At 75.9% G+C, this 43,631-nt stretch carries 31 protein-coding genes and 1 pseudogene; 16 read left to right on the top strand and 16 right to left on the bottom strand.

The window, feature by feature from the left end; translation table 11 throughout:
• A pseudogene (locus ACLQ2V_RS23090) lies at positions 1 to 296 on the top strand (hypothetical protein); the annotation flags it as partial.
• Positions 297 to 378: 82 nt separating this feature from the next.
• On the top strand, positions 379 to 1,482 hold the full coding sequence (locus tag ACLQ2V_RS23085; RefSeq protein ID WP_425720646.1) for a DUF4185 domain-containing protein: 1,104 nt from the start codon (positions 379 to 381) through the stop codon (positions 1,480 to 1,482).
• A gap of 78 nt (positions 1,483 to 1,560) precedes the next feature.
• On the opposite strand, the gene ACLQ2V_RS23080 is transcribed toward ACLQ2V_RS23085, so the two are convergent.
• Positions 1,561 to 3,132: a WD40 repeat domain-containing protein gene (locus ACLQ2V_RS23080; RefSeq protein ID WP_425720645.1), complete on the bottom strand. Its 1,572-nt coding sequence runs from the start codon at positions 3,130 to 3,132 to the stop codon at positions 1,561 to 1,563.
• A 118-nt stretch (positions 3,133 to 3,250) separates the two neighbouring features.
• Positions 3,251 to 3,871 carry an L-threonylcarbamoyladenylate synthase gene (locus ACLQ2V_RS23075; RefSeq protein WP_425720644.1) on the bottom strand — a complete coding sequence of 207 codons (621 nt, stop codon included), beginning with the start codon at positions 3,869 to 3,871 and terminating at the stop codon, positions 3,251 to 3,253.
• A gap of 81 nt (positions 3,872 to 3,952) precedes the next feature.
• Here ACLQ2V_RS23075 and ACLQ2V_RS23070 point away from each other — a divergent pair, with 81 nt between their 5' ends.
• Positions 3,953 to 4,354 (top strand): hypothetical protein, encoded by a 402-nt coding sequence (locus tag ACLQ2V_RS23070; RefSeq protein WP_425720643.1) that lies wholly within the window; start codon positions 3,953 to 3,955, stop codon positions 4,352 to 4,354.
• 18 nt (positions 4,355 to 4,372) lie between these two features.
• On the opposite strand, the gene ACLQ2V_RS23065 is transcribed toward ACLQ2V_RS23070, so the two are convergent.
• Genes ACLQ2V_RS23065 through ACLQ2V_RS23050 form a run of 4 tightly spaced genes read right to left on the bottom strand, consistent with a single transcriptional unit; the run spans position 4,373 to position 15,185 of the window.
• Positions 4,373 to 4,660: an acyl carrier protein gene (locus ACLQ2V_RS23065; protein WP_425720642.1), complete on the bottom strand. Its 288-nt coding sequence runs from the start codon at positions 4,658 to 4,660 to the stop codon at positions 4,373 to 4,375.
• Entirely contained in the window at positions 4,657 to 7,875 is a 3,219-nt protein-coding gene (locus ACLQ2V_RS23060) for a non-ribosomal peptide synthetase (protein WP_425720641.1), read from the bottom strand. Before ACLQ2V_RS23060 ends, ACLQ2V_RS23065 begins: the two co-directional genes overlap by 4 nt.
• Positions 7,876 to 7,887: 12 nt before the next feature.
• A complete protein-coding gene (locus tag ACLQ2V_RS23055; RefSeq protein ID WP_425720640.1) occupies positions 7,888 to 9,447 on the bottom strand; it encodes a class I adenylate-forming enzyme family protein in 1,560 nt (519 codons plus the stop codon).
• Complete coding sequence (locus tag ACLQ2V_RS23050; RefSeq protein WP_425720639.1) at positions 9,444 to 15,185, bottom strand: amino acid adenylation domain-containing protein; 5,742 nt, start codon at positions 15,183 to 15,185, stop codon at positions 9,444 to 9,446. The genes ACLQ2V_RS23055 and ACLQ2V_RS23050 overlap by 4 nt, the downstream gene beginning before the upstream one ends.
• Before the next feature lie 144 nt (positions 15,186 to 15,329).
• Between ACLQ2V_RS23050 and ACLQ2V_RS23045 the strand changes: the two genes are divergently transcribed.
• Together ACLQ2V_RS23045 and ACLQ2V_RS23040 are read left to right on the top strand one after the other, a co-directional pair.
• Entirely contained in the window at positions 15,330 to 18,161 is a 2,832-nt protein-coding gene (locus ACLQ2V_RS23045) for a condensation domain-containing protein (RefSeq protein ID WP_425720638.1), read from the top strand.
• 85 nt (positions 18,162 to 18,246) lie between these two features.
• A complete protein-coding gene (locus tag ACLQ2V_RS23040; RefSeq protein WP_425720637.1) occupies positions 18,247 to 19,275 on the top strand; it encodes a P1 family peptidase in 1,029 nt (342 codons plus the stop codon).
• A 20-nt stretch (positions 19,276 to 19,295) separates the two neighbouring features.
• Here ACLQ2V_RS23040 and ACLQ2V_RS23035 read toward each other — a convergent pair whose 3' ends face one another.
• A complete protein-coding gene (locus tag ACLQ2V_RS23035) occupies positions 19,296 to 19,952 on the bottom strand; it encodes a TetR/AcrR family transcriptional regulator (RefSeq protein WP_425720636.1) in 657 nt (218 codons plus the stop codon).
• A gap of 183 nt (positions 19,953 to 20,135) precedes the next feature.
• Between ACLQ2V_RS23035 and ACLQ2V_RS23030 the strand changes: the two genes are divergently transcribed.
• On the top strand, positions 20,136 to 22,232 hold the full coding sequence (locus tag ACLQ2V_RS23030) for an ABC transporter permease (RefSeq protein WP_425720635.1): 2,097 nt from the start codon (positions 20,136 to 20,138) through the stop codon (positions 22,230 to 22,232).
• On the opposite strand, the gene ACLQ2V_RS23025 is transcribed toward ACLQ2V_RS23030, so the two are convergent.
• From ACLQ2V_RS23025 to ACLQ2V_RS23015, 3 genes are read right to left on the bottom strand one after another with little or no spacing between them, the layout of a single operon-like run.
• A complete protein-coding gene (locus ACLQ2V_RS23025) occupies positions 22,219 to 22,683 on the bottom strand; it encodes a hypothetical protein (protein ID WP_425720634.1) in 465 nt (154 codons plus the stop codon). The two genes, ACLQ2V_RS23030 and ACLQ2V_RS23025, sit on opposite strands and share 14 nt — an antisense overlap.
• Positions 22,658 to 23,275, bottom strand: coding sequence for an RNA polymerase sigma factor (locus ACLQ2V_RS23020; protein ID WP_425720633.1), 618 nt, complete (start codon positions 23,273 to 23,275; stop codon positions 22,658 to 22,660). Before ACLQ2V_RS23020 ends, ACLQ2V_RS23025 begins: the two co-directional genes overlap by 26 nt.
• A 31-nt stretch (positions 23,276 to 23,306) precedes the next feature.
• A complete protein-coding gene (locus tag ACLQ2V_RS23015) occupies positions 23,307 to 24,614 on the bottom strand; it encodes a S8 family peptidase (RefSeq protein WP_425720632.1) in 1,308 nt (435 codons plus the stop codon).
• Positions 24,615 to 24,805: 191 nt separating this feature from the next.
• Here ACLQ2V_RS23015 and ACLQ2V_RS23010 point away from each other — a divergent pair, with 191 nt between their 5' ends.
• From ACLQ2V_RS23010 to ACLQ2V_RS23000, 3 genes are all read left to right on the top strand, one after another.
• Positions 24,806 to 27,421: a CHAT domain-containing protein gene (locus tag ACLQ2V_RS23010; protein WP_425720631.1), complete on the top strand. Its 2,616-nt coding sequence runs from the start codon at positions 24,806 to 24,808 to the stop codon at positions 27,419 to 27,421.
• Positions 27,422 to 27,607: 186 nt separating this feature from the next.
• Positions 27,608 to 28,405 carry a S1 family peptidase gene (locus ACLQ2V_RS23005; RefSeq protein WP_425720630.1) on the top strand — a complete coding sequence of 266 codons (798 nt, stop codon included), beginning with the start codon at positions 27,608 to 27,610 and terminating at the stop codon, positions 28,403 to 28,405.
• A gap of 175 nt (positions 28,406 to 28,580) precedes the next feature.
• Positions 28,581 to 28,847: a hypothetical protein gene (locus ACLQ2V_RS23000; RefSeq protein WP_425720629.1), complete on the top strand. Its 267-nt coding sequence runs from the start codon at positions 28,581 to 28,583 to the stop codon at positions 28,845 to 28,847.
• 108 nt (positions 28,848 to 28,955) lie between these two features.
• Here ACLQ2V_RS23000 and ACLQ2V_RS22995 read toward each other — a convergent pair whose 3' ends face one another.
• The gene (locus tag ACLQ2V_RS22995; RefSeq protein ID WP_425720628.1) at positions 28,956 to 30,245 is read right to left on the bottom strand and encodes a YncE family protein; all 1,290 of its coding nucleotides are present in this window, start codon (positions 30,243 to 30,245) and stop codon (positions 28,956 to 28,958) included.
• Between the two features lie 173 nt (positions 30,246 to 30,418).
• Here ACLQ2V_RS22995 and ACLQ2V_RS22990 point away from each other — a divergent pair, with 173 nt between their 5' ends.
• Positions 30,419 to 31,576, top strand: coding sequence for a PucR family transcriptional regulator (locus ACLQ2V_RS22990; RefSeq protein ID WP_425720627.1), 1,158 nt, complete (start codon positions 30,419 to 30,421; stop codon positions 31,574 to 31,576).
• Between the two features lie 42 nt (positions 31,577 to 31,618).
• On the opposite strand, the gene ACLQ2V_RS22985 is transcribed toward ACLQ2V_RS22990, so the two are convergent.
• From ACLQ2V_RS22985 to ACLQ2V_RS22975, 3 genes are all read right to left on the bottom strand, one after another.
• Positions 31,619 to 32,581, bottom strand: a complete 963-nt coding sequence (locus ACLQ2V_RS22985) for an N-acetylmuramoyl-L-alanine amidase (RefSeq protein ID WP_425720626.1) — start codon at positions 32,579 to 32,581, stop codon at positions 31,619 to 31,621.
• Complete coding sequence (locus ACLQ2V_RS22980) at positions 32,581 to 32,742, bottom strand: hypothetical protein (RefSeq protein ID WP_425720625.1); 162 nt, start codon at positions 32,740 to 32,742, stop codon at positions 32,581 to 32,583. The genes ACLQ2V_RS22985 and ACLQ2V_RS22980 overlap by 1 nt, the downstream gene beginning before the upstream one ends.
• Positions 32,743 to 32,808: 66 nt before the next feature.
• The gene (locus ACLQ2V_RS22975; RefSeq protein ID WP_425720624.1) at positions 32,809 to 34,923 is read right to left on the bottom strand and encodes a penicillin acylase family protein; all 2,115 of its coding nucleotides are present in this window, start codon (positions 34,921 to 34,923) and stop codon (positions 32,809 to 32,811) included.
• 145 nt (positions 34,924 to 35,068) lie between these two features.
• Between ACLQ2V_RS22975 and ACLQ2V_RS22970 the strand changes: the two genes are divergently transcribed.
• The gene (locus tag ACLQ2V_RS22970) at positions 35,069 to 36,571 is read left to right on the top strand and encodes an MFS transporter (RefSeq protein WP_425720623.1); all 1,503 of its coding nucleotides are present in this window, start codon (positions 35,069 to 35,071) and stop codon (positions 36,569 to 36,571) included.
• Between the two features lie 63 nt (positions 36,572 to 36,634).
• On the opposite strand, the gene ACLQ2V_RS22965 is transcribed toward ACLQ2V_RS22970, so the two are convergent.
• Entirely contained in the window at positions 36,635 to 38,239 is a 1,605-nt protein-coding gene (locus tag ACLQ2V_RS22965) for an RICIN domain-containing protein (RefSeq protein WP_425720622.1), read from the bottom strand.
• A 405-nt stretch (positions 38,240 to 38,644) separates the two neighbouring features.
• On the opposite strand from ACLQ2V_RS22965, the gene ACLQ2V_RS22960 reads away from it, so the two are divergent.
• Both ACLQ2V_RS22960 and ACLQ2V_RS22955 read left to right on the top strand, forming a co-directional pair.
• A complete protein-coding gene (locus ACLQ2V_RS22960; protein WP_425720621.1) occupies positions 38,645 to 39,205 on the top strand; it encodes a GNAT family N-acetyltransferase in 561 nt (186 codons plus the stop codon).
• 51 nt (positions 39,206 to 39,256) lie between these two features.
• On the top strand, positions 39,257 to 40,207 hold the full coding sequence (locus tag ACLQ2V_RS22955) for a siderophore-interacting protein (RefSeq protein WP_425720620.1): 951 nt from the start codon (positions 39,257 to 39,259) through the stop codon (positions 40,205 to 40,207).
• A gap of 59 nt (positions 40,208 to 40,266) precedes the next feature.
• On the opposite strand, the gene ACLQ2V_RS22950 is transcribed toward ACLQ2V_RS22955, so the two are convergent.
• Positions 40,267 to 40,743 (bottom strand): septum formation initiator, encoded by a 477-nt coding sequence (locus tag ACLQ2V_RS22950; protein WP_425720619.1) that lies wholly within the window; start codon positions 40,741 to 40,743, stop codon positions 40,267 to 40,269.
• 101 nt (positions 40,744 to 40,844) lie between these two features.
• On the opposite strand from ACLQ2V_RS22950, the gene ACLQ2V_RS22945 reads away from it, so the two are divergent.
• The 3 genes from ACLQ2V_RS22945 (at position 40,845) to ACLQ2V_RS22935 (ending at position 43,448) form a co-directional block, all read left to right on the top strand.
• Positions 40,845 to 41,537, top strand: a complete 693-nt coding sequence (locus tag ACLQ2V_RS22945) for a response regulator transcription factor (RefSeq protein ID WP_425720618.1) — start codon at positions 40,845 to 40,847, stop codon at positions 41,535 to 41,537.
• Positions 41,534 to 42,817 (top strand): ATP-binding protein, encoded by a 1,284-nt coding sequence (locus ACLQ2V_RS22940; protein ID WP_425720617.1) that lies wholly within the window; start codon positions 41,534 to 41,536, stop codon positions 42,815 to 42,817. Before ACLQ2V_RS22945 ends, ACLQ2V_RS22940 begins: the two co-directional genes overlap by 4 nt.
• A 97-nt stretch (positions 42,818 to 42,914) precedes the next feature.
• Positions 42,915 to 43,448 carry a PepSY domain-containing protein gene (locus ACLQ2V_RS22935; RefSeq protein WP_425720616.1) on the top strand — a complete coding sequence of 178 codons (534 nt, stop codon included), beginning with the start codon at positions 42,915 to 42,917 and terminating at the stop codon, positions 43,446 to 43,448.
• The last annotated feature ends 183 nt before the right edge of the window (positions 43,449 to 43,631 follow it).

Here is a 43,631-nt window from a genome sequence, read left to right as displayed (position 1 = left end):
GCGACGGCAAAGCCGACATCGTCACCTTCACCTGCAACAACGACGCCGACGTCTACGCCGCCGTCTCCACCGGCACCGGCTTCGTCGGCACCACCGTCAAATGGCACGACTTCTTCTGCCTCCCCGGCGAATTCCCCTACCTCGCCGACACCAACGGCGACCACAAAGACGACCTCATCGTCTTCACCAAAGCCACCACCAACGACATCTACGTCGCCCCCTCCACCGGCACCACCTTCGGCCCATCCACCAAATGGCACGACTTCTTCGGCCTCACCGGAGAAACCACCCTCTGACGTCCCCGGCCCGGCCGCGCCGCCCGTCGCCCGGCCGGTGCCGAGGGCGCGCCCGGCGCGGGCCGGGCGGGAAGGAGCTGAGATGGCACTCGCCCGACGAGCGTTCCTGACCCGGGCCGCCGCGGTGGCCGCCGCGTCGGCCGTCGCGCCGGGGCTGGCCCTGCCCGCCCCGGCGCAGGCCGCGGCCTGGAAGAAGCGGGTCACCGGCGCCGACCTGGACACCAACCGGCGGTGGCAGGTCGCCGGCACCGACCTGGGCATCCCGTACGTGCTGGAGAACGGCTCGATCGGCTACCTCTTCGGCGACACCTTCAACACCCCGTGGCCCGAGGGGCCGCCGCTGCCCAACGACTGGCGCTCCCCGGTGATGCTGCGCTCCAACGTGCACCCGGGTTCCCCCGGCGGGATCGTCTTCGACAGCGCCGCGCGGGTGGCCGGCAACGGCCGCGCCCCGGAGCTGATGCACAACGGCCACCACGGCGTCGGCATCGACGGCCTCTGGGAGGTCACCGTCATCCCCAACGACGGGATCAGCTTCCCCGAGACCCGCCGGCAACTGATCTCGTACATGAGCATCGAGAACTGGGGCGGCCCGCACTGGCGGACCCGCTACGCCGGCCTGGCGTACTCCGACAACGGCAACGACTTCATCCGCACCCCGCTGAAGTGGTGGAACAACGCCGGCAACACCGACCCGTTCCAGATGTGGACGATGCAGCGCGACGGGGACTGGGTGTACGTCTTCTCCGTCCGCTCGGGCCGCCAGGACGGGCCGATGATGCTGCGCCGGGTCCGCTGGGACCGGCTGTTCTACCCCGAGTCGTACGAGGGTTGGGGCTGGAACGGCACCGACTGGGGTTGGGGCCGGCCCTGCACGGGGATCCTGCACGGCCGCTTCGGCGAGCCGTCGGTGCGCCGCCTGGGCGACGGCACCTGGGTGATGTCCTACCTCAACTGCGCCACCGGCTGCATCGTCACCCGCACCGCCAGCGGGCCGGACCGGGTCTGGACCGCAGAGAAGGTCCAGCTCACCCACTGGCAGGAGCCCTCGCTGTACGGGGGGTTCATCCACCCGTGGTCGGGCAGCGGGAGCGACGAGCTGCACCTGATGGTGTCGAAGTGGACCAGGACGCCCGAGGGCCGCAGCACCGCCTACCACGTGAGCCAGTTCGTCGGCACCGTCTGAGCCGGAAAGTCGCGCCCGGCGCCACGGGCAGCCGCGCCCGCCGCCGGGCGCGGCTCCGCCCGCTTCGCCCTGCGCGGCTCAGCCCGGTTCGCCCGGCGCGGTGGTGAGGGAGCGCAGCGCCGGCCGGAGGCGGATCTGCTCGACCGCGCGGTCGTAGCCGGCGAGCAGCAGCCGCGCGTCGTCGCCGTCGCCGACCTGGCACATCGACCGGATCCAGCCGCTCGAGTTGACCAGCATGCTCAGCAACGACCCGCTGCCCGTGCCCAGCGAGCCCCGGCGGGTGCCGGTCGCCGGGTCCCAGACGGTGATGCCGACGCCGTCCCCGGCGGCGGCGAGGAGGACCTCGCCGTCCATCCGCAGGGCGCAGAGCGCGTACCGGGGCGCGTCGTCGGCGAAGGAGCCGAGGCGCGCGCCGCTGTCGGGGTCCCAGAGGACCACGGTGCCGTCGCCGGCCGCCGAGGCGAGCCGGACCGCGTCGTCGTCGGTGACGGCGCAGACGGCGTGGACGCCGCCGCGCTGGGTGCCCAGCAGGCGCACCAGCGCGCCGTCGGCCGGGTCCCAGAGCCGGACGCCGCCGTCGGCGTGGCCGGCGGCGAGCAGGACCCGATCGCCCACCGGCACGGTGCAGAGCGCCCGGACGGCCCACCGCGCGTCCCGGCCGACGACCCGCACCCGGCGGCCGGTCTCCGGCTCCCAGAGCAGGATGCGGCAGTCGTCGCCGCCGGAGGCGAGCAGGACGGTGTCGCCGACCGGCACGGCGCAGAGGGCGTTGACCGGGCCCCGGTGCCCGGCGAGGGCGTGTACGGCGCGGCCGGTGCCGGGCTCCCACAGGTGCACCGCGTCGCCGTAGCCGGCGGAGGCGAGCAGCACCCGGCCGGGCGTGCCGACCGCGCAGACGGCCCGGACCAGGCCGGGGGTGAGCCGGTCGAGGGTCCGGCGCAGCGCGTCGGGGACCGGGGCCGGCAGCAACCCGGAGAGTTCGATGAGCACGCCGCCGACGCCCATCACCCGCAGCTGCTCGCCCGCGACCGGGTCGCCGACGCCGACGAGGTGCCCGAGCCCGCCGTACGCGACGAGCTCCCGGTCGTCGGCGGGCAGTGGCGTCACGCAGGCGTGCCACGGCCGGGTCCAGGCCAGGACGGCGCCGCCGACGAGGGTCGCCCCCGCGACCAGGCCGCCCAGCAGCAGGCCGGGCCAGCGCTGCGCCGCCTGCACCCCCGGCACCACCTCGACGGCGGCCAGGTACCACGTTGCCGGCACCGCGAACCGCGCTGCGAGCCGGGCCACGCCCAGCACGTCCGGCGGGAACGGCTCCGCCCGCAGCGCCCGGCCGCCGCCGCGCAGCAGCGGCAGGAGCACCGCCGGCGTCATCAGGAGCCCGCCGACGACCGCCACCACGCCGGGCCCGCCGGTGAAGGAGGCCAGCAGGACGAACGCGACGGCGGTGGAGAGGAAGCCGCGGATCCAGGGCGGCGTCCGGGCGAAGGCGAGCCGGGCCAGGCCCAGGGTCAGCGTCGCGCCGCCGGCCGTGAGCGCCGCTACCGCCGCCAGCGGCCCGAGCCCGTCGACCCGCAGGGCGTCCGGCTGCGACCAGCGCACCGCGAGCAGCACCAGCAGCGTCGCGGCGATCGGCAGGGTGAGTCGCAGCATCGGGGGTGACCTCGCTCTTCGCCGGGACTGACCGAAGGGGACGAACGCGGGTCCGATTGTGCCCAACGGCCGCCACCGTGCGTCAGCGGCCGGTCACCGCTGTCGAAGCGGGACGGGTCTATTCGAAGCGGGACGGGTCGCCCGCGCCGACGCGGACGACCTCGGGCGCGCCGCCGGAGAAGTCGACCACCGTGGTCGGCTCGGTGCCGCAGTCGCCGGAGTCGACGACCGCGTCGACGGCGTGGTCGAGGCGTTCCTTGATCTCCCAGCCCTGGGTCATCGGCTCGTCGTCGCCGGGCAGCAGCAGGGTGCTCGACAGCAGCGGCTCGCCCAGCTCGGCGAGGAGCGCCTGGGTGACGGCGTGCTCGGGGATGCGTACGCCGACGGTCTTCTTCTTGGGGTGCAGCAGCCGGCGGGGCACCTCCCTCGTGGCGGGCAGGATGAAGGTGTAGCTGCCCGGGGTGGCCGCCTTGACGGCGCGGAAGACGGTGTTGTCGAGGCGGACGAACTGGCCGAGCTGCGCGAAGTCCCGGCAGACCAGGGTGAAGTGGTGGCCGCTGTCGAGGTGGCGGATCTCCCTGATCCGCTCCATGCCCTCCTTGTTGCCCAGCTGGCAGCCCAGGGCGAAGCAGGAGTCCGTCGGGTAGGCGATCAACCCGCCGCCGCGCACTAGCTCGACCGCCTGGCGGATCGTCCTGGGCTGCGGGTTGTCGGGGTGCACGTCGTAGTACTTCGCCATGGGGCGAGCTTAGGCGGCACGCCTCTGTCGGTTTCCCGACAGTGCCCGATCGGCGTGCGGGTGGCCGTCCATCGTTGTCCCATGGTGCTTCGACCGACCCGCGTGGACGGGCACGCGGACGTGCCGCGCCGCCCGCCGATGCCCGGCCCCGTGCTGGCCACCGTGGCCGTCTTCACGCTCCTGGCGCTGCTGTTCACCCTGGCGACGGCGCACCGGCTGGTCGCCGACGACGGGTCGCTCGGCGCCGCCCTCTTCTTCGCCACGATGGCCGTCACCTGCGCGTTCGTGACGTTCGGCCTCTTCGGTCGCCGCCCGTGGGCGCGCTGGCCGGCGTGCGCCCTGGCCGGGCTCCTCGCGGTGGCCTCGCTCGGCCTCTTCGGGGCGATCACCCTGTTCGGGGTCGGCCTGCTGGCCTGGGTGCTCTGGGCGCTGAACACCCGCGCCGCCCGGCACTGGCTGACCGGCCGCCGCCGTTCGTGGTGACGACGGCGGGCCGGCCGGTCAGCCCCGGTCGACCGGGCCGGCCCCGGCAGTGCCGCCGTCGGGGCGGGCCGCCGCGAGCGTCGCCACCAGGTCGTCGAGGGTGTCCAGCCGGCCACCCGGGCCGCCGAGGTCGACCTCGACGTCGTACTCCAGCTCGAGGGCGTCGACCAGTCGCAGCAGGCCGAGGGAGTCGACGCCGAGGGCGACCAGCGAGCCGCCGTCGAGCACGGCGGCGGCCGGGACGTCGCCCCCGGTGGCCTCGCTGACCAGCTCGGCGACCCGGACGCGCAGCGCGGTGGTGGTCATCGGAGTTCCTCTCGGCAGGCTCGGACGATCTCGGCGATCTCCGCGATCGTGGGGGTGTCGAAGAAGGCGTCCAGCGGCACCTCGACGCCGAGGCGCTGCTGGATGCGCCCGCTGATCCGGGTGATGGTCAACGAGTGCCCGCCCAGGTCGAACAGGTCCTCGTGCACGCCGATGTCGGGGATCCGCAGCACCTCCTGCCAGATCTCGCGCAGCACGCGCAGCACCGGGTCGTCGCCGGCCGGGTTGGCCGCGTCGGGGTCGGTGGCGGTGGCAATGTCGGCGGTGGTGGTGTCGGTGGCGGACGGCGCGGCGTGCTGCGCCGGGGCGGGCAGCGCCGCGCGGTCGACCTTGCCGGTGGGGCCGACCGGCAGCCGGTCCAGCAGCACCCAGTCGGTGGGCAGCACCGCCGCCGGCAGGCTGAGCGCCAGGTGCCGGCGCAGCTGCGCCCGGTCGGCGACCGCCCCGGTGCGGGGCACCACGTACGCCACCAGCCGGGCCTCGCCGTCGGCGTCGGCGCGCAGCGTCGCCGTCGCCTCGGCCACCGACGGATGCTCCAGCAGCCGGGCGGCGACCTCACCCAGCTCGATCCGGTGCCCCCGGATCTTGACCTGGTCGTCGGCGCGGCCGAGGAAGTCGAGGCGACCGTCCGGCAGCCACCGGCACCGGTCGCCGGTGCGGTACAGCCGGGCGTCCCCGCCGGCGAACGGGTCGGTCACGAAGCGCTCGGCGGTCAGGTCGGCCCGCCCGAGGTACCCGTCGGCCAGCCCGGCCCCGGCGACGTACAGCTCGCCGGGGAGCCCGACCGGCACCGGCCGCCGGTCCTCGTCCAGCAGGTACGCCCGCACGTTCGGCAGCGGGCGGCCGATGGTCACCTCGTCGGGGTCGGCCGGCACCTCCTCGGCGGTGGCGTAGATGGTGGCCTCGGTCGGCCCGTACCCGTTGACCAGCCGGGCGACGCGGGCCCGCAGCTCGCGGGCCAGGGGGACCGGCAGGGCCTCCCCGCCGCAGAGGGCGACCAGCGGGCTCGTTTCCAGCCCCGCCTCCAGCAGCACCCGCCACCCCGACGGGGTGGCCTGGGCGTGGGTCACGCGTGCGGCGCGGATCAGCCGCAGCACGCCCGCGCCGTCCAGCGCGCTCACCGCCGAGGCGACGACCACCCGGCCGCCGGTGACCAGCGGCAGGAACACCTCCACCGCGGCGATGTCGAACGACGGCGAGGTCAGGTGCAGCCAGCGGTCCCCGGGGCGGCTGCCCAGCAGGTCGCGCATCCCCAGCAGCAGGTTGGTCAGGGCGCCGTGGCGCACCGCGACGCCCTTGGGCCGGCCGGTGGAGCCGGAGGTGTAGAGCACGTACGCCAGGTCGTCGGCGGCGGGCGGGTCACCGTCGCCGGGCGGGTCGGTCTCGCCGGTGGGTGCCGGGTCGGTCTCGCCGGTGGGTGCCCCGAGCAGGTCGAGCGGGTCGAGGGCGAGCACCGGCGGGCCGTCGTCGTCGATCGCCTCGGCGGCGGTCACCACCAGCGCCGAGGCGGCGTCGGCGAGCACCAGCCGCCGCCGGGCCGCAGGGTGGCCGGGGTCGATCGGCAGGTACGCGGCCCGGCGGCGCAGCACCGCCAGCAGCGTCGCCACCGCCTGCCAGGACCGGTCCAGGGCTACCGCGACCAGCGACCCCGCGCCGACGCCCCGCTGCCGCAGCAGCGCCGCGAGCCGCGCGGCGGCGGCGTCGAGCTCGGCGTAGCTGAGGGCGACGTCGCCGTCGACGACAGCCACCGCGTCCGGGTCCGCGGCGACCCGCGCGGCGACCAGCCCGGCCACCGTGACGTCGGGGTACGCCCGCGCGGTGTCGTTCCAGCCCCGGGTGACCCGGTCGAGTTCGTCGGCGGGCAGCACCGGCAGGTCGGCCACCGGCCGCAGCGGGTCGGCGACGGCGGCGGCGAGCAGGGTGCGCAGCTGGGCGCCGATCCGGGCGACCGCGTCGGCGTCGATGGCGCTCGGGCTGTGCTGCAGGCTCACGGTGAGCCCGGTGGGGTCGTCGACGATCTGTACGTGCAGCGCGTTGCGGGCCGCGCCGCCGAAGAGGGTCCACTGGACCTCGGTGGCGATCCCGGGGAAGGTGGGCTCGTCGCCGCGCCGCCGGTAGCCCACGGAGACCGCGGTCAGCGCGGGCGCGGGGCGCAGCCCCGACACGGCGTGGGCGAGGGGGACCGCCCGGAACCCGTACAACTCGCGCAGCCGGGCCCGCACGGCACGGGCGTGTTCGGCGAACGTGCCGGCGGGTGGGTCGACGGCGACGGGCAGCTCGTTGACGAACAACCCGACCTGGTCGGCCTGCGCGGGCGTGCGGGTGGAGAGCGTGACGCCGACGGCGACGCCCCGGTTGCCGTACCGGGCCAGCAGGGCGTGCACCGCCGCGAGCAGCAGCTCGAACCGGGTCACCCCGAGCGAGTCGGCGGCCCGGCCCACGCCGTCGGCCAGCCCGGCGGGCAGCTCGACGTCGACGGCGGCGCCGGGTTCCGCGCCGGTGGGCAGCCGCCGCAGGCCGGGCAGGACCACGTCGCCGCGGCCGGCCCAGTGCCGCGCCCAGTGGTCGCGGGCCGCCGGCAGCTCGGCCGCGACGCGTTCCCGCTCGGCCGCCGCGTGCCCGGCGTGCCCGTCACCGCCCGGGGCGGCCCACGCCGGCCGGCCGGCGAGCGCGGCGGCGTAGGCGTCGGCCAGGTCGCGGGCCAGCACGTCCTTGGACATCCCGTCGAAGACCAGGTGGTGGACGCAGACCAGCAGCAGGTGCCGGCCGTCGGCGGCGGTCAGCAGCGTGAACCGCGACAGCGGCCCGACCCGCAGGTCGTGCGGGCGGGCCAGCTCCTCGGCGACCCGCGCGGGCGTCCACTCCGCGAAGGTGACCGCCGGCCGGACGTCGGCCGGCACCAGCGCCGGCATCCCGCCGCCGCCCGGCGTCCCGCCGCCGGTGTGGGCGGCCCGGGTGGCGGCGTCGTCGGTGGCGACCTGGGTGGCGGCGTCGTCGGTGGCGACCCGGGTGGCCAGGACCGGGTGCTGCTCGACCACCGCCGCGCACGCCTCGACCAGCGCCCGCCGGTCCAGGCCGGCGTCGAACCGGATGCCGAGCGCCATGTGGTACGCCGTGCCGGCGACCCCGGCCTGCTCGGTGAACCAGACGGCGTGCTGCGCGTATGTCGCCTCGGCGGTGCCCACATGCTCTCCCATGAATCGCGGGTGTCAGTGCTCGAACAGGCCGGTGAGTTGACGCTTGAGCACCTTGCCGCCCTCGTTGCGGGGCAGGTGCTCCAGCAGCAGCAGCCGGGCGGGTAGCTGGTGGTCGGCGAGCCGGTCGGCGAGGAAGCCGCGCAGCGCCGGCAGGGTCAGCCCGTCGGCGACGGCGTGCGGCGGGGCCGGCCCGTCGGCGGTGGGCGCCGGGGCGAACCCGTCGGCGGCGGGCGGCCGGGGGACCACGGCGGCGGCGACGGCCGAGCCGAGCACCGGGTGCGGCACCCCCACCACGGCGGCCTCGGCGACCAGCGGGTGCTCGTGCAGCGCCGCCTCCACCTCCAGCGAGGAGATCTTGAACGCGCCGGACTTGATCACGTCCTGGTGCCGGTCGGTGAGGTACAGGTAGCCGTCGGCGTCGATGCGGCCGATGTCGCCCATTCGCACCCAGCCGTCGCGGAAGGTGTCCCGGTTGGCGGCGGCGTCGCGGTAGTAGGCGCGCGGGTACGGGGCGCGCAGCCACACCTCGCCGGTCGTGCCCGGCGGCAGCGGGTCGCCGTCGGCGTCGGCGATGCGTAGCTGCCCGCCGACCGGCCGGCCCACCGCGTCCCGGCGGGTTGGGTCGTAGATCATCGTGGTCTGGGCCGGCGCGGCCTCGGTGGAGGTGTAGTAGTTGACGATCGTGGCCTCCGCGAAGACCTCGGCGAGCCGGGCCGCGACCGCCGGTGGCAGCGCCGCCGCCGTCGACCCGACCAGGTGTACGCCACTGGTGTTCCGCCCGCGCAGCGCCCCCGAGTCGAGCAGCTCGATCGCCATCGACGGGACGACGAAGAGCGTCCCCGTGCCCGGGGTGTCGATCAGGCGGGCGAAGCGGGCCGGGGTGAACGCCGCCAGGGTGAGCGCGCCGGCGGTCGCGGTCAGCGCGTTGAAGAGCATGGTCTGCCCGGCGTTGGTGCCGATGGCGAACGCGTGCAGGAACCGCTGCGAGTGGCCCAGCGCCAGCCGGCGCGGGTGGGTCGGTGCGCCGGCGGTCAGGTTGGCGTGGCTGGCCCCGACGCCCTTCGGGCGGCCGGTGGTGCCGGAGGTGTAGAGGATCTGGGCGAGGTCGCCGGGGCGTACCGTCGGCAGGTCGGCGTCGGTCGCGGGCTCGGCGGCCAGCTCACCGGCGCGCCAGACCGGCAGGCCGGCCGGGGCGGGCGGCGCGGCGGTGTCGTCGCCGCGCACGACGGCGCCGGCCGCGCAGTGGGTCAACGCGTGGTCGAGCTGCCCGGCGGCGAGCCGGTCCGACAGCGGCACGGCGACCCCACCGGCCCGCAGCACCCCGCAGTACGCCACGGCGAAGCGGGTCCAGTCGCGGGCGCCGAAGACCAGCCCGACCCGGTCGCCGGGGCGCAGGCTCCGGCGGCGCAGCGCGGCGGCCACGGCGGTGGCCTCGGCGGACCACCGCGCGAAGGTCAGCGCGTCCACCCCGGCCACCTCCACCGCGACCCGGTCGGGGTGCAGGGCGGTGCGCCAGGCCAGCAGCTCCGGCACCGTCCGGGCGGCGGGCCGGCCGGCGGCCGTCGCGGTCACCGCCGCGCCTGCCCGGACGCGGCCACCGGGGCCGCCGCGGCGACCGGAGCCGGGGCCGGGGTGCCGACTGCGGGGCTGGCCGGCGCGCCGTCGGCGGGGGTGGTCCCGGCGGTGGTGGCGGCGGTGCGGGCCTGGCGCTCCTCGATGCCGACCAGGTCGTCCGGCGGGGCGTCGGGGACCTCGTCGTCGAACCGGGACAGCACCGGCGTGGCCAGCGCGACGAGCGCGGTCAGCGCGATGCAGACCCCGAAGACGAGGTACAGCAGGCCGTGGCCCCGGCCGGGGCCGACGCCGATCACCGCGCCGACCGTGCCGGCCAGCGCCCCGCCGGGCAGCAGCAGCGGCTCGGCCGCCCGCGCGGCGAGCGGGGCGACGAGCCCCCAGCCCAGCGGCATCGTCGACCAGGCGATCATCTGGTTGAGCGCGAAGACCCGACCGTGGAAACGCGCCGGCACCTTCGTCTGGATGATCGTGTTGTAGACGCCGTTGACCACGCCCAGCGCCAGGTACATGCCGAACGCGCCCGCCCCGACCAGCAGCGGGTCCGGCCGCAATCCGGTCAGCACGGCGGCCACCGCGATGCCGAGGGTGCCCAGCAGCACCGCCCGCATCCGGCGGCGGCGCGGGCCGCCCCAGACCAGCATCACCAGGCCGCCGACGGCCGCGCCGACGCCGCCGGTCAGCGCCACCCGGGCCACCTGGTCCAGGTCGGCGAAGCCGAGCACGAGCGGGGAGAGCAGGTACAGCGCCGGGAAGAGGAACAGGTTCAGGGCGGCGAAGAAGGTCAGCATGGCCCGGAACTCGCGCCGCCGCAGCGCGTACCGCAGGCCGGCGAGCATCTCCTCGCCGATGCCCTCCCGGCGTTGCAGGGCCAGGGTGCGGGGGAACTTGACCAGCCCCAGCACCGCGATCGCGAACGCGTACGACGCCACGTCGAGCAGCAGGATGCCGCGCAGCCCGACCGCGTCGAGCAGGGCCACCGCGAGCAGCGGGACGGTGAACTGGGTCAGCCCCATGGCGGTCTGGGTGACGCCGTTGGCGTGGCCGAGGAAGCGTTTGGGCACCAGCTGCGGCACGGCCGAGACGAACGCGAGCCGTTGGCAGGCCAGCGCCACCGACAGCCAGGCGACCAGCGGATAGAAGTGCCAGACCTGCACCCGGTCGGTCAGCACCAGGGCGGCCATGACCGCGTTCGCGCCCCCGGCGGCGACGCCGGCCAGCAGCAGGATGCGCCGCCGGCTGGTCCGGTCGACCCAGGCGCCGGCCAGCGGGGCGACCAGCAGCCCGGGCAGCAGGCCGAGCACGGCGAAGAGGGCGAACCGGGCCAGCGACCCGGTCTCCAGGTAGATCCACAGGGGGATCGCGAAGTTCGTCAGCGCGGTGCCCATCGAGGAGACGACCTGCCCGGCGGCGACCAGCCCGAACCGCCGCATGCTCGGCGCGGGCGCGGGCGCCGCGCCGGCCGCCGGGACCGCCGCGCCCGAGGCCGACGCACCCGAGGCACCCGAGGCGGACGACGCCGCCGCTGCGCCCGGCGCGGCGAGGGCTGGGGCTGCACCCGGCATGTCGGGTGTTCCGGCGGGCTGGTGGGAGACGGCGACCAGCTCCCAGGACGGCGCCGGCCCGCCGGCGGGCGCGGCGGATCCGGGTGACCGGCCCGGCGCGGCCACCGGCGCGGGCGGCCCGGCGACCGGGGTCGGGGCGGCGACCTGCCGGTGCACGGTCGTGACGATCTCGGCCAGCTCGCCGGCCCGGTACTTCAGGAAGTAGTGCCCGGCCTCGTCGAGCACCGCCAGGGCGGTGCGGTCGCTGAGGAAGTGCCACTCGCGGAACCGCTCGTCGTGGTAGTCGGTGCTGCGGTCCCGCTCGCCGACGACCGAGACGACCGGCGCCCGCAGCGGCGTCACCCGCCGGCGCATCAGCTCGGTGAAGTACTCCTCGCTGACCCGGGCGTCGTGGCGCATCGCCCGGATCAGGAACGCCGCCTCGTCCGGGGCGAGGGAGCCGACCGAGGTGCCCTGCGCCTGCAACCAGGTCCGGTAGATCCGGTCGCTGCGCAGCCGCTCGGCCAGCCGCAGCCGCAGCAGCGGGCCGAGCAGCCCGCCGGCGGGCCGGCCGAACGGGAAGACCGCGCCGAGGTAGACCGCCTCGAGGTCCCGCCCGGCGGCCTCCAACCGCCGGGCGACCTCCACCGCGAGGGCGCCGCCGGGGCCGCAGTGCCCGTACAGGATCAGCGGGCCGGCCACCCGGGACAGGACCTCCGCCGCGACGTCGGCGGCGACCTGCTCGATCGGCGCGGGGTCGTCGGCCAGGCCGATGTCGTGGCCGGGCATGGCCACCGAGAGCAGCCGGTAGCCGGCCGGCAGCGCGTCGGCCAGCGGCTGGTACACCACCGCGCTGCCGCCGCCGTACGGAACGCAGACCAGCGTCGCCACCCGGTCGGCGGCGGCCACCGGCGGGGTCAGCTCGTGCAGCAACCCACCCGGCCCGGTGTCGCCGCCGGCGGCCAGGGCGGCCAGTTCGCGGACCGTGCGGTGCCGGAACAGGTCCATCACGCTGACCGTCCCCGTCGCGCCGCCGTCGACGCCCGGCAGCTCCCGGCGCAGCCGGGCCACCACCTGCGTGGCCAGCAGCGAGTGCCCGCCGAGGTCGAAGAAGTCGTCGGTGACGCCGACCTCGGCCACCCCGAGCACGGCCCGCCAGATCCCGGCGATCAGCGTCTCCACCGGGCCGACCGGCGGCACCCGCTCGCCCGCCGGCGCGTCGTCGGTCGGCTCGGGCAGCGCCCGCCGGTCCACCTTCCCGTGCTCCTGCAACGGCAGCCGGTCCAGCACCACCCAGCGGCCGGGGACCATGTGCTCGGGCAGCCGGTCGGCCAGCACCCGGCGCAGCTCGGCCGGCGCGGGCACCGCCGCCCCGGGGGTCGGCTCCAGGTAGGCCACCAGGCGCTCGGCGCGCAGCAGCACCGCCGCCTGCTGCACCCCCGGGCAGTCGCGCAGCGCGGCCTCCACCTCGCCCAGCTCCACCCGGTAACCGCGGATCTTCACCTGGTGGTCGCGGCGGCCCAGGAACATCAGCTGCCCGTCGGCCGACCACCGGCCCAGGTCCCCGGTGCGGTAGAGGCGGGCGCCCGGCGGCCCGTACGGGTCGGGCACGAACCGCTCGGCGGTCAGGCCCGGCCGGTTGAGGTAGCCCCGGGCCAGGCGGTCCCCGCCCAGGTACAGCTCACCGGGCACCCCGACGGGCACCGGGCGCATCCGCTCGTCGAGCAGGTGCACCCGGGCGTGCGGCAGGGGCCGCCCGGTCGGCACCGGGCCCGCCGCCGGGGCGTCGGCGCGCACCTCGTAGGCGGCGACGCCGACGGTGGCCTCGGTGGGGCCGTAGTGGTTGAACACCCGGGTCGCCCCGGCGGCGGCGAGCGGAACGATCCGCTCCAGGTCGGAGGCCTCCCCGCCGAGGATCAGCGCGCGGGCCGGCAGCAGCTGCGCCGCCGGGCTGTCGGCGGCCAGCGCCGCCAGGTGCGACGGGGTGATCTTCAGGTAGTCGATGCGCTGGGCGCGCAGCTGCGCGGCCAGCTCCGCCCCGGTGCACCGGCGTTGCAGCAGGTGCACCGTCCCGCCGGTGGCCAGGGCCAGGTAGAAGACGGTGACGGCGAAGTCGAACGACATCGACTGCAGCAGCGCGTACCGGGCGGCCGGGACGACCGCGAACCGGTCGGCCACCCCGTTGAGGTAGCGCAGCACCTGCCGGTGGGCCACCGCCACGCCCTTCGGGACGCCCGTGGAGCCGGAGGTGTAGATGACGTACGCCAGGTTCTCCCCGCTCGCGCCGCCGGGCGGCGGGGTGTCGGGGTGGGCGGCGACCTCGGCGGTGATCGCGTCCAGGAAGGTCGCCTCGGCACCCGCGCCGGCGGGTAGCCGGTCGCGCAGCTCGGTGCTGGTCAGCACCGCCGCCGGGCGGGCGTCGGCGAGCATCAGGCCCAGCCGGGCCGGTGGCTGCTCCGGGTCCAGCGGCAGATACGCCCCGCCGGCCCGCAGCACCCCCAGCAGCGTCACGGCCAGCTCCACCGACTGCTCCAGCAGCACCCCGACCAGGGCGTCCGGGCCGACGCCGCGCCCGCGCAGCCAGTGCGCCAGCCGGTTGGCCCGCCGGTCCAGCTCCCGGTAGCTCACCGCCTGCGCGCCGCAGACCACCGCCGGGGCGTCGGGGGTCGCCGCGACGTGCGGGGCGATCAGCTCGGCGAGGGTACGCGCCGCCCCGGTGGCCCCCGCCCCGCCGCCGGGCGCGGGGGGCTCGTCGTCGGGGCGGGAGAGCGCCAGCACCCGGTCCCGCTCGGTGGGGTCGAGCAGGTCCAGGTCGACCACCGGCAGCTCCGGCCGGGCGACCGCCGCGCGCAGCAGGGTCACCAGGCCGGCTGCCAGCCGGGCGATCGTCTCCGCGTCGAAGAGGTCGCTGTTGTAGACGAACATGCCGCGCAGCCCGTCGTCGGCCTCGCTGACGTACAGCGACAGGTCGAAGCGGGCAGCGGGGGCGTCCGCGCCGAGGCCCTCGACGCGCAACCCCTGCGGCCACCGGCCGCCGGTGCGGGCGTAGTTCTGCAGCGTGAACAGCACCTGGAACACGGGGGAGCGGCTGACGTCGCGGGGCACGTTCAGCTCCCGGACCAGCCGCTCGAACGGGATCTCCTGGTGGGCCAGCCCGCGCACGACCGTGCCCCGGGTGCGCCGCAGCAGCGCCGCGAAGCTGGGCTCGGCGGCGGGGGAGCCGGCGGTCGCGGCCACCGGGGAGAGGTCGGCGCGCAGCGCGAGGGTGTTGACGAAGAGGCCGATCAGGTTCTCCAGCTCCGGCACCACCCGGCCGGCGACCGGGGAGCCGACGGCGAAGTCCCGCTGGCCGCTGTGCCGGAACAGCACCGCCTGCAGGCCGGTGAGCAGCGTCATGTAGAGGGTGGCGCGGTGCGCCCGGCCCAGCCGGCGCAGCCCGTCGGTCAACTCGGCGTCGACGGCGAAGCGGTGGGTGCCGCCCGCGTACGACTGCATGGCCGGTCGGGGTCGGTCGGTGGGCAGCTCCAGCGGGGGCACCCCGGCCAGCGCCCCGGCCCAGTACGCGGTGCCGGCGGCGGCCGCCCCGGCGTCGAGCCGGTCGCGCTGCCAGGCGGCGTAGTCGACGTACCCCATGGTCGGCGCGGCCGGGGGCGCCCCGCCGTCGCGCAGCGCGCCGTACTGCGCCGCCACCTCGCCCAGCAGCAGGTCCAGCGACCAGCCGTCGCCGACGATGTGGTGCATGGTCAGGTGCAGGACGTGGTCGCACCCGTCGAGCCGGAGCACCAGCGCCCGCAGCAGCGGCGCGGCGCCGAGGTCGAACGGGGTGCGCAGGTCCCCGGCCACCAGTTCGCGGGCGTGCTCCGGCGAGGCGGCGTCGACGACCGTGACCGGCACCCGCACCTCGGGCGACACCCGCACCACCGGTTCGCCGTCGCCGTTGTCGGCGAAGCGCATGCGCAGGCTGTCGTGCCGGGCGGCGACGCCGTCCAGGGCGGCGCGCAGCAGGTCGACGTCGAGGGGGCCGCGCAGCCGGGTCGTCGACCAGAGCAGGTACGCGGCGGTGCCGGGGGTGAGCTGCTCGGTGAACCAGATCCGTTCCTGGCCGAAGGAGAGCGCCGGCCCGTCCGGTCCCGGGCGCGACGGCGCGGCCGGCGCAGCGGGCGCGGCCCACGTCGATACGTCCACATTGGTCACGCCGATGCCTTCTCACACACGCCGGTGCCGGACAGGGGCCCGTAGTCTGCCCGCTACGCACCGCGCATCGCGTCGTCTGATCGGTCCACGGTGGAGAATCCGATCGTCCGACCCGGCGGGGCGGGCGCCGACGTACGGTCGGGAATGCGATTCGCCGATGCCGTGGTGCCCGCCGAGTGGGCGAGCGAGGCCCTGCTCTTCGTGCCCTTTTCCGGCCCCGGGGCGGGCGACGCCCCGCTGACCTGGGCCCAGGGGGTGACGTGGCGGGCCACCGCCCGGTACGGCTCCAACCACCGGTTCCTCAACCTGCGCCGCACGGTGCCGGTCTCCGCCCGAGCCGGAATGGACGTCGAGCGCGCCGCCGCCGCCCTCGGCGCGTTGGTCGGTCGGCACGGGTCGCTGCGTACCCGGATGCCCACCCGTGACGGCGAGCCGTGCCAGCGGACCGCCGCCACCGGCCACCTGCCGGTGCTGGTGCTCACCGGCGACGGCGACGGCGCGGCGGCCGCCCGGGACGCCGCGGCCCGGCTCGGCGACGTCGCGTTCGACCAGGGCGCCGAGTGGCCGGTGCGGGTCGCGGTGGTCACCGTGGCCGACCGGGTACGCCAGGTCGTGCTGGTCTTCAGCCACTCCACGGCCGACGCGCACGGCGTCGAGGTGGTCCTGCGCGACCTGCGGCTGATCCTGCTGCGTGGGCGTATCGACGCCCCGCCCGGCCTGCAGTCGGTGGACGTGGCCCGGCTGCAGCACGGCCCCGACGTGCGCCGCTCCGAGCGTTCCGTGGCGTACTGGCTGCGGGAGTACGCGCGGTTGCCGGCCGAACCGCTGCCGCCCGGCGGTCCCGGGCTCGGCCCCCGGCTGCGGCGGGGCGTGCTGGTCTCCTCGGCGGTGGACGTGGCGGCCCGGATGGTCGCCGCCCGGCACCGGGTCAGCACCTCGGCGGTGCTGCTCGCCGGCGTCTGCGCCCTGGCCGCCGCCCGGTCCGGGCGGGAGCGCTGCGGCCTCTTCCCGATGGCGCACAACCGCTTCCCCGCCGGGTACGCCGACGCGGTCGCCAACCTCGGGCAGATCGGCTTCTGCGTGGTGGACCTGGCCGACCGGCCGGCGTTCGGGGAGGTGGTCGCCCGCGTCTGGAGGGCGTCGCTGAGCGGGCTGCGGCACGCCTTCTACGACCCGGCCGCGCTGCGCCAGGGCTTCGCCGACGCCGGCCACGAGTACGCCTCGATTTTTCTGCCGCACTACTACTTCAACGACGTCCGGCTGCCGGTGGGCGGCGCCACCGTGCCGCAGGCGAGCCGGCGGGAGCTGCGGGCCGCCGCCGCCGACACCAGCTTCTCCTGGACCACCGGGATGGACCAGGCCTCCTGGCACCTGCTGACCCACGTGGTCGACGAGCCGGGCGGGGTGGGGCTCACCCTCACCGTAGACACCCGGCACGTCGCGGTCGACACGGTGGAGCCGTTCCTGCGGGAGCTGGAGGAGCTGCTGGTGGAGGCGGCCTTCGCCGACGTGCCCTGGCCGACGCCCGCCCCGGCGGCCCCGGTCCTCGCGCCGCCGGTGCTGCGCCCGGCCGCCGCCGGGGAGACCATGGCGTACGCGCCGTTCACCGCAGGTCGGGCCGCGACCGGCCCGCTCACCTGGGGCCAGCGGGCCATGTGGCGGGCCGTCGAGGAGTTCGAGTCGCCGACCCACAGCTTCCTCAACCTGCGCCGGGTGCTGGCGCTCTCCCGGCGGGCCGACGTGGACGGGCCGCGCGCCGTGGCCGCGATAGCGGCCCTGGTGGCCCGGCACGAGTCCCTGCGCACCCGGGTGCGGGCGGTCGACGGCGAGCTGTACCAGTGCGCCGCCGGGGCGGGGCGGCTGCCGGTCCTGGTGCACCCCGTCGCCGACGCCGAGGTCGACCCGGACGGTTCGGCGGCCGCCGCGGCCCTGGCCGACCGGCTGGGCGGGCCCCGCTTCGACCACGCCGCCGAGTGGCCGGTGCGGGCCGCCGTGGTCACCGTGCACGACCGGGTACGCCAGCTCGTGGCGGTCTTCAGCCACTCCACGGTGGACTTCCACGCCGCCGAGGCGGTGCTGCGCGACCTGCGGATGCTCGTGCTGCGCGGGTCGCTGGCCACCCCGCCCGGTCTGCAGTCGGTCGACGTCGCCGAGCGCGAGCGGGACGGGGAGCGCGGTCGCAGCGAACGGGCGGTGGCGTACTGGCTGCGGCGCTTCCCCGGCCTCACGGTGGGCCTCTTCGCGCCCGTCGGCCCCGGTGGGACCCCCCGCTACCGCCGGGGTTCGCTGCTCTCCGGGGCGCTGCGCCACGCGGTCCGGCTCGTCGCCGCCCGGCACCAGGTCAGCACCGCCACCGTCCTGCTGGCCGCGACCGCCGCCGCGCTGACCGCCGAGGTCGGCGGGGCGGTCTGCGGCGTGTTCACCATGGTCAACAACCGCTACCTGCCGGAGTACGACGCCGCGATCAGCAAGCTCAACCAGATCGGCCTGTGCCGGCTGGAGCTGGCCGACCGGCCCGGCTTCGCCGAGCTGCTGTCCCGCGCCCGGGGGGCGTCGCTGGACGCCTACCGGCACGCCTACTACGACCCGGGCGAGCTGGAGCGCGCCTTCGCCGAGCGGGGGATCGACCAGCAGACCGCCCTGGCCCCGTTCTGCTACCTCAACGACATCCGGCTGGGCCACGACGTCGACCCCGGGCCGGGCACCCCGGACGAGGCGACGCTGCGGGCGGCGGCGGCCCGCAGCACCTTCCGCTGGCACCAGGAGCTGGAGCGGTTCGCCTGGCGCTGCCGGGTGCAGGTGATCGACGCCCCGGACGCGCTGGAGCTGGCGATCACCGTGGACACCCGCTACCTACCCCCGGAGCGGGCCGAGCGCTTCCTGCGCGCCGTCGAGGCCCTGGCCGTCGAGGCGGCGTGGCGCGACGTGCCCTGGCCGTGGTCCCCGCCGCCGCAGGGCGACCCGGCGCAGCGCTGACGCCGGGAGTGCCTGCCCGCCGCCGGTCGGGGCGGGTGATCCGCTGGCGGTACGGTGCGGGGGCGACCACGACGACGGGAGGGCCATGGGCCAACCGCCACGCCGGGCCCGACAGCTCGGCATCATCGTCGGCGGGCTGCCGACCGGCCCGCTCAACGCCATCACCGACGTGGCCGACGTCCTGGTCGGGCAGTGCACCATCGACGACGGCGCCGACCTGCACACCGGCGTGACCGCCGTGGTGCCCCGGCTCGCCGCCGGGGCGCTGCCGGCGGCCGTCTCCGTCGGCAACGGCTACGGCAAGCTGGTCGGCTCGACCCAGGTCGACGAGCTCGGGGTGCTGGAGTCACCGATCGTGCTGACCGCGACCCTGTCGGTCTTCCGCGCCGCAGACGCCCTGCTCGGCTACCTGATGGAGCGGGATCCGGCGGGCGTGTCGTTCAATCCGCTGGTGGGGGAGACCAACGACGGCTACCTCTGCGACATCCGCCGCCGCCCGGTGACCGAGCGGCACGTGCGCGACGCCGTCGCGTCCGCCTCGGCCGGGTTGCCGGCGGAGGGCTGCGTCGGCGCGGGCACCGGCACCACGGCCCTGGGTTTCAAGGCCGGCATCGGCACCTCGTCGCGGCGGGTCGACGTCGACGGCGCGGCGCGCACCGTCGGCGCCCTCGTCCAGTCGAACTTCGGCGGCACCCTCACCGTGCTGGGCACCCCGATGCCCGCCGCCGAGCTGGTGGCGGGGGGCGCGGGGGAGGAGCCGCCCGGCAACTCGTGCATGATCATCGTGGCGATCGACGCGCCGCTGGACGCCCGCCAGCTCGGCCGGCTCGCCCGCCGGGCCGTGTTCGCCATGTCCCGGGTCGGCGCGGCGTACCAGCACGGCAGCGGCGACTACGCGATCGCCTTCAGCACGGGCCCGCGACCGCGGCCGGTCCCCGACGCGCTGCTCGACCCGCTCTTCGCCGCCGTCGGGGACTCGGTCGAGGAGGCGCTGCTCAACTCGCTCTTCATGGCCGTGACCACCACCGGGCTGCGGGGCCGGGTGCGCCACGCCGTCCCGCACCAGCAGGTGCTGCGGCGGCTCGCCGCCGCCGGCCGGCTGCACCCGGCGTAGGACCCTGCCTTCGGGCCCCGTCACGGCAGCGACGGCGTCGGGGTCTCGGTCAGCGGGTTGCGGGTCCCCGCCTGGCTGATCGGGGCGAGCAGCATCCCGGTGATGGCGTCGGAGAGGAAGTCGCCCACCGACTGCCAGCGCGGGTCCTGCCCGTCGCGCTCGATGCGCGCCTCGACCTCGGCGCAGGCCGTCGCGACGATCAGGGTGATCAGGCTCGCCCGGCCGGCGATCACCCCCGGGTCCAGGTGGCCGAGGCGGGCGGCCACCGACCGGGCGATGGAGGCCGCGGTCGGTGCGGAGCCGGCGGACCGGCGCATCAGCGCCGCGGTTGCCGGGTCGTTGATGGCCTGGTTGAGGAAGCGGGCCCGCCAGCTCGGCCGGGGCAGCGAGGCCAGGGCGTCCATGTACGGCATCACCAGGCTCCGCACGTCGTCGAGGACCGAGTCGGAGCGGGCGAACAGCGCCCGGCGGGGCTCCTCCAGGGCGTCCTGGTGCCGGGTGATCAGGGCTGTCAGCAGGCCCTCCCGCCCGCCGAAGTAGTAGTGCACGGCGGAGTGGTTGGTGTTGCCGGCCGCCTCGGCCACCCGGCGGTCGGAGACCTGCGCGATGCCCGACTCGGCGAAGAGGCGCTCCGCGGCGTCGAGCAGCGCGCTCCGCGCCGCCGCTGAACGGGCCACCGGGGCACCTCCTCCTGGCGACGTCGGGGCGGTGTGACGGACATCAAGGTACCCGACGGCCGTTTCGTAAGCCACGTGACTTACATTTGGTGGGGCGACGGTCCGGCGCGGCGCAGCCCGCCCCGCCCCGCCCCGCCCCCGATGCTCGTACGGCACCACCCGACCCAGGAGTTAGTCACGTCTATGGACTCCCCGCCCGAAGCCTCGGCCGCCGCCGCCCCCACCGGGCCGCCGGCGCAGGAGGACCGCAAGACCCGGATCGCCCGCTACGTCGCCCTCTTCGCGATGCCCTTCATCATGGTCTCGATGATGTTCGCCACCTACGTGGGCACCATGCACTCGCCGCACCCGCGCGAGATGCCGGTGGCGATCGTCGGGACGGGAGCCCAGGCCGAGGCGCTCGTCGTGGCCCTGAACTCCGCACCGGACCGGGCCGTGGACGCCCGGCTGGTCGCCTCCGGCGGCGACGCGGTGGAGCTGCTCAAGGACCGGGAGATCGCCGGCGCGCTGGCGGTCCCCGCCGCCGGATCGGACCGGGCGACGATCTACACCGCGATGGCGGCCGGGGCGTCGCAGTCCAGCACCGTCGCGCAGCTGCTCGCCCCGATCGCCCTGGAACAGCAGTGGACGACCGCGACCGAGGAGGTCGCGCCCCTGCCTGCGGGTGACGGGGCGGGCATCGCCGTGCTCTTCGCCGCCATGGGCATGATGCTGGCCGGGTACGTGCCGCTGAGCCTGCTGCTGATGGCGGTTCCCCACCTGCTCGCCCTGCGGCGGTTCCTGCCCGTCCTGGCCGGCTGGTCGGCGGTCACCAGCACCGTCATCTGGGTGATCCTCGGGCCGGTCGTGGGCGCCGTCGACGGCCACTACCTCGAGTTCCTGGGCGTCGGGATGCTGACGACCGCGGCCGTCGGGCTCGGCCAACTGCTCTTCACCAAGCTGATGGGGCCGCTGGCGGTGCTCATCGGCATGCTGCTCTACGTCGTACTCGGGATGCCGGCGTCGAACCTGGCGCTCTCGGTCGACGTGATGCCCGGCTTCTTCTCGTTCCTGCACGGGGTGCTGCCGCTGCCGGCGGCGGGCGAGACGCTGCGGGCGCTGCTGTACTTCGACGGTCGGGGCGTCGGGGCGTACCTGCTGGCGCTGGCCGCCTGGGCCGTCGTCGCGCTGCTGCTCTGCCTGCTCAAGGAGCGGGTCAGCGGGCACGCCATCCCCGCGGCCCCGGTGGTCGCCGACCCCGACGTGCCGCTGCCGGCGCTCGCCGGGGGCCCGCCCAGGTCCAAGCGGTTCCGGTACGTCGCGGTGGCGGCGTTTCCCCTGTCCATCCTGGTGATGGTGGTCGGGTTGATGAGCGCCTCGATGCACGAACCGGAGGTCTCGGACCTTCCCGTCGCCGTGGTCGGCGCGACGGCTCAGGCCGAGCAGGTGGCCGCCGGCCTGGAGTCGAAGCTGGGCGGGATGCTCGACGTGCGGGTCGCTGCGTCGGTGACCGAGGCCACCGACCGCATCCACGACCAGGAGGTCGTGGCCGCCTACGTGCTGCCGCAGGCGGCCGGCGCGGAAGCGACGCTCTACACCTCGGCGGGCGCGGGGGTGAGCCAGCAGAGCGCGGTGCGGGCGATCTTCCAGCAGATCGCCGCCCAGCAGCAGACCCCGTTGCAGGTCACCGACGTGACGCCGCTGACCGACGACGACACCATGGGCAGCAACAGCCTCTACGTCGGCATGTCGTGGATCATGTCCGGGTTCCTGCTGCTGGCCGTGCTGCGCGGCGGTGCGCCGGAGCTCAAGCGGCTGCGCCAGTTCCTGCCCCTGCTCGGCGGCTGGTCGGTCGGGATGGCCGTCTGGCTGTGGTTGCTCTTCGACGTCATCATCGGCGCGGTCGACGGACACGCCTGGCAGATGATCGGCTTCGGTGCCGCCACCATCTTCGCCGTCGCCCTGATGACCGGGGCCTTCACCCGGACCTTCGGCCTCGCCGCGGTCATTCCGGGGATGGTGGTGATGATGCTCGCGGGGGTGCCCGCCTCCGGCGGCGGGCTGTCGATCTACATGGTGCCCGAGTTCTTCCGGTTCCTGCGGGAGATCCTGCCGCTGCCGGCGGCGGTCGACACGGCCCGCTCGCTGGCCTACTTCGGCGGGTCGGGGATCGGCAGGAACATCCTGGTCATCGCGGTCTGGGGGGTGGTCGGCATCGCGCTGAACCTGGTCGTGGACCGGTGGCTGCGCCACCGGGAGAACCGGGCGGCCGCCGCCGCAGCCGGCGTCAGCCCAGGCTGACCCAGTCGGTGGCGATCGCGTAGCCGTCGGCGCGGGCGGAGAGCCGGACCGGGCCGGACGGGGCAGCGGCCAACGAGAAGAAGCCCACCTCGTCGACCGGCGACTCGTCGTACGCGCCGGTGGCCGTGCGGGCCGTGACCCGACCGCCCCGGGGCGGGCAGAGCTGACCGACGATGCCGGCCTCGCTCACCTCGACCTCCAGCACCACCGGCCCGGCGCGGAAGGAGAGCGTCCGCGTCGAGCCGCCCGAGCGGGTCGGGCCGGCGGGTTCGGCGTCGCACGCCGAGTCGAAGATCAACTCGGCGATGGCCAGTTCGGCGTCCACGGTCCGCCACGCGAACGCCGCCCGCGCGGCGGTCAGGAACTCCTCGGGAACCGGCCCGGTGTCCCACAGGGCTGCGCCCAGCTCGATGGTCAGGGCGTCGTCATCGACCGGCGGCCACGGCGCCATCGCGGTCACCTCCGTTCTCCGGCAGGCCGTCACGGGACCCGAGGAACGGGGCCAGCGCCGGACAGCTGCGCAGTTTGTGCAGGCAGCGGGCCTGGGTGGGGCCGATGCTGCCGACCGGCATGCCGAGCCGCTCGCTGATCTCCCGGTAGCCCACCCGGGGGTCGGCGGTCAGCAGCGCCAGCAGCTCCTGGCAGCGGGACGGCAGCTGGGCGAAGCCGTCCCGCAGCGCCTGGCGCCGCTCGGCCCGCAGCAGCTCCTCGTCCGGCGATGCCGCCTCGGCCGGCGGGCCGTCGAGGGCGTCGTCGTACGGGTCGACGGGCTGGCTGCGCCGGCCGAGGCGGATGAGCCGGTAGCACTCCCGCCGGGTCGTGGTGGTCAGCCAGGCGGCCAGCGCCTGCGGGTCACTGAGCTGTCCCAGCCGCTCCACCAGGCGCAGCCAGACGGTCTGGTTGACGTCGGCGGCGTCGACGCGACTCAGCCCTTGGGCCCTGATCACCGACACGACCAGCGGGGTGTAGCGGCGCACCAGCTCGGTCCACGCCGACTCGTCCCCAGCCCCGGCGGCGGCCACCAGGGCGGCGGTGTCGGTCATCGCAGGGCCCGACCGTGGCGTGGTGCGGGCCTCACGCGACCAGCACCCCGTAGGCGGGGTGCCAGCGGGGAGCCGCCAGCAGTGCGAGCCGGGCCGCGTCGGCGGTCATCCCGGTGGCGGACATGGTGGCGGCGAGCCGCCCGGAGACGTACGCCGTGGCGAACGAGGTGCCGGCCCAGTCGGCGAAGCCGTGGAACACCCGGGTCGGCTGTCCCGGCAGCGCGAGCTGGCCCGGGACGTAGGTGCTGGTGTGCTCGCCGACGGCGCAGGCGTCGACCCACGGGCCGAAGTTGCTGTACGCCGCCGGGGCCAGGCCGGTGCCGGAGCGGCTCAGCGCGGCCACGCCCAGCACCCGGTCTCCGGCGGCGGGCCAGGTCGGGCGGGAGCCGCTGGCGTTGCCGGCGGCGGCCACCACGGCGATCTGCGCCGGCAGCGCGGCCACCGCGTTGACCAGCGGCAGCGGGGGCAGGTCGTCCTGGGTGTAGCAGCCCAGGGAGAGGTTGACGACGGCGACCTGCGGGCCGAGGCGGGACAGGGCAGCCACCAGCATCGCCTCGTCACCGACGCCGGTGGGGTTGAGCGCCTGCTCCGGGTCGACCCGTACGCCTGGCGCGGCCTGCCGGACCACGCCGGCGACGAAGGTGCCGTGGCCGCCCTGGGCGGCCAGCGCGGTGCCGGAGAGGTAGAGCGCGTCCACGTCGTCGGGCTCGGGGACGTAGCTGCCGCCGAGCCACTGGGGGTGGTAGGTGCCGGCCTGCTGCCAGATCCCGGTGTCGCAGACGCCGACGGTGACGCCGGCGCCCTCGCCGAGGCGGGCCGGGTCGGGCGCGGCCAGCGCGGCCGCCGGGCTCGGCGGGCCGCCCGGGTTGCCCATGATGTTGCCCAGGCCCAGCAGCACGTGGTGCGGCTGCACCGCCGGGACGCGCTGGCCGGGCCACTGCTGGGGGTTGCGCAGCGCCGTCACCGTCGCGGGGACGTCGGTCTCCTTGCCGAACAGCAGCCGGGTGACCCCGGCGAAGCCGGCGCCCACGCTCACCGCGTGCCCGCGCGAGCGCAGCCAGGCGACGACCCGCTGGGCGTCGGCGTCGGCCGCGAGCAGCTGCCGGGGGCGGTAGAGGAACTCCCGCCCGACGACGGTGTGCCGGCGTACGTCCGGGTCGGCGGCCAGGGCGCTGGCGAAGACCCGCTGGTACGCCTCGTCGTCGCCGGTGTCGCCGCGCGCGGCGGCCGGCGTCAGCGCGCCGCCCAGGGGCGCGGCCGCAGCGAGTGCGCCGAGGGCCAGCAGGCGGCGGCGGGACAGCCGACCGGCAGACGGGGTGCGGGGGAGGTCAGGCGGCACCGGTCCTCCAGGCGGTTGCGGCGGCGCGATCGGCGGTCTACCCGGTGCGGTGCCACCGTCACCCCGGGTCAGCGCCGATTCTTCCAGGCCATTGTCGAAAGTCAATGACGTGTTGTCGTCACGCGGGCCATGGGATTCCCGCCGAAGCCGCCGCATTGACGCTGGCCTCCGCATCGGCGACGCTGTCGGGCATGGCCGACAGCGCCGGTTGGGGTCCCGGCTCCGCCCAGGCCGCGCTCGACGCCGTGCAGCGCTACCCCCGCGAGGCGATCACCCTCGCGTCGCAGGTGCTCGCCGCCGGTCGCGCCGTCACCGGCGACGAGCGCTCCACCGCCGAACGGGCCGTCGGCCTGGCCCTGCGGGAGCTCAACGACCTGCCCGGGGCGCTGCGCCACCTGCGCCGGGCGGTGCGCGTCGCCGCGACCCCCCGCACCCGCGCGTTGGCCCGGATGAGCCTCGGCTACGTGCTGGCCAACGCCGGGCGCACCGGCGCGGCCCTGCGCGCGGTGACCGCCGCCCTGCCCCCGCTCACCGGCGCGGACGCCGGGCGGGCCCGGATGCAGCGGGGCGTGGTGCTGCACTACCGGGGCCGCTACGAGGAGGCGGTGCGCGACTACTCCCTCGCCGTCGAGATCGCCCAGCGCGAGGGCGACCCGCTGCTGGAGGCGCGGGCCCGCAACAACCGGGGCCTGCTCAACGCCCATCGGGGCGCGGGCCGGGGCCGCGACGACGACCTCACCCGGTCGGCGGCGATCTTCCAGCGGCTCGGGCTGGAGCTGGCCGCCGCCGACACCCGCTGGAACCTGGGCATCGCGGCCGGTCAGCGCGGTGACACCGTCGGGGCGCTGCGCTGCTTCGCCGAGGTCGACCAGGAGTACCGCCGGCTGGCGGTGCCCCGGCCGGCGCTGCTGCTGGACCGGGTCGAGCTGCTGCTGTCGGTGCCCCTGGTCGACGAGGCGGTCGAGGTGGCCGGCGTGGCCGTGCGGGAGCTGCGCCGCCGGGGCCTGGCCTCCGACTACGCCGAGGCGCTGCTGGCCCAGGCCCGCGCCGCGCTGCTGGCCGGGGACCTGGCCACCGCCACCGACGCGGCCACCGGGGCGCGGACCCGCTTCGACCGGCAGGGCCGGCGCACCTGGGCCGCCTTCGCCTGGCACGTGGCGCTGCGCGCCGAGTTCCGCCGGGGCACCCGCTCGACCGGGCTGCTCACCGCGCTGGTGCGTACCGCCGATCAGCTCGACGCCACCGGCTGGCCCGGCCCGGCGCTGGCCACCCGGATCGACGCCGGCCGGCTGGCCGCCGCGCTCGGCCGCCCCGACCGCGCGGCGGCCCTGCTGGGCACGGCGGCCCGAGCCCGCCGGCGGGGGACCGCGCCGGGCCGGGCCCAGGGGTGGTACGCGCTGGCGCTGGCGCGTCGGCTCGCCGGGGACGACCGCGCGGCGGCCGGGGCGCTACGGCGCGGGCTGGCCGTGCTGGACAGCCACCGGGCCTCGCTCGGGGCCACCGAGCTGCGGGCGCACAGCGGCGCGTACGGGCAGGAGTTGGCCGCCGAGGGCCTCGACATCGCGGTCCGCTCCGGCGCCCCGGCCCGGGTGCTGGCCTGGGCGGAGCGGTGGCGGGCCAGCGCGGTGCGGACCCGGCCGGCCCGGCCGCCGGCCGACCCGCACCTGGTCGCGGCGCTGACCGAGCTCCGCCTGGTCAGCAGCCTGCTGGAGGACGCCCTGCTGGCGGGGCGGCCGACGCAGGCGTTGCGCGGCCGGCAGGCCCGGCTGGAGGGGCGCATCCGCGACCTCGCCCGGCGGGTGCCCGGCGGTGGCGACCCGGTGACCCCGCCGGGCGTCGCCGCGCTGGCCGCCCGGCTCGGCCCGCGCGTGCTGGTGGAACTGGTGGCCCACGGCGACCGACTGCGCGCGGTGCTGGTGCGCGACGGTCGGGCCAGCCTGCACGACCTCGGCCCGCTCGCCGAGGCGGTGGGGCAGGCCCGGCGGCACCGCTTCGGCCTGCGCCGACTGGTCACCACCGGCGACACGGCCGCCGCCCGCGCGGGGGTCGCGCACGCCGCGGCGGCCCTGGACCGGCAACTGTTCGACCCGCTGCGCCGCCGGCTGGGCGAGCGCGCCCTGGTGATCGTCCCGATCGGCGCGCTGCACGCGGTGCCCTGGTCCGGCCTGCCGACCTGCGCCGGCCGGCCGGTGACGGTGGCCCCGTCGGCCACCGTCTGGCTGCGCGCCGACGGCGGTGCGACGCCGGCCGGCCCGCCGGTGCTGGCGGCCGGTCCGCGTCTGCCGGCGGCCCGCACCGAGGTTCGCCTGCTCGCCGGCGAGCTGCCCGGCTCCCGGCTGCTGACCGGGGCGGACGCCACCGCCGAGGCGTTGACCGCCGCGCTGGACGGGGCCGGGCTGGCCCACATCGCCGCGCACGGCACGTTCCGGGCGGACAACCCGCTCTTCTCCCGGCTGGAGCTGGCCGACGGGCCACTGCTGGCGTACGAGCTGGAGCGGCTGCCCCGCCCGCCGGGCTGCGTGGTGCTCTCCGCCTGCGACTCCGGCCTGTCCGGGGTGCGACCCGGCGACGAGGTGCTGGGCTTCACCGCGGTCCTGCTCGCGCTGGGCACCCGATGCCTGGTCGCCACCGTGCTGCCGGTCCCGGCCGACGTCACCACCGCACTCATGCTCGACCTGCACCGGCGGATGCGCGGCGGGGCCCGTCCGGCGCGGGCGTTGGCCGACGCCCAGGCCGCGTTCGTCGCCGGCGGCGACGGCGCGGCGTCGGCCACGGCGGCGGCGTTCGTCTGCTTCGGGGCCGGCTGAGCCCGCCGCCGCGGGGGCGGGTGGTCGCGGCCGGACCGAAAGCGGCGGGGGCGCGCCGCGTGGCGGCCATACCGGCGTCGTATGACCCGGAGCGGATGATTAAATATAGAAAATCGTCAATAGAATTCCGTCATCCCGAACGCGGTGCGCCCGCCTGGTGCGCCGGTCCTGATGCGGAGGAACTACATGGTTCGCTGGCGCACCCTCACCGGCCTCTTGGCCACCGCGCTGGTCGCGGTGACCGCGGGCAGCCTCACCCTGACCGCACCCGCCGCCGCCGCCCCCGACGACACCATCACCCCGAACGTCGTCGGCGGCACCCGGGCCGCCCAGGGCGAGTTCCCGTTCATGGTTCGACTCTCGATGGGCTGCGGCGGCGCGCTCTACAGCGCCCGGCTGGTCCTCACCGCCGCGCACTGCGTCGGCCGCACCGGCACCAACACCAGCATCACCGCCACCCTCGGCGCGGTCGACCTCCAGTCGAGCAGCCGGATCACGGTCAAGTCCAACTACGTCTACCGTGCCCCGGGCTACAACGGCTCGGGCAAGGACTGGGCGCTGATCCGGCTGGCCACCCCGGTCACCACCCTGCCCACCCTGCCGATCGCCACGACCACCGCGTACGACAGCGGCACGTTCACCGTCGCCGGCTGGGGCGCGGCGAGCGAGGGCGGCGGGCAGCAGCGCTACCTGCTCAAGGCCACGGTGCCGTTCGTCAGCGACTCGACCTGCAACTCCAACTACGGCGGCGACCTGATTCCCGCCGAGGAGATCTGCGCCGGCTACGCCAGCGGCGGCACCGACACCTGCCAGGGTGACTCGGGCGGCCCGATGTTCCGCCGCGGGGCCAACAACGCCTGGATCCAGGTCGGCATCGTCAGCTGGGGCAACGGCTGTGCCCGCCCGAACTACCCCGGCGTCTACACCCAGGTGAGCTACTTCGCCTCCGCGATCGCCGCGGGCGCCGCGAGCCTCGGCGGCTGACCGCACGACAGCACGGTGTGGGCCCGGCCGGTGATCGGTCGGGCCCACGCCGTGCGCGGGACGTGTCGCGTTATGAGCCGCCAAAGATGACTGTTGATCGAACATCACCTATGGTGGTCCTTTCGGACCTGGTGCGCCTCCTCGGCGTGTTCGTCCCGATACGGAAGGAAGCATCATGATTCGTCGGCGTACCCTTGCAGGGCTGTCGCTCACCGCGCTGGCTGCGGTGACCGTAGGCACCCTCACTGTCACGGCACCGGCCTCCGCCTCGGCCGTCGCCGCCATCTCGACCGTCGTCAACACCATCTCGGTCGATCTGGTGGGGCGTGGTGGTTACCACGTCCTGAACGGGCGTGGTGGTTACAACGTGCTGGATCTGGTGGGGCGTGGTGGTTACCACGTGTTGAACGGGCGTGGTGGTTACAACGCCATCGGCTCCTAGGTAGGCGACCTCTCCGCCGTGGGCGCCGCGAACCTCGGCGCTGAGCAGGACGACCGCAGGCGCGCGGCCCGGCCGGATCATCGGCCGGGCCGCGCCCGTGTGTGGGGCCTACGACGCGGCCGGGGGCGTCCAGTTGCTCGGCAGGTGTCCGATCCGGACCCGCTGCGGGTGGTCGCCCACCGGTACGCTGGCCACCTTCTGACCCGTGGCGAAGCTGATTGCGGTGATTCGGTCGGCTCCCGACTCGGAGATGACGCAGTCGCGGCCATCCCCGCTCACCGTCGCCCAGTACGGCTTGCTGGCGGTGACCAGCGGGCCGGGGACGAGGGAGGCCCGGTCCACGACGGTGGCGTAGTCGTCCACGGTGCCGGCGACGCAGAGCTTCGCGCCTCCGGGGCTGATCGACAGGCCGTGGTGCCGGGAGTCGTTGACCCAGGTGGTGCGGTCCTCGCCGGTGTTGGGGTTCTTCGGCAGGGTGGCGACCCGGGTGATCGCGTCGGTGGCCACGTCGTACTCGACGAAGCCGTTGAAGAACGAGACCTGGAAGTAGAGCTTGCGCTCGTCGGGGGTGAAGACCGCAGGCCGGACGGCGTCGGAGAGATCGCGGCGGCCGAAGGCGTCCAGCCGGGGCCGCATGTCTATCTCCTTCACGGTCTGGAAGGTGTTGGCGTCGGCGACGGTGATGTGTCGGTCGCCCTTGGTCCAGTCCTGCGACGGGTCGTCGAGGGAGGTGTTCACCTCGCCGATGGACATGTTCCAGATGTGCCGGCCACCACCGGTGAAGAGGTTCTCGTGCGGCTTGTCACCGGTGGCGAACGAGCCGACCTGCTGGCCGGTGTTGATGTCGAGGACGTGCACCTTGTTCGAGGTGGAGGCGGAGACCGCGACCCGGGTGCCGTCCGGCGAGACCGCCATGTGGTCGGAGCGGAACCCGGACACCGGGAACCGCCACCGCACCGCCCCGGTGCTCAGGTCGATGGCGACGACGTCGGCGAAGCTGGGCCGGGACGCCACCAGCGCGGTGCCGTCCGGGGTGGTGTACATGTCGTCGACGAGCTGGTCGTGCCCCTCGCCGGGGCCCTGCTGGATGCCCAGGTAGAAGGCGAGCTTGAGGGGGTTGAGGTAGATCTCCCAGAGCCGCTGAGACTTGTCCGGGACGACGTTGATCCGGCCGCGATGGGCGTAGTCGCCGCGGGAGCGGACGACGTCGACGGTGCCCTCCCAGTTGTTGCCGACGAACATCACCTCGTCGAGGGCGGCGGGGGCGGGGGCGGCGGTGGCGGCGACCACCGGGCTCGGCGCGACCGCCGCGACGACGGCGAGGGTGCTGGCGAGAGCGCCGTACCTGAGAAGACGGCGACGGTGGGCGGGTGGGGGTTTGGGTGATGACGTGGTCATGGACTGCTCCCGGGATGGGCGGCCGGTGGAGGCGTTCCGCGGCGCGGGACGCGGTGTTACTTTGCGGTAACAGCAGGAAACCAGCCGAAGCCGGACTCCCGGTAGGCGACGGGGACCAAAAGCCGGCCAGCTGGTTGTGGGTGGGCCACAGTGGCCGCGAAGGGAGCGGGCCGATGGCGTCACTGGATCGGGCCGAGTCCCTCGGCGCGCTGCTGAGCGACCTGGCGGCGGACCGGCGCGTCGTGGAGGAGATGGTCGAGGCGGCCCGAGCGCGCTCCCCGGAGGTGGCGCGGCTGCCGCCGGCGGAGAATCGGCGGCACGTGGCGGCCCTGTTGACCGCCGGGGTGGCGTCCTTCCAACGGCTGGCGGAGCCGAGCGAACGGGACTTCGCGGAGGCACGGCGTCTCGGCGCCGACCGGGCAGCGCAGGGCGTCTCCGTCGCGGGCGTGTTGAGCGGCGTGCAGGCGGGTCGGCAGCGGATGGTGGAGATCGCGTTGGACCGGGGCAGGGCGGCCGGGATCGGCGACACCGCCCTCCTGGAGGCCCTGCTGGAGCTCGGCCGGTACGCGAGCGCCCTGGAACGGGCGCTCGTCGACGGCTACCACGCGGCGGAGCGGGAACTGGCCCGCAGCCGGCGGGACGCCCGCGATCGGCTGCTGCGGCGGCTGCTGCTCGACGAGCCGGCCGACGGCCGGCCGGACGACCCGGCCGGGTTCGGGCTGCGTCCCGACGGGCGGTACCACTGTGTGGTGACCGACCTGACCGACCCGGCCCAGATCCCCACGGTGGAGCGGCAGCTCCGCGACGGCGGGGGAGTCTTCGGCACGGTCGATGACCGGCTCGCCGGCCTCTCCCCACGGCTGCCGGCCGATTCGCTCGACCCAGCGGTGCTCGTGGTGGCCGCGCCGGCCCGGCCCCTGGCCGAGGTGCCGGCCCTGCACCGGCTCTGCGTGGCCACCCTGCGCGTCGCCGCCCAGGCCGGGCTACGCGGGCTGCACCCGGTGGTCGACCTGGCCGGGGAGACCGCGCTGGCCGCCCAGCCGGAGCTGGCCGAGCTGGTCAGCGGGGAACTGCTCGGCCACCTCGACCCGGCCGACGAGTTCCACCGGCAGCTCGCCTCCACCGCGCTGACCTATCTGGACCACGGGCAGCGGCTGGACCGGACGGCGGCGGCCCTGCACCTGCACCCCAACACCGTCCGCTACCGGCTGCGCCGGTTGCAGGAGGTCGCCGGGCTGCCGCCGACCCTCGCGGAGCCGGGCGGCCAATGGTCGGTGCCGCAGACGATGCGGTGGTGGTGGGCGCTGCGGACCTGGCTGGAACGGGGCTGAGGCGCGCCGCCCGCCCGGGGCGGCGCGCCCTCCGCGACGGCCTCAGACCCGGGTGATCCGGATCGCGTCGGCGACGACCAGGCCGGTGCCGGTGGTCCACCGGCTGACCCCGACCCGGTTGGCGTCCCCGGCCGGCAGGGCGAACGTGCCGAGGGAACGCCACTGCCCGCCGGTGGCGCGTTGGTCGACGGTGACCGTCTTGTTGCCGCTGGTGGTGGCCACGATGTACGGAGTGGCGTTGTTGTAGCCGGAGGTCGCCGGCCACCAGGCGTCGACCCGGTAGGTCCCGGCCGCCGGGATGTTGACCTTGTACCAGGCGACGTCGCTGGCCAGCACCGGGTCGGCGTAGCGGTAGTCCGCGCCGTAACGCTGCCCGGAGTAGGTCGAGACGCCCCACGCGGCGCTGGCGGTGAACCGCCCGGCGGTGGAGTTGTCCACGATGGTGCTCCACGCGGTGCCGCCGCCCATCTTGGCGGCGACGTCGGCGCGCATCACGTCCAGGTCGATGAACGACGGGTCGATCTTCCCGCTGGTGCTGGTCTCCCGGTGGCCCCGGGCGTGGCTGGCGTCGCGGCCCAGGCGCTTGAGCACGGCGGCGGTGGCGGCGACGCTGGCGTTGTACTGCGCGGTGGTCATCTCCTGGTTGACGCCGTTGTAGTCGATCTCCCAGCCGATCATCAGGGCGTTGCCGTCGCCGGCCGGGATCGGGCCGCTGCCCCGGCTGGCGCCGGCGTGGTTGGCCCGGCCGGCGGAGATCAGGTGGAACACGCCGTGGTAGTCGACCAGGGCCTGACACAGCGGGCCGGCGAGGTCGCTGCGGCCGTTGATGCAGATGCCCAGCGCCGGGTGCGGGTTGCTGGCGCTGGAGGTGGACGCGGTGTGGTGCCACAGCACCCCGATCGGGGCGAAGTCCCCCGGGCGCATCCGGTTGCGCCAGTCGCCCTCCTCCACGACCTGTACGCCGGCGGCCCGCAGCACGTCGGCGAGCCAGGTGACGGTGGCCATCAGGAGGCCTCGATCAGGTCGGCCAGGCACTCGGGCCGCGCGGCGGCGGCGCGGGCCGGGGCGGGCTTGGCGGCGGCGGTGACGGCGAAGGCGGCCGCCAGCAGGGCGGGCAGCCCGAGCAGGCGACGCCGCCGCAGGGCGGGGGAGGGCGAGGTGGCCACGGAACTCCTCGGTGACGGACGGGATCCCCGTCGATCGAACGCGATGATGACCGGGACGGTATACCGTCACGCGCGTCGATGTCGATACCCTTCGGCCTGCCTTGCGCCGATGAAACTTTCCGACCGGGTGAGCTGCCGCCAGTCGGTGACCACCGGGATCAGCTCGCCGCCGGCCCACCGGGGCAGCTGGTCGTCGAAGTGCGCATCGCCGGGGCGGCCGGACGCGCCGAAGGGCACCACCCAACGGCTCGCCGCCCGGTCGGTCAGGTCCCACACGTAGCGGGCGACCGGGCCTCGCCAGCAGGCGTCGGAGACCCCGGGGACGCTGCTGGTGGCCAGCACGCAGTCGCTGTCGCCGGAGAGCGCCACCCGGGCCCGCATCGCCGCCGCGGCGGCGGTGACCTGCGGGGCCGCCGCCAGGTGCACCGGATGCAGCACGTGTCGCCGCCCCCAGGGGCCGGGCGGGTCGCCGTGCGCCACCTCCTCCAGCGCGCCGGCCGCCGCCGCGTCGACGTCGCCGCCGAGGGCATCCAGCCCCGCCACCACCGCGTCCAGGGCGTGCCCGATGCGGGCCAGCGGATCGGTCCACGGCGCGAAGAGCGCGTCGTACGCGCTCGGGGCCCGCAGCGGGCGCAGCAGCGGGTCGTCGTGCAGCCGGCGGGCCAGCGCCGCCCGCCAGGCGGCGAACGCGCCGGCGTCGACGCTGTCGGCGCGCATCCGCCCGTCCCAGGCGGCCAGCCGTTCGCGCAGGGCCAGCGCCTCGGCGCTGAGACCGGCCGGGTCGAGCCGGCCGAGCGCGGCGCGCAGCACGGTGGCGTCGAGCCGGTCGTCGGTGTGCACGACGGCCGGCTCGGCCCCGTCGGCCAGCAGGGCCCGGATGCGGCGGGCGCGGTGCGGCGGGGCGAAGTCGACGCCGAGCGCGGCGGTGTCGGGGCGACGGTCGTTGGCGCAGACCGCCGGGCCGCTCACCTCGGCGCGGGGCATCGGGGCGTACCCGTCGGTCCAGCGGTAGCGCGGCTCCCAGCCGGGCACCGGCTCGCGCCGGCACCGCTGGTCGCGCACCGGGACCAGGCCGGCGACGAGCTGGGTGACCGCGCCGGTCCGGTCGGCGACGAGCACGCTGTTGACCGGCTCGACCCAGCGGCGAAGCGCCGTGGCGACGTCGTCGACGCTGCGCGAGCGCAGCAGCGGCAGCAGCGCGTCGAAGCCGAGGCGCAGCTCCACCCGGGTGGGGGTGCGCAGGCTGAGCGCCTCGCCGGTGCCTTCGTCGTGGTCGACCACGGGGCCCCGGGGGGTCTCGATCACCTCGACCGGCACCGGGTCGCCGCCGCGTACCTCGATGCTCTCGAGGTGGCGGTGGGCCGGGAACCAGCCGTCGGCCTCGCGGACCAGGACCCGGTCGCCGTCGTGGCGCAGCCGCTCGCGGTAGAGGTCCTGGTAGTCGGCCATCGCGTTGGTGACCGCCCAGGCCACCTCGCCGGCGTGGCCGAAGTGCGGCAGGCCCGGCACGCCGGGGAAGGCGAACCCGACCACGTCGAACTCGGGGCAGGCCAGGCGCACCTGGTGATAGATGCCGGGCAGTTCGAGCACCCGGTGCGGGTCACCGGCGATGACCGGGCCCCGGCCGGTGGCCGGGTCGGCGGGCACGGCCCAGGCGTTGCTGCCCGAGCCGGCGGGCGGCTCGGTGGCGAAGAGGTCGACCGCCGCCGGCCCGCAGGTGGCGGCCACGTGCGCCCGCCACAGCTTGGTGGGGAAGGTGCCGAAGAGCACGTGCTGCACCAGGAAGACCCCCAGCGGTGACCAGGGCCGCCACCGGCCGGGCCGGCAGCCGGTCGCCGCGAACTCCGGCGCCCCGGCGGCACCCTCGGCGAGCCCGTCGTTGACCCCCTGGGCGTACGCGGCGACCCAGCGCCGGGTGGCGGGGTCGAGGCCGGCGTAGCAGCGCCGGGCGGTGTCGTCGAGGCGCGCCCGGCGGGCGAACCGGTCCCAGCCCACCTCGGCGGGGCCGACGTGCTCGGCCAGCCGGCCCTCGGAGCGCCACCGTTCCGTCTCCACCTGCCAGGCCCGGTCGATCGCCGCGGCCCGGCCCTGGAGCCGGGCCAGGTCGTCCACGGTGTCGGCCCACAGGTGTGGCACGCCCCAGGCGTCCCGGCGGATCCCGGCCGACCCGGGAGGTCGCAATTCTGGCTCCCCCGACAGCTTCAATTCAGGCTACCCTCCCCTAACTTAGGGAGACCTTACTGTGGGGCTGCGCAAAGCGGAACGGGCTGCGCGAAGCGGACCGGGGACGCCGACCGCCGCCCACCCGCCGCCGCCGAGGACCGTCATGAGCCTGTCCGACACCGCCGCCCACCCGTCGTCGCCCGTCTCGGCCCGTCCGCTGCCCACCCGGTGGCTGATCCTCGCCGTGCTCTGCCTGGCCCAGGTCGCCGTGGTGCTCGACAACACCGTGCTGACCGTGGCGGTGCCCGTGCTCACCGCCGAGCTGGGCGCCAGCACCGCCGAGGTGCAGTGGATCATCAACGCGTACGCCCTGGTCCAGACCGGACTGCTGCTCACCGCCGGCAGCGCCGTCGACCGGTACGGCCGGCGCCGCCTGCTCCTGGTCGGCCTGGTCCTGTTCGGAGCGGGCTCGCTGGCCGCCGCGCTGGCGTCGTCCACCGGGCAGCTCATCGCCGCCCGCGCCGGCATGGGCATCGGCGGCGCCCTGCTCGTCACCGCCACCCTCGCCGTGGCCATGCAGGTCTTCGAGGTGGTCGAACGGTCCCGGGCCATCGGCATCTGGGCGGCGGCCAGCGCCCTCGGCTTCGCCGCCGGGCCGCCCGTGGGCGGGCTGATCCTGGCCCACTTCCCGTGGGAGGCGATCTTCCTGCTCAACGTCCCGATCGTGCTGGCCTGCCTGGCCGCCGCCGGGGCCCTGGTGCCGGAGTCGCGCCACCCGGCGGGCGGACGCCTCGACCTCGCCGGCGTCGCGCTCTCCACCGCCGGCCTCACCGCCGTGGTGTACGCGATCATCGCCGGCCCCGAGCGGGGCTGGGGCTCCGCCCCGGTCGGCGGGGCGGCGGCCGGCGGCGCGCTGCTGCTCGCCGCGTTCGTGTGGTGCCAGCGGCGGGTGGCCCACCCGATGCTGGACCTGGAGCTGTTCCGCAACCGCCGCTTCGTCGGGGCGGTCTGCGGCGTCGTCCTGATCACCTTCGGCGCCACGGGCGCGCTGTTCCTGCTGACCCAGCACCTGCAGTTCGTGCGCGGCTATCCGGCCTGGGAGGCGGGGCTGCGGATGGCGCCCTTCGCGCTCTCCATCGTGGCGCTCAACCTCTCCGGGATCGCCGCCCGGACGATCTACCGCCTCGGCACCGCCGGCGCCATCGCCGTGGGCATGTCCCTGCTCTCCGGCGGCCTGCTGCTGGTCACCCACGGCCCATCGGGCGGCTACGGCGTGCTGCTGGCCGGCCTGCTGGTGATGGGCGCCGGCTGCGCCCTGGCGAACCCGGCGATCGTGGAGGCGGTGATGAGCGCGATCCCGCCGGAGAAGGCCGGGGCGGGCGCGGGCGTCGACGGCACCATGACGGAGGTCGGCAGCAGCCTCGGCGTCGCCGTGCTGGGCGCGGTGCTCAACGCCCGCTTCGCCGGGCTGCTGCCCGCCGCGCTGGCCGGCGCGGGCTCGTTCCCCGCAGCGTTGGCCGCCGCCGGTGGCGAGGCCGAGCGGGGGCAGGTCGTCGACGCCTTCCGCGTCGCCTCGGAGACCGGCCAGACGGTGGGGGCCGGGGCCGTGCTCGCCGGCGGGTTGCTGGCCGCGTGGCTGCTGCGCCGGGCCCAGCGGGCCGGCTGAGCCGCCCGGACCGCCGTGCTGGTCGACGGCCCGGGCGGGATCAGCAGCGCAGGATCGGCGGGGTCAGCACCGCACGATCGTCGAGTTGGTCAGCCTGACGTTGCTGATGGTCAGGTTCTCCGCGCAGGGGTTCTCCACGATCCGGTTGTTGACCAGGGTGAAGTTGCGCAGGGTCAGGTCGCGGTTGCCGGGGAACTCGGTGCGCTCGGCCAGCCGCACCTCCCCACCGCCGCTGATCGTGCCGCCACCGGGCGCGATGTCGACGCCGTAGCAGTTCTCGATCAGCACGGCATTGTTGCCGGTGTTGGCGATGTCGACCCGCTCCACGACGGCGCCGCCGGACTCGGAGACGCAGAAGATCCCCCGGCCGCCGCCGCGCGCCCGCACCGTGCCGACCCGGATGTTGGTCGGGTAGCCGGAGCCGATCCGGCCGTTGCGGTTGGCCATCCGGAACGCCGCGTACCCGGTGCCGGCCCCGGCATTCTCGGCGTCGACCGTGGTGACGGTGGCGTTGATGGTCTGGTTGAGCAGCAGCCCCGACTCGCCGACACCGCGGGCGGTGACGGTGCCGACGGTCAGCCCGTCCACCCCGTACGTCTCCACGGCGTGCGAGCCGGCACCGGAGACGTAGACGTTGTCGATGCGCACGTTGCGGCTCCACTGGCTGGTGTCGCCCCGGTTGTCGATGCGCACCCCCAGGCCGCCGGAGAGCCGCATGTCGATCTGGCCGAGGACGACGTCGGTGACGTTGCGCAGGAAGATCCCGTACAGCGGGGCCCCGGTGACCCAGAGGTGCTGCACCTCGACCTGGGTGGTGCCCCGGGAGTAGATCGGGGCCTGGTCGCCGCTGCCCGAGCCGGTCACGTTGATCGTGCCGCAGACGTCGATGGCGGTGTAGCTGGGCAGCGAGATCCGGGAGCCGGCGCTGACCGTCCCGGAGCCGCGCACGACGACCCGCTGCTTGCTGGTACGGCCGGCGGTGAGGCTGTTCACGGCCGCCTGGACGGCGGCGCGCATGTCGGTGCCGGTGTGCACGGTGGCACCGCCGTTGCGGGCCGTCCAGGTGCTGCCGCTGAGCACGGCCTCGGCCTGGTACGCCCCGGCGCCGCAGTCGGCCGAGGAGCCGAGCCTGACCAGCTGCCACTGCTGGTTGGTGCCGCCCAGGTCCTGGTACTGGGAGATCGTCGCGCCGTCGGCGGTGGACCTCTCCCACACGTCCAGGGCCTTGCCGGAGTGGCGGTTGACGAACCGGACGTACCCGTCGGCGGAGTCGGCGAGCCCGAAGTGCTGCCGGGTGTTGCCGCTGACCGCCGGGTTCTGCACCAGCGGGGTGCCGTCGTTGGCGTTCGGCAGCTCCAGCACCTTGCCGCTGTGCGCGGAGCGAATTTGGTAATAGCCGCCGCCGGCGTCGACGAAGCGCCACTGCTGCACGGCGAGGTCGTTGCGGGTGAACTGCTTGACCGGGGCGCCGTCGGCGGTGGACCAGTCGTAGAGGTCCATCGCCTTGCCGCTGTTGCGGTTGACGAAGACGTACGCGGCGCCGGTGTCGACCGTGGCCGCGACGGCGGCCCGGGGGCCGACGGTCACGGCGAGGCCGACCAGGGTGAGGGCCGCGGTGGCCAGCGCGCCGAGGCGCCGGGGTCTGCTCCTGCGGGTGGTGGCGGGCATCGGGGCTCCTTGTCGAAGACGGGTGGCGCGCACGCGGTGGGTCCTGCGGGGGGTGACGGCCGCCGACGCCTCGGCCGGTGCGGGCCGCCCGCCGCCCGGCACCCCAATGATTTAATTACGTCTATGTTTCTTCCTGATGTTGGCGTTGACAAGAGCGCCTGTCAAGGCGCAGTCAGCAGCGGGAAAGGGTTTACCTGGTGCGCGGGGAGCGCGGTCCGGGTCCGCCGGGGTGGCGGGGAGGGTGGCGGTGCTGTCGCGACCCGGCCGCCGGAACGAAAGGGGGCGCGGCCCCGCGCCGGGTGTCCCGGGCGCGGGCGGCGAGGGTCTAGGCTGACGCGGGCCCCTGCTCACCGGCGGCGACATCACCCTGCACGGCGACGGCGGGCGGCCCCATCGAGGAGAGACATGACGACTGCGCCGACCTCCTACTCGCGTCACGTCGACGGCTTCGGCGAGGTGGAGATCCGGCCGGTGCGACCGGCCGAGGACATCGACGTGATCTACGACTGGGTCACCCGGGAGCGGTCGCGGTTCTGGGGGATGCGTGACGCCGGCCGCGATCGGGTGCTGGAGATCTACGAGTACCTGGACTCGCTCGAGACCCACCACGCCTACCTGATCCGCCGCGACGGCCGGCCGGTGGCGCTCTTCCAGACGTACGAGCCGGCTGCCGACCCGGTGGGGGAGTGCTACGAGGTGCGGCCGGGCGACTTCGGCATCCACCTGATGATCGCGCCGCCGGACGGTGGCCGGGAGCCGGGCTTCACCGCCACCCTGCTCGACGCCTTCCTCGCCTTCGTGCTCACCGATCCGGGCCGGCTGCGCATCGTCGCCGAGCCGGACGCGCGCAACGACCGGGCGATCGCCCGACTCGTCCGGGCGGGCTTCGTGCCCGGTCCGCAGATCGACCTGCCGGAGAAGCGCGCCCAACTGCTCTTCCTGGACCGCGCCGTCGCCCTCGGCTGAGGAATTCACCCCGGGCCTTGACAGGCGATGAGGTTAGGCTAGCCTAACCGCGTGTCGACTGATCGCGTCCTGAAGCCGCAGGAGCAGACCCTCCGCGGCGGGGCCACCCAGACCCTGCCGCCCGCGCCGTGGCGGGTCTTCGCCGTCGAGGTCCGCGCCGCGCGCCGGCTCAGCCCCTCGTTCCTGCGGATCACCTTCACCGGCCCGGACCTCGACCGGTTCGCCGACAACGGCTACGACCAGCGGATCAAGCTGGCGCTGCCGCTGCCCGGCCAGAACGTGGTCCACCTCCCCGGCGGCCCCGACTGGTACGCCCAGTGGCGGGCCCTGCCCGAGGATCGCCGCTGCCCGCTACGCACGTACACCGTGCGGGCGGTCCGGCCGCACCTGGCCGAGGTGGACGTCGACCTCGTGCTGCACGGCGACGGCGGCCCGGCCAGTCAGTGGGCCCGGCGGGTCCGCCCCGGCGACGAGGCCGCGCTCCTCGGCCCCGACGCCGCCTACCCCGGCGAGCACGGCGGCGCCGAGTTCCGCCCCCGCGACGCCGGCCGACTGCTGCTGGCCGGCGACGAGACGGCCGTGCCCGCGATCTGCGCCATCCTGGAACGGCTCCCGCTCGACGCCCGTGGTCAGGCGCTGCTGGAGGTGCCGGAGCCGGCCGACGCGCTGGCCGTACCCGCCCCGCCCGGCGTCGACGTCGCCTGGCTGCCCCGCCGGGGCGGCCGGCACGGCAGCCGCCTGCTGCCCGCCGTCGCCGAGGCCGCGGCCCGGCTGCTGGGCACCGGCCCGGCGGTGCGGGAACCGATCACCGACGTCGACGTCGACCGGGAGATCCTCTGGGAGGTCCCGGCCGCGCTGCCCACCCCGGTGTACGCGTGGCTGGCCGGCGAGGCGGGCGTCATCCGCGCGCTGCGCCGCCACCTGGTCGCCGAGCGGGGGATGGATCGGCGGGCGGTCGCGTTCATGGGCTACTGGCGGCTGGGCCAGGCCACCCCGAGCTGAGGGGCTTGCGAACCGTGGGCCACCGCGCGTCGGGCGGCGGACCCGTCCGCCGGGGCGGCTCAGTCGTCGGTGGCGGCCACCGGCTGCCCGGCCACGCAGCGCAGCTTCAGCTCGTGCTCGCCGTCCGGCCCGACGAAGGTGACCTCCACGTCGTCGTCGGGGCCCCGGTCGGTGTCGCCGACCCGGTAGCCCTGCGCGGGTGCCCAGGAGACCAGCCGCACCCCGCCCGGGGCGCACTCGGCCACCGCGCTGCCGCCGACGCTGACGAAGACCCGCGCGGCCCCGCCCGGCGTCCCGGGCGGCGCACCGCCCGGCACCGACGACCCGTGGGGGCCGGGGGTCGACGTCGCGGCCGGCGTTGCCGGAGCCGCCGGCGGCGAGGCCAGCGCCCGTTCGACGTCGGCCTCGCTGTGCACCCCGCCCGGGGTGCCGGTGATGCTCTCCCCGACCAGCCGGATCGCCGCCACCCCGACCAGGGTGGCGAGCGCGGCGGTGGCCAACCACCCGGCGAAGGCCAGCAGACGACGACGGCGCATCCCCCGACTATCCCCGATCCGAGGTTGCCGGCAGCGCCGGGCGACCCTAAGGGATGGTTAAGCGGCGCTTGGGCGCGGTGCGGGCGGCTAACCTGCATCATGTGCCCCGCCTGCTGCTCATCGAGGACGACCTGACCATCCGGGCCCCGCTGGCGCGGGCGCTGCGCGACCGGGGGCATGCCGTCGCCGCCGCGTCCACCGCGATGGCGGGCCTGCGCGACGCCCTCGACGACCGGCCGGACCTGGTCGTGCTGGACCTGGGCCTGCCCGACCTGGACGGCCGGGAACTGCTGCGGATGCTGCGGGCGGTCAGCGCGGTGCCGGTGATCGTGGCCACCGCCCGCGACGACGAGGCCGAGATCGTCCGGGTCCTCGACGCCGGGGCCGACGACTACCTGGTCAAGCCGTTCACCGCCGCCCAGCTCGACGCGCGGGTCCGCGCCGTGCTCCGGCGCGGGTCGACCCCGGCGACGCAGGACCCGACGCTGGTCGTGGGCGGGCTGCGCATCGACCCGCGCGCCCGGCGGGTGAGCCTCGAGGGCGAGCCGGTCGAGCTGACCCCGCGCGAGTTCGACCTGCTGCACCACCTCGCCGCCCGCCCCGGTGAGGTGGTCACCAAGCGGGAGCTGCTCACCGAGGTCTGGCAGATCCCGTACGGGGGCGCGGACAAGACCGTCGACGTGCACCTGTCGTGGCTGCGCCGCAAGCTCGGCGAGAACGCCCAACAGCCCCGCTACCTGCACACCGTGCGGGGGGTCGGCGTGCGGTTGGCGGCCCCGGAGGACGACCGGTGAGGGCGCGGCTGGCGCTGCTGGCCGCCGCGGTCAGCGTACTGACCCTGGTGGCCTTCCTCGTGCCGCTGGCGCTGCTGGTGCGCGACGTGGCCGAGGACCGGGCCACCGTCCGGGCCACCGCCGACGCGCAGAGCCTGGTGCCGGTGGTGGGCACGGCCGACGACTCCACGATCCGGCTGACCGCCGAGCAGCTCGCCGCCGAGTCGGGCCGGCCGGTGAGCGTCTTCCTGCCCGGCGACACGGTGCTCGGCACGCCCGTCCCGCGTACCCCGGCGGTGGCCCTGGCAGAACGGGGGCGCAGCCTCACCGTGGCCTCGGAACGGGGCCGCGAGGTGGTCATCGCGGTGCAGGGACGGGCCGACGGCACGGGGGTCATCCGCACGGTGGTCCCCCGCACCGAGCTGACCGCCGGGGTGGGTCGGGCCTGGTCGGTGCTGGCCCTGCTCGGGCTGCTGCTGGTGCTGGTCGGGCTGCTGGTGGCCGACCGGCTGGCCCGCGCCCTGCTGCGGCCGATCGCCGAGCTGTCGACGGTGTCGCACCGGCTGGCCAACGCCGAGCTCGACGCCCGGGTGACGCCGGCCGGCCCGGCGGAGCTGCGGGAGGTCGCCGGCGCGCTCAATCACCTGGCGGCCCGCATCCAGGTCCTGCTGGCCCAGGAACGCGAGCAGGTGGCCGACCTGTCACACCGGCTGCGCACCCCGCTGACGGCGCTGCGGCTGGAGGCGGAGTCGCTGCGCGAGCCGCAGGACGCGGCGCGGATCGCCACGGCGGTGGACGGGCTGGAGCGCGCGGTGACCGGCCTGATCCGCCAGGCCCGCCGGGACCGCTCGGCGGCCGTCGCCGACACCGACGCGGCGGCGGTGGTCGCCGACCGGGTGGCGTTCTGGTCGGTGCTGGCCGAGGACACCGGGCGGGAGCTGCGCTGCGAGCTGGAGGCCGGTCCGTTGCCGGTCGGGGTGCCCGCCGACGAGCTGGCGGCGGCGCTGGACGCGCTGCTCGGCAACGTCTTCGCGCACACCCCGGACGGCACCGCGTTCACCGTCCGCCTCGCCCGCGATGCCGGCCAGGTGGTCCTCGCCGTGGCCGACACCGGCCCCGGCATGCCGCCGGCCACCCTCGGCCGGGGGGCCAGCCCGGCCGGGTCGACGGGGCTGGGCCTGGACATCGCGCGCCGGGCGGCGGAGGCCGGCGGGGGCCGGCTGGAACTCGGGGTCGCCCCCGGCGGCGGGGCGGAGGTCCGGCTCCGGCTGGGACCGCCGACGACCTCGACCCGTTCCTAGCGCGGCGACCTTAACCCGCTCTTAGCCTTGGTGCAGCGCGCCGCTATCGCCCGGGGGCGGATCCTCGATCTCAGCAACCGAGGAAAGGTGCACCACGATGAAGCGCAATTCTCTGATCATGGCGTCCGTGGGTGGCGCGGCGGTGCTGGTGGTGGCCGGGGCAGCCCTCGGCGCCACGGCGTCGAACGACCGGGTCGGCCAGGTCGCGTTGGCCGCCGCCACCGCCACCGCCGCCCCGACCGCGACCGGCACCCCGGGCGGCACCCCCACGCCGGCCACGTCGGCGCCGGCGGGTGCGCCCACGTCGGGCGGCGCGTCGCCTTCCGGCAGCGCCCCGGCCGGCGCCGGGGCCGTCGACGAGCGGCGGGCGGGCGAGATCGCGCTGGCCCGCGCCGGTGGCGGCACGGTCGTCGAGGTCGAGGCCGAGGACGAGAACGGCCGCCAGGTGTGGAGCGTCGAGATCGTCAACGGGCAGACCGAGCACGAGGTCGACGTCGACCGGGCCGACGGCACGGTGGTCCACGCCGAGCAGGAGCCGGTCGACGGCGACGACGACAAGGATGACGACGACGCCGACGACAAGGACGACGCCGACGACGACAAGGACGACAACGACAACGACAACGACTGAGTGTCAGTCGCCGGGTCGCCGGCCGTCCACGGACGGTCAGGCGGCCCGGCGCTCGGCGGCCTGCGCGGCGTACGGCTGCGGTGACACCAGGCGCAGCGGCGGTGGCGGGTCGGCCCGGTCCGGGTCGACCCCCCCCCCCCCCCCCCCCCGGGGTGCCAGCCCCCCCCGCCGCACGCCCCCCCC

The organism is Micromonospora sp. DT233, assembly GCF_049841815.1.
GTDB lineage: Bacteria > Actinomycetota > Actinomycetes > Mycobacteriales > Micromonosporaceae > Micromonospora.
This window is presented reverse-complemented; position numbering and strand designations above follow the sequence as displayed.

Excerpts from the sequence above, each read along its gene's own strand:
- ACLQ2V_RS22995 (WP_425720628.1), bottom strand. The coding sequence starts at position 30,245 with ATGACCACGTCATCACCCAAACCCCCACCCGCCCACCGTCGCCGTCTT.
- ACLQ2V_RS22990 (WP_425720627.1), top strand. The coding sequence starts at position 30,419 with ATGGCGTCACTGGATCGGGCCGAGTCCCTCGGCGCGCTGCTGAGCGAC.
- ACLQ2V_RS23045 (WP_425720638.1), top strand. The coding sequence starts at position 15,330 with ATGCGATTCGCCGATGCCGTGGTGCCCGCCGAGTGGGCGAGCGAGGCC.
- ACLQ2V_RS23060 (WP_425720641.1), bottom strand. The coding sequence starts at position 7,875 with ATGGGAGAGCATGTGGGCACCGCCGAGGCGACATACGCGCAGCACGCC.
- ACLQ2V_RS23040 (WP_425720637.1), top strand. The coding sequence starts at position 18,247 with ATGGGCCAACCGCCACGCCGGGCCCGACAGCTCGGCATCATCGTCGGC.
- ACLQ2V_RS23070 (WP_425720643.1), top strand. The coding sequence starts at position 3,953 with ATGGTGCTTCGACCGACCCGCGTGGACGGGCACGCGGACGTGCCGCGC.
- ACLQ2V_RS22950 (WP_425720619.1), bottom strand. The coding sequence starts at position 40,743 with ATGCGCCGTCGTCGTCTGCTGGCCTTCGCCGGGTGGTTGGCCACCGCC.
- ACLQ2V_RS23080 (WP_425720645.1), bottom strand. The coding sequence starts at position 3,132 with ATGCTGCGACTCACCCTGCCGATCGCCGCGACGCTGCTGGTGCTGCTC.
- ACLQ2V_RS23005 (WP_425720630.1), top strand. The coding sequence starts at position 27,608 with ATGGTTCGCTGGCGCACCCTCACCGGCCTCTTGGCCACCGCGCTGGTC.
- ACLQ2V_RS23085 (WP_425720646.1), top strand. The coding sequence starts at position 379 with ATGGCACTCGCCCGACGAGCGTTCCTGACCCGGGCCGCCGCGGTGGCC.
- ACLQ2V_RS23020 (WP_425720633.1), bottom strand. The coding sequence starts at position 23,275 with ATGACCGACACCGCCGCCCTGGTGGCCGCCGCCGGGGCTGGGGACGAG.
- ACLQ2V_RS22970 (WP_425720623.1), top strand. The coding sequence starts at position 35,069 with ATGAGCCTGTCCGACACCGCCGCCCACCCGTCGTCGCCCGTCTCGGCC.
- ACLQ2V_RS22965 (WP_425720622.1), bottom strand. The coding sequence starts at position 38,239 with ATGCCCGCCACCACCCGCAGGAGCAGACCCCGGCGCCTCGGCGCGCTG.
- ACLQ2V_RS22985 (WP_425720626.1), bottom strand. The coding sequence starts at position 32,581 with ATGGCCACCGTCACCTGGCTCGCCGACGTGCTGCGGGCCGCCGGCGTA.
- ACLQ2V_RS23025 (WP_425720634.1), bottom strand. The coding sequence starts at position 22,683 with ATGGCGCCGTGGCCGCCGGTCGATGACGACGCCCTGACCATCGAGCTG.
- ACLQ2V_RS23010 (WP_425720631.1), top strand. The coding sequence starts at position 24,806 with ATGGCCGACAGCGCCGGTTGGGGTCCCGGCTCCGCCCAGGCCGCGCTC.
- ACLQ2V_RS22935 (WP_425720616.1), top strand. The coding sequence starts at position 42,915 with ATGAAGCGCAATTCTCTGATCATGGCGTCCGTGGGTGGCGCGGCGGTG.
- ACLQ2V_RS22960 (WP_425720621.1), top strand. The coding sequence starts at position 38,645 with ATGACGACTGCGCCGACCTCCTACTCGCGTCACGTCGACGGCTTCGGC.
- ACLQ2V_RS23065 (WP_425720642.1), bottom strand. The coding sequence starts at position 4,660 with ATGACCACCACCGCGCTGCGCGTCCGGGTCGCCGAGCTGGTCAGCGAG.
- ACLQ2V_RS23075 (WP_425720644.1), bottom strand. The coding sequence starts at position 3,871 with ATGGCGAAGTACTACGACGTGCACCCCGACAACCCGCAGCCCAGGACG.
- ACLQ2V_RS23000 (WP_425720629.1), top strand. The coding sequence starts at position 28,581 with ATGATTCGTCGGCGTACCCTTGCAGGGCTGTCGCTCACCGCGCTGGCT.
- ACLQ2V_RS23030 (WP_425720635.1), top strand. The coding sequence starts at position 20,136 with ATGGACTCCCCGCCCGAAGCCTCGGCCGCCGCCGCCCCCACCGGGCCG.